The sequence below is a fragment of the Bizionia hallyeonensis genome, from assembly GCF_042657385.1.
GTDB classification, from domain to species: Bacteria; Bacteroidota; Bacteroidia; order Flavobacteriales; family Flavobacteriaceae; genus Algorimicrobium; species Algorimicrobium hallyeonense.
In genome coordinates this window covers 173,015-230,685 of sequence record NZ_JBHSLA010000005.1, presented here as the reverse complement: position 1 = coordinate 230,685, position 57,671 = coordinate 173,015, and the positions used below count along the sequence as shown (strand labels likewise).

The following is a 57,671-nucleotide window of genomic DNA, read 5'->3' as shown; positions in this document are numbered from 1 at the left end:
ACGGATTTAAACAAGGTGCTTTTTGGGGGGATTATAATAATGATGGTTTCCCAGATTTGTTTATAACCAACACCTTTAATGTGTTATTATATCAAAATAACGGCGATGGTACATTTTCTAATATCACAGCAAGTGCGGGATTTAATTTAGCCACTACTTGTCAGTATATGGGAGCCACTTGGTTTGATTATAATAACGATGGGTTTTTAGATATCTATATTAATGATTGGGGTGGATGTTCTTCAAACCTTTTATATCGTAATAATGCAGATGGTACTTTTACAGATGTAACCGTTTCTACTGGAATTGCTGAAGTAACGCCTAGAGAGAGCTTTACAGCCATGCCTTTTGATTTTAATCAAGATGGGTTTATGGATTTATACGTAAGTAATGATTTTGATGAAATTAATTATTTGTATATCAATAATGGTGGCATCAGTTTTACAGAGCAAGCTAGCGCCGTTGGTTTAAATAATAATTTTGATGACATGGGTATTGCCATGGGCGATTATAATAATGATGGTTTTTTTGATTTTTTTATAACAGGAATAGATGAAACCGCTTTATTTACCAATACAGGAACCAATACATTTACAGAGAATAGTTTAGCCAATAATATTGCTGGTAACGGATGGGCTTGGGGTACCAAGTTTGCCGATTTCGATTTAGACGGTGATGAGGATTTGTTTATTGCAAATGGATATACGTTCGAAAATAGAAATGCAGAATATAATGTATACTATAAAAACAAATATGTTGAAGGAGATAATAATTTTGAAAATGCAACCATAGCATCAAACCTTCATGATTTAACAATTAGTATTGAAGCCGTTGATTTTGATTATGACAATGATGGTGATTTAGATTTATACCTGACCAATAGTGATATAAACTCCTTTTTATATGAAAATACGTTATTAAATGTAGGTGATCCAAATCACGTACATTTCTTTAAATTGTCTTTGGAAGGAACAACTTCTAACAAAAGTGCTATCGGTACAGAAGTAACAATTACTACCGCTTCTGGGACTTTTAAACGTTACTTTAATGGTGTTGGATTTTTAGGTCAGAGCATCAAACCCGTTCATTTTGGTTTAAATACAGATACGCAAATTAGTGATGTTACAATTAAGTGGCCGTCAGGGACTGTAGAGTCGTATCAAAATATTGCCGCTGATTCACACTTTAAAGCAACTGAAGGTGCAGGTATGGTGGATTTAATGATTTCACCAAGTGTTAAAATATTTGGTTGTACAGATCCTACGTCATGCTCCTACAATCCGTCAGCAACAGTTGATGATGGTTCATGTACCTATTTGGCTTCTGATGTTATTTCAGGTGCTACAATAGCAGGTTTTTTAGACGAAGAAACATATACCTACCCGTTATCTGATCCTAGCTCAACTCTAGCATGGACGGTTACAGGAGGAGAATTAGTTAGTGGTCAAGGAACAAATAGTCTTACTGTAAAATGGGGAATAAATGACACAGGAAAAATAACCGTAAAAGAAACGAGCACCTTATGTTCAAGTCCAGTGGTTGAACTAGATGTGGATATCGTTATTTATGAAACACCAGACAATGTGTCCATTGCTAGACTTTGGAATGAGGCGTTACTTGAGGCCATTAGAAAAGATTTTGCTAGACCAACCGTACACGCTAGAAACCTATTTCACTCTAGTGTTGCTATGTATGATATATGGGCAATTTATGATAAAATTGAAAACCCAGGAAATGGACAACACGGTGATCCATATTTAGTAGGAAATACAGTGCATGGTTTTACGAGCACACTGCAAGCTTTTTCACCATTAGAAGGTAATACAGCGTCCGTTAATAAAGCGGTTAGTTACGCTATGTATAGATTATTAACCCATAGGTTTCAAAATTCACCTGGTGTTTTTCAAACACAACAACGTTTTAATTTTTTAATGGATCAGTTAGGTTATAGCACTGGAGTAACATCTACGGATTATACATCTGGTAATGCTGCTGAACTTGGAAACTATATTGGGCAAATACTTATAGATTACGGAAATTCGGATGGCGCAAGAGAAGCTACAGGTTATGATAATGCGTATTATCAGCCGGTTAACCCACCGTTAGCACCAGCTTATGAAGCCGTTTCGTTAACAGATCCTAATCGCTGGCAATCATTAAGTTTAGATACATATATTGACCAAAGTGGAAATTTAATTGATGGTGATGTTATTAACTTTTTAAGCCCTGAATGGGGAGATGTAACACCTTTTGCTATGTCAAGTGGTGATAAGGATATCTTTCAAAGAGATGGTGATGATTATAGTGTATACCACAATCCTGCAAATCCACCATATATAGATAACACCAATACAAGTGTTTCAAGCGAGGCCTATAAATGGAATTTTTCTATGGTGTCCGTTTGGGGTTCTCATTTAGATCCAGCTGATGGTGTTATGTGGGACATTTCACCTGGCGCTATTGGAAATACGCCTATTTCTTCATTTCCAACCGATTATACACAATACCCAACGTTTTATAATCGTGTGGTTGGAGGTGATCCAGGAACTGGACGTAATTTAAACCCTGTAACTAATCAGCCTTACCAGCCACAAGTTGTGCCTCGTGGTGATTATACGCGTGTATTAGCAGAATTCTGGGCAGATGGTCCAGATTCTGAAACGCCTCCAGGTCACTGGTTTACATTGTTAAATCATGTGTCTGATAATCCATTATTGGAGAAAAAACTGAATGGAACAGGAGACGTATTGGAACCTGTAGAATGGGATGTGAAATCGTATTTTATTTTAGGTGGTGCCATGCATGATGCGGCCATTACAGCTTGGAGTATTAAAGGATGGTATGATTATATTCGTCCAATTTCAGCTATTCGTTATATGGCCGATTTAGGTCAAAGTTCAGATGACCAATTAGCTAGCTATCACCCACAAGGAATTAAGCTAGAACCTGGTTTTGTTGAATTGGTAGAATCTGGCGATCCACTTGCTGGTGGTTTCGACCAAAATGTTGGTAAAATTAAATTATACTCTTGGAAAGGTCCTGACTTTGTTAGTAATACGGACACCGATACGGCTGGAGTAGGTTGGATTTTATCTGAAAACTGGTGGCCTTACCAAAGACCATCGTTTGTAACACCACCTTTTGCTGGTTTTATTTCAGGACATTCTACGTACTCAAGAGCGGCTGCTGAAGTTATGACCCTCATTACAGGAGATGAATATTTCCCTGGAGGAATGGGTGAGTTTGTAGCCTATAAAAATGATTTTTTAGTTTTTGAAGAAGGTCCATCTGTGGATATTACCTTGCAATGGGCAACATATCGTGATGCATCAGATCAATGTAGTTTATCAAGAATCTGGGGCGGAATTCATCCACCAGCTGATGATATCCCAGGCCGTATAATTGGTGAAACTATTGGTGTTGAAGCATACAATTTTGCAATACCTTACTTTAATGGTTCTACATTAGGAGTTGATAGTTTTGCTTTGAATACATCAACTATTTATCCAAATCCAGTAACTTCTGGTGGGACGATTAATATTACCCATGCAAACCCAGATGATAACTATAAATTATATGATGTTAGTGGTCGTTCCATTACACTATCAAATACACAGTATGATGGATTTAGTGGGAATACTAGAGTAACCATTCCTCCTACAACAGCCACTGGAGTATATATCCTGTCTGGAAATAATTTTTCACAGAAAATCATTATTAGTGGAAACTAATAAATTGATTTTATAATTAAACAAAGAAGGCTGCATTTTGCAGCCTTCTTTGTTTTTAAGCAGGTTCTAAAAAGCCCTTACTTTTTATTGTTAAACATGCGTGGGATTCTATAAAAAATCATAATTTTGCAATCCAAATACAGCGTGATGTCACAAACAACAAATACCATATTGATGATTCGCCCAGTTCATTTTAGAATGAATGAACAAACAGCGGTAAATAATTATTTTCAGGAAGATTTAGATCTTAAAAATGCTGAAATTAATGCCAAAGCGCAAGAAGAGTTTGATGCTTTTGTTGATAAATTACGTGCTGTTGGTATTTCGGTAATTGTAGAAAACGATATCAAGGCATTAAATGCACCAGATTCCATATTCCCAAATAACTGGGTGAGCTTCCACGAAAATGGCGATGTAGCACTTTACCCTATGTTTGCTGAAAACAGACGTGTGGAGAGACGTGAAGATATTCTTTTGCGTTTGGAAGAGGCTGGTTTTAAAATTGAAAACATTATTGACTACACAGAAGCGGAAAACGAAGGTGTATTTCTTGAAGGGACTGGAAGCCTATTGTTGGATAGAATAAATAAAAAAGCCTATTGTGCATTATCTGCTAGAGCGGACGAGGATTTATTTATCGAGTTTTGTGAGGATTTTGATTATGCGCCAATGTTATTTACAGCGTTCCAAACGGTAGAAGGCAAACGTTTGCCAATTTATCACACTAATGTAATGATGTGTCTTGCCGAAAAATTTGCAGTAATTTGTTTAGATAGCATAGACGATAAAAAAGAGCGTAAATCCATTGTAAAGAGCTTAAAAGAAGACGGAAAAAGTATTATTGCCATTACAGAAGCGCAAATGCATCAGTTTGCTGGAAACATGCTCCAAGTTCAAGGACATTTAAATCAGCGGTATTTAGTTATGAGCAAAGCAGCTCATGATAGTTTAACCGTTGCTCAAATAAACGACATTGAAAAGCATTGTCCTATTTTATCAAGCTCGTTAGAAACTATTGAAACGTGTGGAGGTGGAAGTGCGCGTTGTATGATGGCCGAAGTGTTCTTGCCTAAAGCTTAAAAATTTTATACTACAGGATTGGATTTAGGTAACTCTATATAAAAGGTTGTTCCTCGATTTAGGCTGCTTTCTACCCAAATTTTCCCCATATTAAGGTCTACTAATTCTTTACAAATTGTTAGTCCTAAACCAGTGCCTTTTTCATTACTAGTACCAACGGTTGTGAATGTGCTATTTTTAAATAGTTTCTCAATATTTTCTGGTGCAATTCCAACACCTGTATCTGAAATGCTGATTATTGAGCGTCCATTACTTATCCGGTTTGCTACCGTAATGGTGTCTCCAGATTTACTAAATTTTATGGCATTGGTTAATAAGTTTTGAACAACAATTTCAATCATACTTCGATCTGCATAAACAAAATCGTGTAAGGTTTGATTGATTAACGTAATGCCCTTTTTCTCTAATTTCTGTTCTAATAAGTGTGTCTTTTCTTCAAATACTTCTTGAATATCAAATAAACTTGGATTGGATTCCAAGGATTGCATTTGGGATTTAGACCAGTTTAATAAATTGAAAAGCAACAAGGATGCATTGTTAGCATTTTCACTTAATTCAGGAATTAGCGAATTAAATTCAGACTGTGTTAACGAGCCATCATTTAATAAATCAATAAATCCTTTAATAGATGTTAACGAATCTTTCAAATCATGAGAAACAATCGAAAACAAACGGTCCTTCACCTTATTAATGTCTTCTAAATGCTTGGTTTGCTCTAAAATAGCAGCATTTTGTAATTCTATTTTCTGATTTTTTTCTTCTAAATCGCGCGTGTATTTTAAGCGGCTGTTTCGCTTGGAATAGATCAACACAAAAAAGATAAGTAGAATGGCAAATACAGCTAATAAAATATAGAACACAAACCGCAAGTCATTCAGTTTTTTCTCGTTTTCCGTGTTCTCTTGCTCATGCTGTTCTAAAATATTGGACTCCACCGATTTGCTAATAGCATTAATATCTGATAATGATGGTACATTGGAAGTTGGTTCTACTTTAGGTAACCGATTTTGCAATTCAATCCGTCTTTTCAGATTATAATAATCACGTTGTCTTTCAAAAGCACGTTCATAATTTCTGTTCGTGGAATCCAAAACCGTCATTAATCTATAATTCATTAATAACTGCTGATCGTTTTCTAAAGCCTTTGCAATTTTACCCGCCTCCGTTAATTGAATCTCGGCAATAGTGGTTTTGTTTTGCTGTAAATTAAGTTTCCCTAAATTATTAAGTGAAATTAACAATCCTAATTGATTGTCCGTTTGCCTATTTAACTTCAGACCTTCTAATAAATAGCCTGTGGCAACATCATAATCCTTAAATTGAAGATATTCACCACCTAAACGCGGTAAGATTTCGCCTTTTAAAGAATCGTTTTCTTCATTTAAGTCACGAAGTACTTTTTCGTAATAATCAATTGCTTTTCGGTTTTCCTTTTCAAGAGAATACAGTTCAGCAAGCTTTTTATGCGTTGAAATTATACCAATTTTATCATTTAGTTTCTTTTCAATCTCCAAGCGCTTCAGATTGAATTCAATGGCTTTAGCACGATTGTTAATATGCTCATAAGCATCTGCTAAATTTTTGTAGGCAGAACATAACTCCTTGTTTAAGCCACGTTTTTCTAATTCAATAATAGCGGATAAGGAATACTGTAGCCCTTTGTTATAATTACCACGCGCTATCTCAATTAAGCCAATGCTATTATTAACTTTCGCAATACTTAAAGTGTCTTTTAAAACAATAAATAAGTCTTTAGATTTGGTATAGTTATCAATAGCATTGATATAATCATCCTTTTCAGCAAAAATTAAAGCTTTATAATAGGTGATTTCTGCATTGCCTTTTTGATAATTTAAAGTGTTTGATAATTTCTCGCTTTCAGAAATGAACTTTAAAGATTTGGCATATTCTTTACTGTCATAAAGCGATTTTATAAGCTTAAGCGAGGTTTCAACTTTAGACGTATCGGATTTTTGAAAGGCTAATTGAATAGTAAGACTATCCTGTTCCTTTGTTTGGGAGAAACAAATAAAAACAGAAAGAAATAGTAACAAAGTAATTAATTGCCTCATACAATTATAAAGCTACAACGAGCCGTATAATCAAGCTTATTTAAAATCTTGAGATACAACGTTAAAGCAGGTAATGTGTTAGTTTAAAAAGCCCATTAATTTGGGATCAATAGCATTTACTTCACAAAAATTGTTAAAAGAGATATAAAATGCTAATTTTTAGGTTTTAATACCAATAAATTAGTTGAAATGACCAATGGCTTTTTCTTTAAAATAACCGATTCCGACTAACGGTAATTATCTTGGAATAACGACACATTAGTCGATGAAATGCACATGAAGTTTTACGGGCTTATTTACCTTTTATATAGACGTTTTTGATGGCATGACGCATTGGGTAATTTCTAATCTTCAAAAATAACCATCTCATGATTCCCACCTCATGGGCTAGTAATGAAATAGATGGTGCACGTAATTCTAACTAAAAATTGCATGAATAACTTGTATTAAAATAGTATCTTTGCACTCTTAAAAATGTAAAAATGAATCTTCAAGAAACCCTTTCAGAATCTGTAAAACAAGCGGTAAAATCCATTTATAACGTGGCCATTTCTTCCGTAGAATTTCAAGCAACACGTAAAGAATTTCCTGGCGATATAACTGTTGTTGTCTTTTCAATGTTACGAGAAATAAAAGGGAACCCGGTTCAAATTGGTGAGCAAATTGGTCAGTTTTTAAAAGATAATCTGGACGTCGTTATAGGTTTCAATGTGGTTAAAGGGTTTTTAAATATTGAAATTGAAGATGCCTATTATCTAAAATTTTTCAATGCTATTTCTCAAAAAACCGACTTTGGGTTTGTAGAGGCAAAACAGAATGACAATGCTATTTTGGTTGAATATTCGTCGCCAAACACCAACAAGCCTTTGCATTTAGGGCATATTCGAAATAACTTATTAGGTTACAGTGTTGCCGAAATTATAAAAGCTTCAGGTAAAAAAGTTTATAAAACGCAAATTATTAACGACCGCGGAATTCATATTTGTAAAAGTATGTTGGCTTGGGAACGTTTTGGAAATGGTGAAACACCAGAATCAACAGGTTTAAAAGGTGATAAACTGGTTGGTAATTACTATGTGAAATTCGATCAAGAATATAAAAAACAGATTGCAGAACTTATTAATCAAGGGAAAACCGAAGCGGAAGCAAAACAGGAAGCACCTATTATTTTGGAAGCTCAAAATATGCTTCTTAAATGGGAAGCGGGTGATGAGCACGTGGTTTCACTTTGGAAAAAAATGAATGGATGGGTTTATAGCGGCTTTGATGTTACATATAAAAACCTAGGTGTAGATTTTGATAAATTGTACTACGAAAGTGAAACCTATTTATTGGGTAAAGAGTTTGTTGCCGAAGGATTAAAAACAGGGGTTTTCTTTAAAAAAGAAGACGGTTCTGTTTGGTGTGATTTGACCGAAGATGGTCTGGATGAAAAAATTGTTTTGCGTGCCGATGGTACAGCCGTTTATATGACGCAAGATATTGGAACAGCAATTCAACGTGCTAAAGATTATCCGGATGTGGGAGGCATGGTTTATACGGTTGGTAACGAGCAAGATTATCACTTTCAAGTCCTATTTTTAATTTTGAAAAAATTAGGATTTGATTGGGCTAAAAACCTCTTCCATTTAAGTTATGGAATGGTAGATTTGCCAAGCGGTAAAATGAAAAGTCGAGAAGGAACGGTTGTAGATGCAGACGATTTAATGCAAGATATGACAAACACAGCCGAAGAAATTTCAAGCGAACTTGGAAAACTGGATGGTTACTCAGAAACCGATAAGCAAGAATTGTATCAAACTATTGGTATGGGTGCGTTAAAATATTACATTCTAAAAGTAGACCCTAAAAAACGTATTTTATTTGACCCAAAAGAGTCTGTGGATTTTCAAGGAAATACAGGACCTTTTATTCAATATACCTACGCGCGAATTCAAGCTATTTTACGTAAAGCGGATTTTAATATTTCGCAAGCCATTACGGATATTAAATTACATGAAAAAGAACGCGACCTTATTAAGCAAATAGAACTGTTTCCGGAAGTTATTCAAAATGCCGCAAACAACCATAGTCCTGCTTTAATTGCCAATTATATTTACGATTTGGTAAAAGGCTTTAATTCGTTTTATCAAAATGTGTCTATTCTTGGTGCTGATTCTGATTCGGAAAAGGTTTTCCGAGTTCAACTTTCGCAGTCCGTTGCACAGATTATTAAAAATGGTTTTAGTTTGTTAGGAATTCACGTGCCTGAACGCATGTAATTAGGGTTTTTATAATGGCTTTTTTATTGCTGGTTATCAATAGTTTCCATTTACGTTATTATATTTAAGGTATAAACTAACTATGTGAAACCCTCTTTGTTTTTAAAAATGTTTAAGCGTGTCGCTTATCTTGCAGCCATAACAGGGTTGCTTTATAGTTGTTCTTTATTAAAAATTGAAACGGCTCAAGAACCACTCTCCAAACAGGATTTAAATATACGGTTGCTAACACAATCTTTAGTCACAGAAGCAACGAATCGGGTTGAATTTGCGGCAGATAGTATTATAGCCACAACTGCCAATACCAATTTGCAGAAGCACGCTTACCGTTGGAAAATAGAAACCTTAAATGCCTTTAAAAATACCGCTTTTCAGAGTTCACCCAAGCTTTCCTTAATGGATACTTGGACGTATATGTTGCAAGTGCGAAATTTTATGGACACCAAACAAGCTCATGATTATTTTGGAATATACACCAACTACGTAGCGCGAGTTTCCCAAGACAATGTAAACGACATTGAAGCGAAGGCAAGACAGTTTTTTAAAGCAGAAGATTTTATACAACATCAAGATTTCGCTTCAAAATTTGCAAACAAAAACCCTATTTCAAATGCTAATTTCAGACACGATCCAGTGCGTTCAGAATATGTGGCGTTTTTAAAAGTGCCCGATAGTCTGGCTTTTACAACCGTTGGTTCCTTATCTGAAGTGATGACTAATTTTTCAGATAAATTAACCTATTCTACCGATGCTGCCGGCAAACAATTTAAGTGGAATACAGAATTAATATTGAAAGAAAAAGGATTTGATTCTGTTCAAATAAAAGATGTCATGGCAACCATTGAAATGAAAGTAGATAGGTTAAGTGATATTGCCGAAAACACACCAGAAAAACTTAACCTTGCTTTAAAATCGTTTTCAAATGATATGCGAATTCTGTTTTATGAACTAAATTCTGAAATTGGATTTGTTAGTGAACGCTTGGCCTTAGAGCGTCAGGCAATAGATACCATAATAATGCGTGAACGTATTGCTTTGGATAGTATTTTTTTAAGAGAACGTAAGGCTGTGGCTGTAGAAGCTAGCGAAATTTCAGTAAAAATGGTGGATCAAGCCATATTCATGTTAAAGACTTAACGGGAACTATTTTGCTTTATGTGGTTTTATTATTCGCCATCCTGCTGTTTTTGCCTTTTCTTTTAGGTTATTTTGCTGGGAAAATTCATCAGAAAAATAAACAGCATAGGAGCAAGGATTAACCTTCTAAAATAAAACGCGAATCGATAGGTTTGGTGTAATACCTAATGCTACGTTTTCTACCTGAATTACTTGGTTATTGGCATCCATGATATAGTACCTATTTATAATATTTTCTGTGTCAAAAATATTCCAAACGGAGGCGCCAATTTGGGCATTGGTCTGTTTTGAAAGTTGAAAATTATAAATGGCTGAAAAGTCCGTTCGCCAATAATCGGGTAAATTTTCGGCATTGGGTTCGCCGTAAACAAGTGTGTTGGAAGCTTCGGTTTGACCACTATCTATTAATGTGTTGGGTTTTCCTGAATGCCAATTCATCCCTAAGGCTAATTTCAAACGATTTAAGGTGTAGGTGCCCGATACGTTTAATTGATGTTTGATGTCTACATTATTTGGAAACTGGTCCCCATTATGTAATTCTGGAAAGGTATAGGCGTTTTTACTATAGGAGTAACTTAACCAAGTGCTAAAATTTTCAAATTGTTTATTAATTAAAAAGTCCAATCCTGTTACACGATATGCGCCAATAGAATTGGTGTATTGAAACTGATTTTGAAAACCTTGACTTCTAGACGTAATGCCATCAACCTGTTTGATGTAACCTTCCAAACTAATTAATAATTGGTTTTTATTGTAATGAATTCCAGTGGAAAGTTGCTGACTTTTTATGACTGGAATATCGTTATTATTGGCTAAAATCCATCGTCTCTTTTCAATACCTAAAAAATCGTTTTGTAAATCAATAATTTGCGATGTTGTTTGGCTTTTCAATTCTGCTAAAACTTCAATGCGAAAATTTTCAGCAATAATTTGATTGAAGCTCACGCGTGGTTCAAAATAGAAATCTGAAAATTTCTCTATATAATTCGCCCGAAATCCAAAGCGTGCTCGCGTATTTCCGGATTTCGATTTACAGGTTAATTCGTTATAAAATCCATGAGTTCGTAATACTTCTTTGATGTAACGTCTAAAAATAGGGTTGGAAACGTCTTCAAGGTTACTGATGCCAACTTCAGAATATTGGTAACCACCTTCATAATTTAATTGTGCATCTACGTTGTAAAGAATATGTGCTTTAAAACTACCATCTGTGACTTCGTTTTCTTGAATGAGCTTCTGGTTATTGCTCACATCAGCATGATTAGCATATAAATCATATGAAGAAAAATAGGCTTGAAATGTTGTTTGTAATTTAGAATTCCAATTTCTAGAAAACGTGCTATTTATGGCCAGGCTACCTTGGGTAAGTTGACTGTCTGAACGTGTTTTGCTATTGTTTATGGTGGCCGTTTCTTGGTAATCCAAGGCGTTTTCAATGTTTAAAAAACTGACTTCCAATTTGTCCTTTTCAGAAATATCATAAATCAGTTTGGCAGAAACATCATAAAAATAGAATTTTTCCGAGTTTGTTAAAACGGTTTCCGTAGGATTTGTTAAATCGGAATCTTGAAAAATACGTTTAAAATATTGCTTGTAAGTTGGCGTGTTAAAAACATCGGTAAGCGAACGCCTTCCCGCAACTTGTACGCCTGTTTTTTCTGAAATAGGAATGCGAGCAAAGGCATCAGCAGCTAACATATTGGCGCCTATTCCTGCTTCGGTTTTTTTTGAAATGGTATGGGAACTTTGCATATCAATAATTCCAGAAACACCATCGCCAAATTGTGCGCTGGATCCATTTTTAGAAACTAAAACATCATCAATTAAAGATGGATTAAAAGCTGAAATAAGTCCGAAGAAATGGCCGGATTGATACATTTTTACGCCATCCCAGAGAATGAGATTTTGGTCGTTAGTGCCACCACGAATATTTAAGGTAGAAACCCGTTCATCAGCACTTGTAATCCCCGGCAAGGCTTGAATGGTTTGCAACACGTCAGGTTCTATTAAGCCAGGTAAAATTCCAAAGGTTTTTAAGTGAATATGTGTTGTTCCATCCGCTTGTGTCGAAATACCTTCTGTTAAATAATTATTAAGAATTACTTCGTTTAGATATTGAGTTTTGGTGATATCTGAAAATTTAATAGGTCTAACGGCATAGCTAGTTTCTGATACCATTTCAAAAATTAAATGCGTTTCAGTTTCTAAATACGCAATGAGTTTTGCTTTAGAAAGTGTTTGGCTTGGAGGAGGTATTTCTTTATTGGCAACCGTAGCATCAGCATAAGAAAAAGACAATTGGTATTCCCGTTCAATATGTTCTAAAACGGATTGTAAGGGTTTGGTTTTGGCGGCGTTATTTTGAGCTTGAAGCAATCCAAACAGGCCAAAAAAGCAGTAAAAAAATATAATAAAGGGTTTATTTTTCATGCAACACAATCAAACCATTTTCTTTTGTATAGGTAATATTTAAAGGTAGTGTAATAGCTTTTAATGCTAAATCTAAATCCGTATGAACAAATTTCCCAGTAAACAGCACGGATGTGTTTATCGTTTGTGCATCAACTTTTAGCCCATACTGACGCTCCAATTCGTTTAAAACAAATTTATACGGCATGCTCTTAAACTGACTATGGTTGTATAACCAAGCTGGATTTAGAATGTTTTCTTTTTCTCGTGCAATAAATTTCCCATTTAGTATTAAAAATTGATCGCCTGGTTTTAAAACCATATTTTTATGGTCAGTTATAACCTGTACAGAACCTTCATAACAAACCACTTCAAAAATATCATTTCTGTTTTCTACTAAAAATTGGGTTCCTAAAACGGTAATAGTTCCAGAGGATGTTTGAACATTAAATTTGGAACCTTTTTCAACTTTAAAATAAGCTTCACCATGTAAGGTCAATTCACGTTGGTTTTTCCAGCTTTTTTTATTGTAGGTTATTTGGGATTGTGCATTTAAAGTTACCTCTGAATAATCTGGTAATTCAAATGTTGTTTTTTCAGCGGTTAATGTGGTAATATGTGTATCTAAAGTCGTTGTGTAATAATACACACTAAAGGAAATGGCAATTAATGCTGCAATTTTTAAAATAGGTTTTAACCATTTTGTTTTCGATTTCTGCTTTTTGGAAATTTCTGCCGAAATGGTTTCAAAAGCAAGCGACTCATCAAACTTGGGAGCTTTAAAATGCATCAAGTTTTCTGATAATTTCATAAGCGGCTCATAATCATCAAGTGCCTTAAATGCGGCTAGTTCTTGCGGATTCAAGTCGTCTTGCAACCATTTTTGTATCAGTTCTTCTCGATTCATAATGTACCTACTCAAGTATATAACAAGTTCGCTATTGTTTTTCCTACCTCGGTTTAAATTATTTATTTAAATACCTTCAATATCTTTTCGTAATTGTTTTAGAGCTCCATAAATACGTTTTTCTACAGCTTTGGTTGAAATGTTTAGCAGGTCGGCAATTTCTTTGTGCTTTTTCCCTTCAACCCGATTCAATAAAAAGGCCACACGTTGTGCTTCGGTTAAATTAGAAATCGCTTTTTGGAGTTTTTCCATGTATTCACGTTCTTCTAAAAGGAATTCTGGCGTTTCGTTTGTGGATGACTTGGGTTTTATTTCTTGAAATTTTAACACCACTTTTTGATGCGCCACAGCATTTAACATCAAATTATTGGCAACCGTAAATAAATACGATTTTGCTTTAGATGGTTTGATGTCTTTACAGTTTTTCCATAACTTTATAAAAGCCTCTTGAACCTGATCTTGTGGGTTTAAATGGCTTCCAAATTTGTAATATAAAAAGTTGTGCAAGTTTTTGGCATGCGTTTTAAACAGCTTGGAAAACAGCTGTTCATTACAAATATGATCATTTAAATCTTTAGACATTTTTTAAATTCTGTCTGTAAATGTATAAAAAAAGTCATGGCATGGTAGGAGTTTTTAAATTTAAACTGTTTTATAAGAAATGAGTCTAATTAAAACACATATCATGAAACAACCAATCAAATGTATCTTCTTACTTGTCGGGATTCTGTTTTTTACAGTTACCGCATGTCAAGATGAGGTTATTGAAGAAACACCTTCAAACGAACAGGAAATTATTCAGCCAGAATCCAATTTGGCTAACTTAATGCGAAACACGTCTGCCAACAATGGTAATGTGGATAATATTCTTGATGGTTCGGATTGCTTTACAGTTAATTTACCGGTAACCATTGTCGCAAATGGTATTACCTTAACTATTGAAACACTTACTGATTTAAGTCTGTTGGAAGCTATTTTTGATGCCAGCAATACCGATGAGGATGATTTAGATTTCCTATTCCCAATATCTATAATTTTAAACGATTATACCGAAGTTAATATCGATTCCGTGGACACGTTAGAAGCGTTTATTGACTCCTGTATAGCAGATGAAGACCTTATAGAGTGTGCAGATTTTGTATACCCAATTTCCTTTTCCATTTATAACACTAGTTTTCAAATTATTGATACCGTTGTTATAGATAATGATTACGAATTATATATCTTTTTAGAAGGTTTAGATGATGGTAATAATGGTGCTGTTCTAACAAGCTTAAATTTTCCAGTGTCCATTCAATATACAAATGGTACAACGATTGAAGTTGCTAATAATCAAGCATTAGAGGAAGCTATCAATGCGGCTAATGAAAACTGTTTTTATGATTGTGATCTTGATGATGTTATTGAAAATTTACAAGAATGTCATTGGAATATTGTGAGCTATAATAGTGACGATACCTTTATAGAATATGATGTGTTTTTCAACGATAATGGCACAGTAGAATTCATAATAGATTTTATAACGGTTGCTATTGGTGGAAACTGGAGTGCTTCTACAACCAATGAAGGTGTAGTGATTTCAATTTCAGAATTAACGGCTTATGCCGAAGCTTTAGAAGGCGATTGGTTAATTGAAAACTGTAATGATGATAGAATGGTATGGACGCAACAAATAAATTCTGAAACGGTTGAAATGGTTTTGGAGCAAGACTGTCAAGAGAATCCATTTAGTTGTTTTGACGATGTATCTATTACAGCTTGTGATTTTGATAACGACGGATTTGCAATTTTTGAACTGGAGACTCAAGTGTTAGGGAATGTTGTTTGTACTGTGGATTTCACACCGTCATTTCATGTCACATTGGGAGATGCTGAAAATAATGTGAATGCCATAGCCCAACCAAATTCGTATTCAAATACCGCAAACCCACAAACCGTTTATTTGAGAATTGAAGCTTTAAATGGTGATTTTCAAGTGTACGAAATTGATTTAATGCTTGAAAATTGTAGTGCCAATTGTTTAGAATCAGATATTGATAACTATTTACAATCCTGTATTTGGAATGTGGTAAGTTATAATGGCGACGACCATTTAATTATGTATGAATTTGATTTTGTTTCAAATTCCGAAATTATTGTTACAGGTAATGGAATGACTATTTCTGCCTTATGGTCAACGGAACAATCAGGAACCTCTGTAGCACTTTTATTAAGTGGTGTAAATGGGCCAGATATTCAAGCTGTTAATGAGTATTGGTTGATTGTAGCTTGTGATGAAGGTCGATTGGAAATGGTTACTGCCAATAATACAAACATGGTTATGGAGCGTGATTGTCCAACCTGTAATAATCCGGGTACTTTAACTAACGATTTAATTATCTATATGCCTTTTGGGAATGAGGTTCGAGATTTAATTGGAGGAACTGTTATTAACGATTTTAGTTTAACCGAAGATCGAGCAGGTAATGCAACATGTGCCGCTTTATTTGAAGGAAATGCTAATTTCTCTATTCCAGTTACAGCTCAAAACCAATTGGTTCAAGGCGATAATTTTTCAGTAAGTGTTTGGTTTAAAATGCAAAATACCACGGCAGGAAATTTTGAAACCATTTTCCAAAAAGGAAGCGTTAACTCCGAAGGGTTTCAATTGGCTGTTTACGATTTAAATACGCCTCTAGTTAGTGATACGACTAACGGTTACGGATTATGGGATAATGATTGGAATGGTGAAGTGGATGTGCAATGGGAAAATACAGATTGGCATCATTTGGTTGTTACGAGAGATTCAAATAATACCATACGATTATATAGAGATGGACAATTGCGAAACATTGATGAAAACTCCACATTCAATATTGATACAGATCCGCTGAATGATTATTTTATTGGTCAGTTTTTTACAGGACATTTAGATGATTTACGCGTGTACAAACGAACCTTAAGTCCTAATGATGTAGGTGATTTGTATAATCTTGAAGCAGATTGTTTTCAATGTCTATAAACGGTTAGTTATTGGTTTTATTTTTAGTAGAAAAGAGTTGTCAATTATGGCAGCTCTTTTTTATGCAATTAAAATAACAGCATCGCTTTATTAATAGCAATCAAATCATTAAATTTGCATCTTTAAAAAATCATAAGAAGTATGTTTAATAATTTAAGTGAAAAGTTAGATAAAGCGTTACACGTATTAAAAGGTCATGGTAGTATTACGGAAGTAAACGTTGCCGAGACCTTAAAAGAAGTACGTAGAGCCCTTTTAGATGCCGATGTTAACTTTAAAATTGCTAAAGATTTTACCGTTCGTGTAAAGGAAAAAGCACTTGGGCAAAATGTATTAACAACACTTCAGCCAGGCCAATTAATGGTGAAAATCGTTAAAGACGAATTAACCGAATTAATGGGTGGCGATGCAGAAGGTCTTAATTTATCAGGAACACCAAGTATTATTTTAATGTCTGGTTTGCAAGGTTCTGGTAAAACAACCTTTTCTGGTAAACTGGCCAATTTTCTAAAAACTAAAAAAACCAAGAAGCCGTTATTAGTAGCTTGTGATGTGTATCGTCCGGCTGCCGTAGATCAATTGCACGTTGTAGGTGATCAAATTGGTGTTGAGGTTTATAGTGATAAAGGTAATACAGATCCAGTTGCCATTGCTCAAGCAGGTATTGCACATGCCAAAGCCAATGGTTTTAATGTGGTTATTATTGATACAGCTGGTCGTTTGGCAGTTGATGAAGCCATGATGACCGAAATCTCCAACATTCATAAAGCCATCCAACCACAAGAAACCTTATTTGTTGTGGATTCTATGACAGGTCAAGATGCGGTGAATACAGCAAAAGCCTTTAATGATGTCTTAAATTTTGATGGTGTTATCCTAACTAAATTAGATGGTGATACACGTGGTGGAGCTGCTATTTCTATTAAATCGGTTGTAAATAAACCTATTAAGTTTATTGGTACGGGCGAAAAAATGGAAGCGATTGATGTTTTCTATCCATCGCGTATGGCCGATCGTATTTTAGGAATGGGAGACGTGGTGTCTCTTGTTGAAAGAGCCCAAGAACAATATGATGAAGTTGAAGCGAGAAAGCTTCAGAAAAAAATTGCCAAAAACCAATTTGGTTTTGATGATTTCTTAAAACAGATTCAGCAAATCAAGAAAATGGGTAATATGAAAGATCTTATCGGCATGATTCCTGGTGCAGGAAAAATGATGAAAGATATTGATATAGATGATGATGCGTTTAAAGGTATTGAGGCTATGATTCATTCCATGACACCTTTAGAAAGAACAAACCCATCAGTTATAAATGCCAGTAGAAAAAAGCGCATTGGAAAAGGTTCGGGAACATCTGTTCAGGAGGTGAATCAGCTTTTAAAGCAGTTTGACCAAATGGGTAAAATGATGAAAATGATGCAAGGTGGAAAAGGAAAAGCCATGATGCAAGCCATGAAAGGGATGAGGTAATGTTCAGTTACCAGTTTGCAGGAACAGTTTGAAGTCGGGAATTTCAATAATATCTTATTAAATAGTAATAAAATGGATTTCAAAAAACTTTTCGCATATCAAAAAGCATTTGATTTAGCTATGGATATTTTTGAAATCTCGAAAAATTTTCCAAAAGAAGAAACATACGCATTGACAGATCAAATTAGAAGAAGTTCACGTTCTGTGAATGCTAATTTGGCAGAAGCTTATAGAAAGAAAGTTTACCCAAAACATTACCATAGCAAGCTAACTGATGCTGATGCAGAGAATTCAGAAACAAATACATGGTTAGATTTTGCTTTAGCTTGTAATTATATTTCTAAAGAACAGCACATAGATTTATCAAATGAAGGAATTGAAGTTGGTAAATTAATAAATTATTTGATTAATAATCCTGGAAAATTCGGAGTCAATCCAGAATGATTATTTAGTGAATTGAAAATTAAAACCGCAAGAGTAAGAACTGGAAATTGCGACTGCGACTGAAAACTATTATATATGGTCATACTAGACGGAAAAAAAGTAAGCAACGACATTAAAAATGAAATTGCTGATGAGGTTAAAAAAATGAAGGCAAAAGGGGAGAAGGTTCCTCATTTGGCGGCTATTATTGTCGGAAACGATGGCGCTAGTTTAACCTACGTTGCAAGTAAAGTACGAGCTTGCGAGCGTGTTGGTTTTGAATCCACCATGGTACGTTTATCCAATACAACTAGTGAGATTGAATTGCTGGATAAAATTCAAGATTTAAATGAAAACCCAGATATTGATGGTTTCATTATTCAATTACCACTTCCGCCTCAAATTAATACGCAAAAAGTTTTAATGGCTGTAAATCCAGATAAAGATGTGGATGGTTTCCACCCCATGAATTTTGGTAAAATGGCCTTGGATATGTCAACGTTTATTCCTGCAACACCTTTTGGGATTTTGGAACTATTAGATAGGTATAATGTGGAGACCAAAGGAAAACATACCGTTGTTATTGGACGTAGTCATATTGTTGGTCGTCCAATGAGTATTTTAATGGGAAGAAAAGGATTTCCAGGAAACTCTACGGTAACATTAACGCATAGTCACACAAAAAATATAACCCAAATAACCAGTCAAGCCGATATTATTATAACAGCTTTAGGTCATCCAAATTACCTAAAAGCGGAAATGGTTAAAGATGATGCTGTCATTATTGATGTTGGAATTACACGTGTACCAGATGATAATTCGCCAAAAGGCTATATTATTACCGGCGATGTAGATTTTGAAAATGTAAGCAAGAAAGCAAGTTATATTACACCTGTTCCAGGAGGAGTTGGTCCGATGACAATTGCCATGCTGCTTAAAAATACCTTATTGGCTAGAGAACGACACATGCAATAAAGACCTTATATTGCAACGTGAATTTTTTACAAACCCTAATTATTCAGTCTAACAGAGTACAATTTGGTAGTATAGAGCATATACTACCAATTGGTCTAGCCATTCTATTTTGTATTGGTCTTATTCATTTTGCGCGTAAAAAATTACATGTTAACCAAAAATATTTAGTTTTTAAGTGGCTTGGTATTTGTGTTTCGCTGACTATTGTATTGTTTCATGTACACAAAATTAGTTTAGGCGCTTATACTATTTCTAAAGATTTACCTTTATTTCTATGTAGTTTTTTAGCCTTAATTATTCCCATATTTACTACTTCTAGAAAATATTGGATGTATGAAATTTTATTGTTTTGGATAATTGCCGGAACTTTGCAAGGTGTTATAACACCAGATATTGCTGTAGGCTTTCCTAGTTTAGACTATTTCAGGTATTGGATTGTGCATCTGGGTTTACTTACCATTATTTTTTATGCCACCTTCGTGTTACATATGCGACCAAAATTTAAAAGTGTAATCAAGTCCTTTTTAGCATTGCAAGTTTATGTGGCAACCATAATGGCTGTTAATTATGTATTAAATTCTAATTATTTCTATTTAAATAGAAAGCCAGAATCTGCTTCGGCACTGGATTATTTAGGTGATTATCCGTATTATTTACTTGTTGTAGAATTAATATTAATCCCGTTTTTCTTATTAATTTATTTACCGTTTTATTTAATCGGTAATAAAAAGAAACTGACATCCAAATAGTAACGGTGCGTTTATAAAATTTGCCTCGAACTTATTTCGCAAACAATTGACTCCTATCTTTAAACGCTTTAAACTCCAAAGCATTTCCGGCGGGATCGTAAAAAAACATGGTAGCTTGTTCGCCCACTTGTCCTTCAAATCGAATATAAGGTTCAATAACAAATTTGATATCTGCCGCCTGTAAATGTTCAGAAAATTCTTGAAAATCAGCCCAAGGTAAAACCACGCCATAGTGAGGAACTGGAACCGATTTCCCATCCACTGAATTGGTATGTAATACGGCGTCAGATTTTGGTTTATAGTGAATAACTAGTTGGTGGTCGAAAAAATTAAAATCGACCCAATGGTCACTGCTTCGGCCTTCCTCACAGTTTAATACATCGCGATAAAAAACACGACAAGCCTCCAAATTGTGAACTGGAATAGCTATATGAAAAGGTGAAATAGTGGACATATAATTTATCTTCTAGATTGTTTCGCGATGCTTTTATTGGTAATCGTTTTATCTGAATCTGCTAATAAACGATTTAATTCTGCGAATTCTGATTTGGTAAATTCTCTATACGTTCCAACAGGAATATCTAGTTTAATATTCATTATCCGAATACGTTTTAGTGTGACAACCTCATAGGTTAGATACTCACACATACGACGAATTTGCCTGTTTAAGCCTTGGGTTAATATAATTTTAAACTCGTGCGTACCTAGTTTTTCAACCTCACATTTTTTTGTAGTTTTATCTAATTCTTCTAAATAAATTCCACGAGACATGTGTTGAATAAACGTTTGTGAGATGGGTTTGTCAACAGTTACAATATATTCTTTATCATGATTATTACTCGCACGTAATATTTTATTTACAATATCACCATCATCTGTCAAGAAAATTAAACCCTCACTAGGTTTGTCTAAACGACCAATAGGAAAAATACGTTTCGGATATTTTATATAATCAATAATATTATCTTTTTCCACACGTGTATCTGTTGTACAAACAATGCCAACAGGCTTATTAAAGGCCAAATAAACAAATGGGTTATCGTTGCCTTTAATTTCTTTGCCATCTACTTCCACCACATCGGATTCTGATACTTTGGTTCCCATTTCTGGAACCACACCATTAATGGTTACACGTCCAGCATCAATAAGTTTGTCGGCAGCTCGACGTGAGCAATAACCAACTTCGCTTAAATATTTATTGAGTCTTGTTAATTTTTCTTCCATCATGCAAAGATATCAATTTAGCTTTTTAAAAACTCATAAATGTAACTGGATATACTGTCGTCTATTAACGAATGACCAAATCCTGTTGTGGTTATTAGTTTGCTGTTTTTTAGGCTGTTATTAATGGATAGTGCATCTTGATACGGAATGATGGTGTCTTTTTCATCGTGAATAATGAGCCCTTCTAAACTTAATGTTTCTAAATATTTAGCGGTTGAAAAACTTTCAGGCGCTTCATTAAATCTATCCTTTGCTAGTTGGTTAATAGCACTTATTGTACGTTTACTGAAGCCCATCATTGTGTAATACCGATTTAAAACATCCGTGAATTCAGAAGGTGTGCCTAATAAAATCATCTTTTTTAACGCCTTATAATCGCTGTTTGTTTGCGAAAAAACGGAAGCCATACCACCAACGGAATGACCAATAATAAAATCGGGTTTAAACTTTTTTGAAACCGCTTTTATAAAATCGGCATATAACACGGCGTTAAATCGTTTGCTTCCAGATTTACCATGAGCTGGCGCATCTAATGCAATTATGTTGTAATCTAATTTTCGCAAAGGCTCAATTAAATACTGCCACCTCGCCGCATTACTTTCCCAGCCATGTGCTAATAGAATGGTTTTTCCTTTTCCTAGCCACCTGTAAGTCATAACAGGGATGGAATTCACCGTGAGTTCTTCTCGGAAGGAAGTGCCTAAAAAATCATATTGTTTTTCTGTTAGTCTACCACGTCTGGGTGTTGTAAATAAATACAATGCCAAACGTGCTGCAGATTTTTTAGAAAATAATCCAATAACATTTATAAGGAAACCAATGAATTTTTGAAGGATCTTCATGGGGTTTCGCGATTAACTAAATCCATAGAAAATGCAGGTTTACAGATAGCCAAATAAACGCAAGGTTCTGTAAACGGATTGGAATACTGTACACGTGTATTTTTAGTTATTTTGATGGATTGTCCGGCTTCTAAAACAATTTCTTCGCCATCAATTATAAATTGTTTTTTTCCTTTAATGATAAAGGTGTATTCGTCAAATTTAGGTGTTTGAAATGGTTCACTCCAGCCCGCAGGTGCAACCATGTGAGCAATACTAATGTCAGGATTGCCATCGGTTGCCAATCCAAAATGTTCTTTAATTAGTTTACCATCTGTTGTTGGGAATACGAATGGATTATCTTGAACTTGGTATGTTTTCATACGTGTTATTTTAAAGGTTTTGCGTTTTTTTAGTTCTTAACGATCAAATATGTCTAGGAAATTAATCCCAGCCAATCATGAAGTATTTAATTTTAGCGGTTTCAGGAATTTGAATAGCTTCAATTTTAGCGTTAGAATCAAACTGTAAACTTGCGGGTAACTCTTTCTTATCGATGGTAAAAAAGGCATTGATTTCATTCACGAAAACAACCACATTTTTAATGGTATTTTGAATGCTTGAAATTTTATACTGCTTTTCAATATCACCAAATGTACTTTTTGTTGTAATGCCTTTTTCTGTTTTGTAACGCGAATCTATCACTTTAACAGTGCTAATAGTGGCTTTCGGATCTGTAGTTGTTACAGGACTTAATACTAGTAAGGTGTTTCCTGCTTTATCATAAATTTGTATGTCCGAATACTCTTTCATATAAGCTTCGGTATTCGATAATTTCACGATAGAATCGTTCGGGAATATCATTTCCAAATCCGCTACTTTGGTGGAGTCTGTTAGCATGCCAATATTTTGGTTGCCAATTAAAAATGGATCTTGTTCTTTCGTGCAACTAGTGAATAAAGCTGTTACTATAATTAAGCTTAAAATGATTTTTTTCATTTGGGTGTTATTTTTTTAATTGTGTTTTTAGTTTATGATTTTTTAGAACTGCTCATCGCTTTGCTTAAGATCCCAAAAACGCTTCTAATAAAAGTGGCGCTTGTCAGGACTTTTACTATCGGGTTTATTCGCGAACTTGAACGACGCGTGCTTTTTTTAGATTCCGCTTTTTTTAGGGCTTCCTTTTCTTTTTGAGCTTTTTCTTTTAATTCATCAGCTTCCGCTTCTTCAATTTTTTTATTGAGCAATTCATAGGCACTTTCCCTATCAATTTCATCATTGTATTTCTTCACTAATTTAGAATCCGATAAAAGTGCTTCAAGTTCATTGTCTGTTAAAATATCCATGCGACTCATTGGTGCGCGCATCATGGTGGCTGCCAGTGGCGTAGGTCGTCCCTTTTCATCTAAAGCTGACACTAAAGCTTCTCCAGTTCCTAACGATGTTAATATACTAGCCGTATCATAATATTCAGTATCTGGGTAGTTTTGTGCTGCCAACTTTATGGCTTTTCTATCTTTAGCAGTAAATGCACGTAAGGCATGCTGTACTTTTAAACCGAGTTGACTTAAAACCGCTTCCGGAACATCAGTTGGGTTTTGGGTTACAAAATATAACCCAACACCTTTACTTCGTATGAGTTTTACAATACTTTCTATTTGATTTAATAAGGCTTTGGAAGCTTCATTGAAGATTAAATGCGCTTCATCGATAAACAAAATTAATTCAGGTCGTCCAGAATCGCCTTGTTCTGGAAAGGTGGCGTAAATTTCCGCCAATAGACTCAACATAAAGGTTGAAAACAATTTGGGCTTATCCTGAATATCTGTTAAACGAATAATATTTATATAACCACGACCATTTTCATCAACACGCAATAAATCATCAACTTCAAATGATTTTTCACCAAAAAATAAATCACCTCCTTGTTGTTCAATCTCAACTATCTTACGTAAAATAGCACCAGTGGAAGCGGTGGAAATCCGGCCATAAGCATCTTCAAATTCCTCGCGACCTTCATCTGTGGCATATTGTAGAATTTTTTTGAAATCTTTTAAATCTAAAAGTGGTAGTTTGTTATCATCGCAATATTTAAATATTACCGATATAATTCCGGCTTGTGTTTCCGTAACATCTAAAATTCGTGAAATTAAAACGGGTCCAAATTCACTAATCGTTGCCCGAAGTCGCACACCATGTTGTTCCGAAAGGGTTAAAATTTCAACAGGAAAGGCCTTTGGGTTAAAAGGAAGTCCAATTTGCGCATGGCGTTCATCAATTTTTGCATGACCAGGGCTGGGTTGTGCCAATCCACTTAAATCGCCTTTGATGTCCATTAATAATACCGGAATACCTTTTTCGCTTAAATTTTCAGCTAATACCTGAAGTGTCTTTGTTTTACCTGTTCCTGTTGCACCCGCAATTAAGCCATGTCTGTTCATGGTTTTTAAAGGTACATTTACGAAAGCATTGGTAACAGTTTTTCCATCAAGCATGGCGGAACCCAAGGTTATAAACTCACCTTTATTAGTGTTTCCTTCTAATATATGCTTGAAAAACGTCTCGTTTCTGTCCATGAATAATAATTTGCATAAAAGTACAATTCTTAAATTAATCATCGGAATTTTTTTTAAACAATATCAGGTGATTGAAATGGAGCGGTAACCATGTGTTTAAATATATAAAACGAACTTTTTAGTAAGGTTGCGTTATGAAATATCGGAGACATCATAGCACTTACTAAATCCTGTTTTATATCTTTGCATGCTATGACAAGAAGTGAAAGACAAGAGTTGTTAGATAAAGGGCTTTTATTGCCCTTAATGGAGGAGTTTTATACCATACAAGGTGAGGGTTTCCATAAGGGAACGGCTGCCTATTTTATACGAATTGGTGGTTGTGATGTAGGTTGTCATTGGTGTGATGTGAAGGAAAGCTGGTTGGCCGAACTACATCCACCAACTGAAACAGCAAAAATTGTTGCCAATGCTGAAAAGTACAGCAAGACTATAGTGGTAACCGGTGGTGAACCTTTAATGTGGGATATGACGGTTTTAACCAACCAATTAAAAGCAAAAGGTATGCAAACCCATATTGAAACCTCTGGTGCTTATGAGTTAACAGGTACTTGGGATTGGATTTGCCTTTCGCCTAAAAAATTAAAATTACCAACCCAACCGGTTTATGATAATGCAAATGAATTAAAGGTGATTGTTTATAATAAAGACGACTTTAAATTTGCGGAGGAACAAGCGGCTAAAGTAAATAAAGATTGTATTTTGTATTTACAGCCTGAATGGAGTAAACGCGATAAAATGGTGCCCGACATTGTAGATTACGTTATGGCAAACCCGAAATGGAAAGTGTCATTACAAACCCACAAATACTTAAATATACCCTAAAAAAAAACGCCTTGAATAGTCAAGGCGTTTTTTATTATAATCGAAATGTTTTTTATTTTGAAGAGGTAGGTACCGATACTCTAACCTTTCCCCATCCCATGTGCATGTTAGCATCATCATCAAAACTTATAGAAAATGCTTCTAAAGATTCATCCGCTATGTTTACAGGAGCCGTAACACGAGCAACATCATTTTCTTCTTTGTAGAAATATGACCCCCAAGTATTCAAATCTTTATTAATAATAATTGTCCACGCTTTGTCTCCAGGAATGGTGAATAAAGAATAGGTTCCTTTTTTTATCATTTTGCCACCAAAATTGGTGTCTTTATAAAATGTAATTTCAACAGCTTCATTAGCTCCAGTACGCCAAACCTTATCATTAGGTGCTAATTTATCTAATGAACGATTGTTAAGTTGTGGTCTGCTGTAAACGACTTTTATAGATTTGTTGGCATCCTTGTAATCTGAAGGAAACGCGGCGGCATCCATTGGGCTTTTATCTAAATTAGAAAACTCTTGAGCAGATAAGCTTGTTGTGAATACCATAACCAAAGCAAACGCGACGGATGTAATAAATGTTGATTTCTTCATATTTATAATTTTTGTTTCGTTAAAAATATTTAATAATTTTTAAACAGTCGCAAATTTTCTTGAAACTTTACAAATTATTAGGAATACAATAAAATCAAATTCAATTTGTTTCATATTTATGTAAATTAAGAATTTATTGTTTCATATTATAACCAAAACATAATTTATTGTTTTTAAATACTGTTATTATATCCATATTTGCTTCAATAAATAAATTATACAAAAAATTATGTGTGGAATTGTATGTGCATTCGAATTGAAACAGAAAGCAACGGAATTAAGACCTCAAGTATTAGAAATGGCGAAAAAAATCAGGCATCGTGGCCCAGATTGGAGTGGGGTTTATGATAATGAAAAGGCTATTATGGCGCATGAACGTTTGGCTATTGTGGATCCAGCTTCAGGAAAGCAGCCGCTAATTAGTGCTGATAAAAAATTAGTGTTAGCCGCCAATGGGGAAATCTATAACCACCGAGAGTTGCGGAAGCAGTTTCCCGATTACAAGTTTCAAACAGAAAGTGATTGCGAAGTCATTTTAGCACTGTATCAAGAAAAGGGTGTTCATTTTATAGATGAGATGAATGGTATTTTTGGGTTTGCAATTTATGATGTCGAGAAAGATGAATATTTCGTAGCGCGGGACCACATGGGAATCATTCCGTTATATATAGGTTGGGATGAACATGGAACCTTTTATGTAGCCTCAGAATTAAAAGCGTTAGAAGGTTATTGCACCAAAATTGAATTATTTCCTCCCGGACATTATTTGTCTAGCAAAGATGGTGAATTTGTGCAATGGTACAAACGCGATTGGATGGAATATGATGCTGTAAAGGAAAACGAAACCCATATTGCGGAAATTAAAGACGCCTTGGAAGCAGCTGTTCATAGACAGCTTATGAGCGATGTGCCTTACGGTGTTTTATTGTCAGGTGGATTAGATTCGTCTGTAACGTCAGCCATCGCTAAAAAATATGCGCAAAAACGCATTGAAAGCGATGATACAACAGATGCCTGGTATCCGCAACTGCATAGTTTTTCAGTGGGATTAGAAGGTTCGCCAGATTTAGCAGCAGCCAGAAAGGTTGCGGACCATATTGGAACGGTTCATCATGAAATAAAATTTACAATTCAAGAAGGATTAGATGCGCTAAAAGATGTTATTTACCAGTTAGAAACCTATGATGTAACAACTATTCGAGCTAGTACACCAATGTATTTAATGGCGCGCGTTATAAAGTCTATGGGTGTAAAAATGGTGTTATCTGGTGAAGGAGCTGATGAATTATTTGGTGGCTATTTATATTTTCATAAAGCGCCAAATGCGCAAGAATTTCATGAAGAAACCGTTCGAAAATTGAGCAAATTACATCAATACGACTGTTTACGAGCAAACAAAAGTCTGGCGGCTTGGGGAATTGAAGGCCGTGTGCCATTTTTAGATAAAGAATTTATGGATGTGGCTATGCGTATCAATCCACAAGATAAAATGATTAATGGCGAGCGTATGGAAAAATGGGTTGTAAGAAAAGCCTTTGAAGATATGATTCCTGAATCTGTAGCTTGGCGCCAAAAAGAACAGTTTAGTGATGGCGTGGGTTATAGTTGGATAGATTCCTTAAAAGAGGTTGTTGCCACAGCAGTAAGTGATGAGCAACTAGCAAACGCGAAGTATAAATTTCCATTGCAAACACCAACCAGTAAAGAGGAGTTTTATTACCGGTCTATTTTTGCTGAACACTTTCCAAGTGATGCTGCCGCTTTATGTGTACCGCAAGAAGCTAGCGTAGCTTGTAGCACCAAAATTGCCTTGGAATGGGATGAGAGTTTTAAAAACATGAACGACCCAAGCGGAAGAGCCGTGGCTCATGTGCATGCCGATGCGTATTAATGAGGTTTAGAAGGTTTAGGAGGTTGGCTGTAGAAAATTCATAGAACTACCGTAATCCTGCCTTTAAGCCATATGCAATAAAACAAATCTAATACAAGATTAAAAGCCAGTTTTATGCTGGCTTTTTTATGGTTTTATGTCTAATGTTTCACTACATTTAGAAACAGAAACAAACCATCTCTACAGTATAATCCCTGCTTACAGACTAAAAGTAAGCCCATGATAAAGTTATTCAGCCCTGTTCGTCAAGACCTTTTTAGCAAAGGCTCGTTCTCCGGACAGGGAGGGAAAACCGCTAGATATTTTAAATACGCCATTAGCGAAATTATTTTGGTGGTTATTGGAATTCTTATTGCACTTTCAATTAATAATTGGAACGAAAACCGAAAACATGCCAGTACCGAACAAGAGTTTTTTAAGAGTATAAAAAATGATCTAAAACAAGATCTAGATTTTATAAATTATGTTCAATCCTATTCCAAACCAAAAATTGCTGCCTATAACCTATTAAGTAGTACATATTCGGAAAATTATGATAGCCACAAAACAACAATAGACTCTTTAATGGCTGTTTATCTTTTTGCTGGGCAACGTACTTTTTATCCTGTTTCTGGAGCTTTTAAATCATCCATAGCTGGAAATGAAATTAATACGTATACCCATAAAAAGGTCATCCAAAGTATTATATAGTTGTATGGCTCCAACTATGATAGACTAATTGATAATGGGAAAATTGTTGATGCAAGATGGAGTAATTTAGGTGTAAAATATATTTATAGCCGAAGAACGTCTTCGTTTAATAGAGTTAATAATGCTGTTTATAGTGATATGTTAGATGACTTCCACTTTCATTATATTCAATTACATGGGTACAATAAATTATTAGATGAAACCGAAGTAGAAGCCCATCAGTTGTTAAAACAATTACCATGATTATAATCTCCTTGAAAACACGCTGCCATTATGCTAGTAAAAGAAAAAATAAGCAAGGACTTATAGCAATTTGAATATGAAATCCAGGTATAAATTGAATCCGTTAAGAGCTAAAAACAAGTGGCGTTAATAAATCAGAAATAAGCAGAATTCATGTCATTTTTAATCTAATTGAAACAAAATAAAAATCGCAAATTTTAGTTTTAAAGCCATTTCGAGAAAATCTAATTTCCCGGATAATGATAAAACATCAAAAATTCGTTTTAAGGTGCTTTTTAGTCGATTTAAGACACTTTTAAGTAATTAACAAATGTTGATAATTTTCAACTTCAATCCATAAAAAGCTTTTAAAAGGCATCAAAAAGTTGTATCTTTGGTTGTATTCAAAAGGATGCTTTCAAGGCGTCTTTTTTTGTGCTAATAACATTCATTTTTAAGAATATAAAACCTAACAGTAAGCCATAACAGTGTTCTTTCTTTTTAGAAAGGCGTCAGGAAAGGCTTAAAATTATTTAAAACATGAGCGAAAAAAGAGAAGAATTTAACAAAGATAACTATTCAGCAGATAGTATTCAGGCATTAGAAGGCATGGAGCACGTGCGCATGCGACCTTCCATGTATATTGGAGATACGGGTACGCGTGGTTTGCACCATTTAGTGTATGAGGTGGTGGATAACTCTATTGATGAAGCTTTAGCTGGTCATTGTGATAATATTAGCGTTACCATAAATGAGGATAACTCCATAACAACCGAAGATGACGGTCGTGGTATTCCTGTAGATATGCACAAAAAAGAAGGGGTTTCCGCATTACAAGTGGTTATGACTAAAATTGGTGCAGGTGGTAAGTTTGATAAAGATTCCTATAAGGTTTCTGGTGGTTTGCATGGTGTAGGTGTGAGTTGTGTGAACGCATTATCAGACCATTTAAAAGCAACCGTTTACAGAAAAGGTGAAATCTGGGAGCAAGAATACGAAAAAGGTAAAGCCATGTATCCTGTTAAAAAGGTAGGTGAAACTGATAAGCGTGGAACTATTGTTACCTTTAAACCAGATCCAACAATTTTTACACAAACTTTAGAGTATAGTTACGATACCTTGGCAAGTCGTTTGCGTGAATTGGCATATTTAAATAAAGGTATCACGATTCACTTAATTGACAAGCGTCATAAAAAAGATAATGGTGAATTTGAAGGCGAAACATTTCATTCTAAAGAAGGTTTAAAAGAATTTATTAAGTTTTTAGATGGAAACCGTGAGCCATTAACCAAAGAAGTTATTGCTTTTGAAGGTGAAAAAAATGGCGTTCCAGTTGAGGTTGCTATGATTTATAATACATCATACGCTGAAAATTTACACTCCTATGTAAACAACATTAATACACATGAAGGTGGAACCCATTTATCTGGTTTCCGTCGTGGATTAACACATACCCTTAAAAAGTATGCCGATGAATCTGGTATGCTTGATAAATTAAAATTTGATATTGCTGGTGATGATTTCCGTGAAGGATTAACAGCTATTATTTCTGTAAAAGTTCAAGAGCCACAATTTGAAGGACAAACTAAAACCAAATTAGGAAACCGTGAGGTGTCTGCTTCGGTAAGTCAGGCGGTTTCTGAAATGTTAACCGACTATTTAGAGGAACATCCAGAGGAGGCTAAAGTTATTGTTCAAAAAGTAATTTTAGCGGCTCAAGCACGTCATGCGGCTCAAAAAGCGCGTGAAATGGTTCAACGTAAAACGGTAATGAGTATTGGTGGTTTGCCAGGAAAATTATCCGACTGTTCAGAACAAGATCCAGCTAAATGTGAAGTGTTTTTAGTTGAGGGAGATTCGGCAGGTGGAACGGCCAAACAAGGTCGTGATCGTGCTTTTCAGGCTATTTTGCCATTACGTGGTAAGATTTTAAATGTGGAAAAAGCCATGACTCACAAGGTTTTTGAAAATGAGGAAATCAAGAATATCTTTACTGCACTTGGTGTAACTATTGGTACTGAAGAGGATAGTAAAGCTTTAAACCTTTCTAAACTGCGTTATCATAAAGTGGTGATAATGTGTGATGCCGATATTGATGGTAGTCACATTGAAACTTTAATTCTGACATTCTTCTTTAGATATATGAAAGAATTAATTGAAAACGGTCATATTTATATTGCAACACCGCCTTTATATTTAGTTAAAAAAGGTGCTAAAAAACAATATGCTTGGTCTGATGAAGAACGATCTAGAATTATGGCAGATTTTGGTGAAAATGCCAAAATTCAACGTTATAAAGGTCTTGGGGAAATGAATGCGGAGCAATTATGGGATACAACCATGAATCCAGAATTTAGAACCTTACGACAAGTGCAAATAGACAACGGATTGGAAGCGGATAGAATCTTTTCTATGTTAATGGGAGACGAAGTTCCACCACGAAGAGATTTTATTGAAAAGAATGCTATTTATGCAAATATTGATGCTTAAATAGAACTTTAAATTATAAAAATTAACGCGCCTATAAACCAATAAGCGCGTTTTTTCGTTTATATTATAAAGAAGCTCTTAAAATTCAAATAATTATGAAACATATTTTTGTATTACTGTTGCTGTTTACGTCATCTGGACTCTACGCGCAACAAAATATAGACGACTTATTAGCAGCTGGTGTAAATGACGCCAAGCGGTTTAGTAAAGACTACTTGGCGCCAGCCACAGAAGGTTTGGTTTATGGCATTAATAACGGATGGTTTAATCATGGAAAAGGCCAAAAGCAATTTGGTTTCGAAATTGGGTTGGTTGCCAATACCTCTTTTATTAATTCAGATAAAAAATCGTTTGAAATGCGCGTAAGCGATTATGAAAATATTCGGTTTCCTGACAAGAGTCCCTTTAAAATAGTTGCCACTGCTTTAGGAAATAACGATCCAGATATGGTTGTTATTTTAACCTATGACGATCCTATTTTTGGAAATCAAGAAACAGAAATTACCTTGCCAACAGGTTTGGGATCGTCGGATATTAATATAATCCCAACTGCTTTTTTGCAAGTTGGTTTCTCGCCTTTTAAAGGAACACAATTAAAAGCACGTTATTTTCCTAAAATAGAGGTGGACGATGTAAAGACAGGCTTGTATGGAATTGGATTGCAACAGGAATTTACAACATGGTTGCCAAAAGCAGAGTTGTTTCCTGTAGCTATCTCAGGTTTAATAGCTTTTACGCATTTAGATGGTAGTTATGATTTTACCGACGAAGGAATTGTACAAGGACAAAACCAACAAATTCAGACCAAAGTTAATACCATGTTGTATGAGTTAATTGCGTCTACTAAATTCAAAGTGTTAAATGTTTACGGAGCTTTGGGCTATGTTAGTGGGAAATCTGAAACCGATTTATTAGGAACCTATGTAGTTTCCGATGGGATATTGTTTTCAGAATCTATTACAAATCCCTTTTCCATAGAAGAAAAAGTAACAGGTATGCGATCAACTTTAGGTGCTCATTTAAAACTAGGTATTTTTGCTATAAATGCGGATTATACCTTTGCGGAATTTAATAGTGCCACATTAGGATTACAGCTGTCCTTTTAGATTTTATGAAATCTTCAAACATATATGGTATAAAAATATTAAATTTGTAAAAATTAATGTTTCACAAATAAAAAAATCATATATACATGAAAGTAACAGTAGTAGGAGCTGGAGCAGTAGGAGCCAGTTGTGCAGAATACATAGCCATTAAAAATTTCGCATCGGAAGTTGTTCTGTTGGATATTAAAGAAGGTTTTGCTGAAGGTAAAGCTATGGATTTAATGCAAACAGCCTCATTAAACGGATTCGATACAAAAATAACTGGTATTACTAATGATTATTCGGCGACTGCCAATAGTGATATTTGTGTAATTACCTCTGGTATTCCTAGAAAACCAGGTATGACACGTGAGGAATTAATCGGAATTAACGCTGGTATTGTAAAGTCGGTTTCTTCTAGTTTAATAGAACATTCTCCAGAAACGATTATCATTGTGGTAAGTAACCCAATGGATACCATGGCGTATTTAGTACATAAAACAACAGGTTTGCCAAAACACCGTATTATTGGAATGGGTGGCGCATTAGATTCGGCACGTTTTAAATACCGCTTAGCAGAAGCTTTAGGAGCACCTATTAGTGATGTGGACGGAATGGTAATTGGAGGTCATAGTGATACAGGAATGGTGCCATTAACGCGTTTAGCAACCCGTAACTCGGTGTTGGTTTCTGAATTTTTATCAGAAGATCGTTTAAACCAAGTTTTAGAAGATACTAAAGTTGGAGGCGCAACCTTAACAAAATTATTAGGAACATCGGCTTGGTATGCACCAGGAGCTGCAGTAAGTGGTTTGGTCCAGGCTATTGCTTGCAATCAGAAAAAAATGTTTCCATGCTCTGTATTATTGGAAGGTGAATATGGTTTAAATGATATTTGTATTGGAGCACCAGTTATTTTAGGTCGTAACGGTATTGAAAAAATTGTTGAAATCAATTTATCGGATGCTGAAAAAGCACATATGCAAGAAAGCGCCGAAGGTGTAAGAAAAACAAATGGCCTTTTGGCATTATAATTGTATAAACTGAAATCCGTTGTTCTAGATGACTAAAGCAACTATTAATCAATAAATAATTTAAAAAAAAATCAAATGAAAAAACTAATTTTTGTTTTAGTATTCGCAATGAGCCTGACAGGTTTTGCGCAAGAAGCAATGACTGAAGGTGTTGTAAAATCTAAACAAACCATGTCTAGTGATAATGAGCAAATGCAAGCGCAATTAGCTATGGTAGGAGATATTCTTACAACCACCTATTTTAAATCTGATAAAACACGTTCTGAAACATTTAACTTAATGTCTGGAAACACGACAACTATTTTGAATGGTGAAACCAACAAAATGTTAACGTATATGGACAACCAAATGACTGGAAAAAGTTATACAATTTCGGACATGAAGCCAAGTGAAGAAGATACGGCAGGTATGAAAGTTGTAAAGGGTGATGAAACCAAAACTATCTTAGGTTACGTGTGTCAAGAATACAATGTAACGCTTGAAAAAGAAGGAGCAAATATAGCAATGGATATCTATGTAACTGATAAAATTCAAGCTATGAATCCGCAAGTGATCCAAATGGGTGCTCAAATTGATGGATTTCCATTATATATGAAAATGGATGTAAGTCAAATGGGAATGGCATTAACTATTACAAGTGAAGTTACAGAAATTAATAAAGAAACGGTTTCTGCTGATAAATTTGATATGACACCGCCAGAAGGTTACAAAGAAACAGATAAATTAATGGGAATGTAATTTTTATTTAATTTATAATAATGAAAAAACAGCTGAATAAGCTGTTTTTTTTTGTTTAAAATCGAACAGAAACTATGCAAACCTTTTGTTAAATCATTATAGAAGATATATATTTGCTCGTTTTTAAAAATATCAACAATAAATTATAATTTAACACATAATGCAAAATAAAGGATTAGTAAAACTGTTTGCAATTTTGTTTGGACTGGTAAGTATTTACCAGTTGTCTTTCACTTTTAAGGCAAATAGTATTGACGACCAAGCTGCGGCGTATGCAAATGGCGATGAGGTAAAAGAGCGCAAATATCTGGATTCTCTTGATAATGAGGAGGTTTATAACTTGGGTGTAGCTAGCTATAACTATTCAGAGGTTAAAGAAAACGCCATGAACCTTGGTTTGGATTTAAAAGGAGGTGTTAGTGTTATTCTTCAAATATCGGTAAAAGATATTTTAAAAGGATTGGCAAACTACAGTAAAGATCCAGTTTTTAATCAAGCTTTAGAAAATGCAGCCGAAGTACAAAAGAACAGTCAGAATACATTTGTTGAAGACTTTTTCCTAGAATTTGATAAAATTAAAGGCGATACTAAATTAGCCTCACCAGATATTTTCTATACACGCGCACTTGATGGCGAAATAGAAGGTAGCATGACAGATTCTGAAGTAAAACCAATTATAGAACGTAAAATTGACGAATCTATCGTTTCTGCTTTCGAAGTATTGCGTAAACGTATTGATGAGTTTGGTGTAACATCACCAAGTATTCAACGTTTAGGTAATACAGGTCGTATTTTAGTAGAACTTCCAGGAGTTAAAGACAAAGAGCGTGCTCTTAAATTATTACAAAGTACAGCCCAATTAGAGTTCTGGGAAGTATCTAAACGTGATTTGTTTGGCCAATTCTTATTTGATGCTAACAACCTTCTTAAAGAATTAGAAGCACCAAAAACGGAAGATGTTGCTGAAACAGAGCCTCAAGATTCTGAAGATACGGCTATTGAAGATTTATTAGGAGCAGATCCAGATTCTACGGCTACAGAAATTAATCCATTACGTGATTTATTATTCCAATCTCAAAACCCAGCTGCCATTGCTATGGTAAACCTTAGGGATAGAGAAAAAGTATTGGGGTATTTAAACATGCCTCAAGTAAGATCATTATTACCAGGCGAACAACGTTTTACAAAGTTTGCGTTTGGGAAGCCTGCCAAAGATAGTGAAGTTGTTGAATTATATGCTTTAGATGGCAACCGAGATAACGTACCTCAATTAAGTGGTGCCGTTGTTACAGATGCACGTCAAGAATACGATCCAATGGGTAAACCAACGGTTTCAATGGTTATGAACTCTAAAGGAGCTAAAATCTGGGAAGAAATGACTGGTAAAGCATTTACAGAAGGTTCAAACATTGCTATTGTTTTAGATAACGTGGTGTATTCTGCACCTGGCGTTTCTACAGGTGCCATTTCTGGAGGTAATTCATCCATTTCTGGTAACTTTACGCTAAATGAAGCAACGGATTTAGCTAACGTTTTACGTGCTGGTAAATTACCAGCTTCAGCCGATATTATTCAAGGTGAAGTTGTTGGTCCATCATTAGGTCAAGAAGCTATTGAAAGTGGTCAAAATTCATTCCTTATTGCATTAGCTTTAGTATTAGTGTGGATGTTCCTTTACTACGGTAAAGCAGGTTTATTTGCTGATATTGCCATGATATTTAATATTGTATTAATCTTTGGTGTATTATCTGGATTAGGAGCCGTATTAACATTACCTGGTATTGCTGGTATTGTATTAACTATTGGTATGTCTGTGGATGCTAACGTACTTATCTTTGAGCGTATTCGAGAAGAAATTGCTAAAGGTAAAGGCTTGAAAGAATCTATCAATGATGGTTTTAGCAATGCATTGTCATCTATTTTAGATGCCAACATTACAACAGGTTTAACAGCTTTAATTTTATTCATATTCGGAACAGGTCCTATTAAAGGATTTGCTACAACTTTATTAATTGGTATAGCAACCTCGTTATTCACGGCAATCTTTATTACAAGATTATTTGTGGACTGGTATGCTAATAAAAACGGAAATTTAGATTTCTCAACAGCAATTACTAAAAACCTTTTCAGAAATATCAACATCAATTTCTTAAAGAAACGTAAAGTTGCTTATATCATTTCAACGGTTGCTATTCTTGTAAGTTTAGGGTCTTTGTTTACAAACGGTCTGGATCAAGGTGTAGATTTTGTTGGTGGTAGAACCTATCAAGTGCGTTTTGCAGAACCTGTTAGTGCTAACGAAATTTCTGAAACTTTAGCAGATGCCTTTGGTAGTGCTGAAGCGAAAACCTTTGGTAATGCTAATCAGCTTAAAATTACCACGAAATATAAGGTGAACGAAACAGATAATGCTATTGATGAGGAAATTAGAAATACATTATACACAGAGTTGCAGCCTTATATGCCAGGTCTTACTTATGACGAGTTTATTAGTGATGACCAAGGTAAAACAGTTGGTTTAATGAAATATTACAAAGTGAGTCCAACCATTGCTGATGATATTAAAAAATCATCTATATGGGCAATTTTCGGATCATTAGTAGTAGTATTCTTATATATTTTAATCCGATTTAAAAGATGGCAATTCTCATTGGGTGCGGTTGCGGCTGTATTCCATGATGTATTAATTTTATTAGGTGTTTTCTCTTTAACGTATAAGTATATGCCATTTAGTATGGAAATAGATCAAGCATTTATTGCAGCTATCCTTACGGTTATTGGTTACTCATTAAATGATACGGTAGTTGTATTTGATAGAATTCGTGAATTCTTTAATGAACACACAAGCTGGCCATTTAATAAAGTAATTAATGTGTCATTAAGTAGTACATTAAGTAGAACATTAAATACCTCTTTAACAACATTAGTGGTATTATTATCCATCTTCATTTTTGGTGGTGATTCTATTAGAGGCTTTATGTTTGCATTAATTGTTGGTGTTATAGTAGGTACTTACTCGTCCTTATTTATTGCAACACCTTTAATGTATGATGCTGTTAAAAAAGGCGATGCTGCCAATGCATTAAAAGAAAAAGAGAAAGTAGAAGAAGCGGAAATTGCTTAATCTATAAATTTAAATATATTAAAAAGCCTTTTTGATTCAGTTCAAAAAGGCTTTTTTTATGTTAGTATGCTTGTGTTCTAGTGGTATTGGAAACACTAGTTTATTGATTCATGGCAACAAGAATGGGTAATATGAGAGTACCCCAAAGATTTTATATATAAAAAGACCTAACAGGTTTTAAAAACCTGTTAGGTCTAATAGAAGTCATTAAATAGCAACCCTTAAAACAGACTAAACCATATAGCTATTTTTAATTTACAATAGGGTTAGGTCTATATAAAAAGCATTAAAATAGTGGCTCAACAAAAAGTATAATTTGAAGTTATATTAAATATTAATATTAGTTCGTTTTGGAAAATGTCATCTTATCTCCAACCTCTAAATTCCATGTTTCAACCAAGCCAGCATTAACCTCTAAAACATATTTTGCTGCTGCATTGGAAGGTAAGGAGCCTTCATTAAATGGTTGTGCATTTTGCTGAAAGCTAACGATGGTTTTATTGGTATCTAAATAAATAATATCCAAAGCAAAACGCGTATTTTTCATGTAGAATGAACGCGGTTGTTCGTTTGGAAAAATAAATAACATCCCACGATTCGCCTTCATGGATTCCCGATACATTAGTCCCGTTTGGGTTTCAAACTCGTTATCAGCAATTTCAATATCTAATGTAGAAACAACCGAATCGTTTGCTGTTTTTATAAGTTGTAAGGTGCCTTCTTTCTTAAAAGTGACTTCAGCTTGCTTCGGTTTTTTCGGTTCATCTTTGCACGATGTGAAGGCCAAAACAAATAAGGTTGCAGATAAACAAACAATTTTAAAATACGAACGTATCATAGAAACTAGCTACTGGTTTTCGGTTTATACATAAACATAAAATAGAGTCCAATTATTATAAATGGAACACTTAACATTTGCCCTGTATTTAAACCAAGAAACGTAATGTATTCATCGCCTTGTGGTTCTTTTACAAACTCTACAAAGAAACGAATGGTCCATAATAACACTAAAAATAGTCCAAATAAGTAGCCGCTTTGTTGTCCTTTATTGGTTTTCTGATAAATAAACCAAAGGATAAGAAAAACGAATATATAACAAAACGATTCATATAATTGTGCAGGATGACGAACAGGAACCGCATCTAATAAATGTTGAAACTGCGGATTGTTAGTCACAGCCGCATAGGCTTCTTTATAGTTTTCAATACCGGTTTCAGCTACAATCTGTCTTTTACTGTAATAATCTTGAACAAAACGAACACCTAAAGGTGAATCGGTTATTTTTCCTATAATTTCAGAATTAATAAAGTTACCAATTCTGATAAAAACAGCACCAGAAGCAACGGATATCACCACACGATCTAAAATCCACATTAGTGATTTATATTTGTATTTTCTTCGATATAAATACATGCCTATTATAATTCCAATGGCTGCACCATGACTAGCTAATCCTTGGAAGCCGGTAAATTGAAAGCCACCTTTAAAACTAAATGGTAAAAAGATGCTAAAGAAATCTTCTGAAATCAATTCGGATTGGTAAAAAAGTACATGACCCAATCTGGCACCAAGCATAGTAGCCAAAACGGTATAAATAAATAGAGGGTCTAAATAATCTAGATTTACGTTTTCTTTTAGAAAAATTCGTTTCATGATTTGAAAACCTAAAAGGAAGGCAACAATCCACATAACACTATAAAAGTGTAATTCGAAAATTCCGAAAAGATCTAATCCCGTAATTGGATTCCAATCAAATTGTAGTATAAACATATGTCATCGTTTGTGTGCGTAAATATATGCAATTGGAAATGGATACGAAAGCAACAACTTATAATGAAATGTTATTTTTAATTTAGTTTGTCATTCAGAAGGAGAGATGACTGAAGAATCTCCTTTCCTAACTGCGTATAATTTATGAAGGTTCATCATGGCGTTCTGAATGACAATTTCCTTTTCAACTTCAATCTCATAAATCATCCTTTTCCGGAACCGGATCATAACCGCTTCTTCCCCAAGGCGACAGAGGGTAAAGAAAATGTACAGTGTACATTTTTAGCGAATGGGCGAGGTGGCGTGCTGGCAATTTTTAGTTGTCATCCTTTTCCGGAACCGGATCATAACCGCTTCTTCCCCAAGGCGACAGAGGGTAAAGAAAATGTACAGTGTACATTTTTAGCGAATGGGCGAGGTGGCGTGCTGGCAATTTTTAGTTGTCATCCTTTTCCGGAACCGGATCATAACCGCTTCTTCCCCATGGATGACAACTAAAAATCCTAATAACCGCCAATTTTCCACCTTTAAAAAAACCATGTTTTTCCAATGCCTCTTTTGCATAATGGGAGCAGGTAGGTTGAAACCGACATGTAGCAGGTGTCAACGGGGAAATGAAGATTTGATAAATCTTAATTATTAAAAGAAATGGATATGTGAGTATTTTTTTTAGCAAAATTTGCTGATGGTTTGTTTGTTGTTAAGGTGTTTGTTGCGTAAAAATGATAAAAGGTATTTTATATAAAACAATGGCTGGATAATGCTGTCAACGAGTTAAATCTATTTAGAAAATTATCTAATCTAAATTAAATTGCTCCAAAACAAAAAAAACGCATAACCGTGAGCTACAGCTTAACAACAAACAAGAAACGCATCAAGGTCTCTAATATGAAAAGGTGGTTCCCTCACGACTATCATTCAATTGAATTCCAGCTTCAGCTAGCTCATCACGAATTTGATCTGATAATGCAAAATCCTTATTCGCACGTGCTTCTTGGCGTAACTTAATGAGTAATTCCACAGCACCTGATAATTTATCAGATGAATTATCAATTTGCTTCGTGTTTTCTAATCCTAAAATATCAAAAATAAAAGCGTGCATGGTTGTTTTAAGCATGTCTAAATCCGTAGCAGTAATCGTTGCCGAACCATCATGAATTTGATTAATAAACTTAACCGCTTCAAATAAATGAGCAATAAGAATTGGTGTGTTAAAATCGTCATTCATAGCATCATAACACGACTGTTTCCATTTGGAAATATTATGAGTAGATGTGCTGGACGTTTTTAGCAATTCCACTAAATTAACGGCATCCATCAGTCGCTTAAACCCTTTTTCACTGGAATCAAGCCCGGCATCCGTTAAATCTAAAACACTTCTATAAGAAGCTTGCATCATAAAAAATCGAATAACACTAGGGCTGTAGGCTTTGGACATAATATCATTATCACCAGAAAGCAATTCAGCTGGATTGATATAGTTACCCGTTGATTTGCTCATTCTTGCACCATTCAATTCAAGCATATTAGCATGCATCCAATATTTTACTGGCGTCTGACCTTTAGCCGCTTGATTTTGTGCAATTTCACATTCGTGATGAGGGAACTTTAAATCCATTCCGCCACCATGAATATCAAAATAATCACCCAAATATTTGGTGCTCATAGCTGTACACTCTAAATGCCATCCTGGAAAACCATCGCTCCAAGGTGATGGCCAACGCATAATATGAGCAGGTTCTGCTTTTTTCCAAAGCGCAAAATCTTGCGGATTTTTCTTATCATTTTGGCCATCAAGCGCTCGTGTATTATGAATTAAATCTTCTAATTTTCGTTTGCTTAAAATCCCGTATTCATTGGATTCATTGTATTTATGAACATCAAAATATACCGAACCGTTTACCACATAAGCAAACCCATTATCTATAATGGTCTGGATGAGCTCTATCTGCTCAATAATATGACCCGTTGCAGTTGGCTCTATACTAGGCGGTAAAAAGTTAAACCTATTTAATACATTATGAAAATCAACCGTGTACCGCTGTACAATTTCCATAGGTTCAATAGCTTCTAATCGCGCTTTTTTAGTGATTTTATCCTCACCAACATCGGCATCATTTTCTAAATGACCAGCATCCGTAATATTACGAACATAACGCACTTTATAGCCCAAATGTTGGAAATATCGAAAAATCATATCGAAAGACATAAACGTTCGTACATTTCCTAAATGGACATTGCTATAAACCGTTGGGCCACAAACGTACATGCCAACATAGCCATCGATGATGGATTTAAACGTTTCTTTTTCACCACTTAATGTGTTGTATATTTTTATGGTTTGTTGGTTGTATAATTGCATGTTTTGGTGTTTGGTGTTTGTCGTAGAGTTGTTAAGTTGCTTTATTTTCGGCTAGAAAAGTATATTTAAAGAATTCAAAAAATGATTTCTTAGTGCATTAATTTTATGGGTCATTGATTCTAGGTCTAATCTCATATTTTTATAATTGTCTTCTGAAATGAAATCTAATTCTTTTGAAATTATAGTTTGGTTCAATAATTCAAGCGAAGAACTATAAGCAATCGTTGTAAAACATGCTTTATATTTATTAGTTAATCTGGTTGTACCTTCGGCAATATTCAATGGCACCGAAACAGAACAGCGTCCCATTTGGGAGATAAGTCCAAATTTTTCTTCGGAAGGATATAAATCTGTTATTTTATAAGTTTTAACCGCTAATTGAATCGCTTCTTTCCAAACATCTAATTTTTTAAAAAAATATATATACATGATTTTTATGTATTTCGTTTAGTTATTTTCTTGTTTAGCGCTTCGAGAAAAAATTTGATAATTAGAGGTTTTTTAACTAACTTTTATATCATTGAACAGGCAACTCCACAACAAACAACTTTACAACTAACATTAAAAGGCAGTATCCAATTTAATATAATCTAAAAACTCACGTCGCGTTCCTGCTTCTTTAAATTTTCCACCAAATTCGGCAGTAACAGTACTACTTTCCGTATCGCGAATCCCACGTGAATTGACACATAAATGCTTCGCATCTATAACGCAAGCAACATCATCCGTATTTAATACGTTTTGTAGTTCCTTAACAACCTGAATGGTTAAGCGTTCTTGTACTTGTGGCCGTTTTGCAAAATAATCAACAATTCGGTTCATTTTAGATAACCCAACAACGGTTCCGTTAGAAATATATGCTACATGGGCTTTACCCACTATTGGTAACAAATGATGTTCGCAGGTTGAGTATACCGTAATGTTTTTTTCAACAAGCATTTCACCATACTTATATTTATTATCAAAGGTTGAAGCACTTGGTTTTTTATTCGGATTTAAACCGCCAAAAATTTCATTAACAAACATTTTGGCTACGCGGTTTGGCGTGCCTTGAAGGCTGTCGTCTGTTAAATCAAGACCGAGTGTTTCCATAATATGGCGCACATCTTCTTTAATAATTTTTATTTTTTCTTCTGAATTTAAAACAAAAGCATCGCTTCGTAATGGTGTGTCAGCCGATGTTCCTACATGGTCATCTCCAATGGCATCAAAATCAGCTGTATTATCATTAATTTTCATTATTTCGAAATAAATAGGTTTTTAATCTGCAAAGATAAGGAATTCCATTTTTTTGATAACTGAATTAACAAACAATTAATTTCATACAAAAATTGGTAAGGTTTCCTTAAATTTTTCTTAATTTACACCACAAAATTTAAATGTATAATAATCCTAAGCTTTTAGATCTCCCCTCTATGGTCAAGGATTTAGTTAAAATCTCATGAAAAAGATAATTACTTTAGTCTGTTTTTTATTAGTTAGTACCACTTATGCGCAGCTTATTGCCATAGATGATGTGGTTACGGCACGTGCAGATAATCCAAACTTTGCATATGCTGCAGGAAATGTTATTTTTGTTAACGATTATTTTAATGGAACCGCTCTTAATTCTGGTACATATGGAAACTTTACGTTTACAGAAACATCAGCTGCTTCAAGTTTTGTGAGCTTAACATCGCTAGCTCCTGGAACACCACCTATCATTCGAATTGAAGCCAATACACCGCAAGGTATTTATTATATTACCTACCAGATTTGTGAAAACGCCAATCCAACAAATTGTGATACCGCTGAAATTGAAATTCGGGTTTTTCCAGCAACTATAAGTGCTGGTTCTGGGTCTTCTGAAATGACTATCACAGCGAGTTCTGGTAACGTAAATTGTGGCGGTAATGTGTGTATTACAGATCCATTTTGTTTGGATCGAAATACGGGAACCATTCCACCTTTAACGTTAACAGCAGACTACACGGTGGTCGGAGAATCTAACAGCTACGGTGTTAGATCTATTCCAGTAAATCCGCCTTTTTCATTTGGCGAAACGGCTACGGATACACCTTTAACTACTGATGATGACTGGAGTGGTGTTCAAAATTTTATTTTCGATTTCGAGTTTTACCAACAAAATTATAATAGTTGTGTGCTGTCAACCAATGGTGCGGTTAGTTTTGACTTGAGTAATGCCGGAAATGATCATTATTGGACGCCACAAGCCGGACAATTAATACCAAATAATACGGATGCAGCATTAAGAGATGGTAATATATTTGGTGCCATCCATGATATGTATCCAGTTGCAAATAATGGAATTGATCCTACAAGTTTTAAAACGACTTACGCGGTCAAAGGTGAAGCGCCGTTTAGAGTATTTGTATTTAGCTTCTTTAACCTGGGACAATATGGAACAGGATGTTGGGGAGCAACGAGAACCTCCCAAATGATCATGTTTTATGAAACCACAAATATCATTGAAACCTATATATTTCAAAAAGATGTTTGCTCTAATTGGGCTGGTGGAAGAGCAGCTATTGGGATTCAAAATAATGCGGGTACCCAAGGTATTGCGCCTCCAGGCAGAAATACGGGTGTTTGGAATGTTCCGTTTACAGCTCCAGAAGCTTGGCAGTTTTATCCAAATGGCACACCCATTACATCCTTTCAGTGGTTAGCGGAGGATGGTACGGTGTTAGGAACAGATCCTGCAAACTTAACAGTAACACCAAGTCAAACTACTACATATATTGCACAAGTTACGTATACGGATGCCATAACAGGAGTCGATTATATAGCATTTAAACCTATTACAGTGGTCGTTCAGCCTACACCAGCCGTTACGGTTACCGCAAGTGCCGATGTATGTGATTCAGGTGATGCTGTATTTACTATTACTGGGTCAGAAAATGATGTGGTAGAATACAATATTAATGGAGGCGCAACACAATCCGTTATGCTAGACGCAACGGGAATTGAAGTTATTACGCTTACGGGAATTACAACCACTCAAACTATAAACTTGTTATCGGCAAATAACTTGAATTCTGTTTGTGGTGGTGCAGTGGCTTTATCAGCAACCGTTACCGTAAATACAACACCAACTGTAGATACCCCAGCAGATGTAACCGCATGTAACGATTATACCTTACCAGCATTAACAGTTGGTACGTATTATACAGCTACAGGAGGTCCAACAGGAACAGGAACAGTATTAAATGCAACGGATGTTATTACAACCACGCAGGATATTTATGTTTATGCCGAAACTGCAACAACACCAAATTGTTTTGATGAACATATGTTTACGATTACTATAGATAGTTGTACATTATCTGTAACCGCAACGGCTGATATGCCGTCCATTTGTAATGATGCCGGAGTAGATGTAACCTTAACAGCAACGCCTTCACCGGCAGTAGCAGTAGGAAATTACTCGTATAGCTGGAATGTTCAAGGTGATGCAACGGTGTTAGGAACGAATCCAACCTTGGTTTTATCGCCACCACCGGCGGCAACAACAATTTATGAAGTTACCTTAACGGATGATGGTCTTACAACGCCAAATGATACAGCAACGAATACAGTAACCGTAACCGTTAATACAACACCAACAGTGGATGCACCTGCTGCTGTTACTGTTTGTGATAGTTATGTTTTACCAGCACTGACTAGTGGTGCTTACTATACGGCATCTGGAGGTGGAGGAACGGTTTTAAATGCAGGCGAATCGGTAAGTACAACGCAAACAATCTATGTATATGAAGAAACGGGAACGACACCAAATTGTTTTGATGAGAATAGTTTTGTAGTAACCATAAATGATACACCGGTTATAGATAACCCTGCCGATATTACCGTCTGTGATAGTTATGTATTACCTGCATTAACTGGAGGTCAATATTATAATGGAGCAGGAGGAACTGGCGGTATTATTGCAGCAGGTACATCTATTAATGCCTCACAGACCATATATGTGTATGCTGAAACAGCAACAACACCTAATTGTTTTTCTGAAAATAGTTTTGTCGTAACAGTAAACAACACACCAACAGTCGATGCGCCAATAGACGTAACGGCTTGTAATGAATATGCGTTGCCAGCTTTAGCAAATGGAACTTATTATTCAGGGCCTGGTGGAACAGGAACTGTTTTAAATGCAGGCGATTTAATAACCTCAACGCAAACTATTTACGTATATGCCGAAACAGGAACAACACCAAATTGTTTTGCAGAGAATAGTTTTGTAGCAACTATTGATGTTTGTACCATTTCTGTAACTGCAACTGCAGATACACCTGCTATATGTAATGATGCTGGAGCAGATGTGACGTTAACCGCAAACCCTTCACCTGGAACAGCAGTAGGAACATATAGCTATAGCTGGACTGTTCAAGGGAATGCTACGGTTGTAGGCACCAATCCAACACTCGTATTGTCGCCGCCACCAGCAGCAACAATCACGTATGAGGTGACGTTAACAGATGATGGCTTAACAGCACCAAACGATACAGCAACAAATACCGTAACTGTCGTTGTAAATATAACGCCAACGGTTGATGATCCAGCCGATGTAACGGCATGTGATACCTATGTTTTACCAGCTTTAACGAGCGGAAATTATTTCACAGGATCAAATGGAACAGGAACAGCTTATAATGCAGGCGATACTATTTCAACAACTCAAACTATTTATGTGTTTGGTGAAACAGCAACTACACCTAATTGTACAGATGAAAACAGTTTTGTTGTAACCATTAACAATACACCAACAATCGATGATCCAGCTGATGTTACTGCTTGTGATACGTATGTATTACCAGCTTTAACAGGTGGACAATATTATAATGGTACTGGAGGAACTGGTGGAATTATTGCAGCTGGAACAGCTATCAATGCTTCACAAACTGTTTATGTATATGCAGAAACAGGAACAACACCAAATTGTTTTGCGGAAAATAGTTTTGATGTCACTATTAATACAACACCTATAGTTGATGATCCATTAGATGTCATTGCTTGTGATAGTTATACACTTCCAGCTCTAACAAATGGTTCGTATTTTACAGGAACTGGAGGAACAGGAACAGCTTATACTGCTGGAGAAGTAATTACAAGTACACAAACAATTTATGTGTATGCTGAAACAGGTACAACACCAAATTGTTTTGCAGAAAATGATTTTGAAGTGACTATTAATAATACACCAAATGTTGATAATCCAGCTGATGTAGTCATCTGTGATTCTTATACGTTGCCTGCCTTAACCATTGGAACATATTATACAGGTCCTTTAGGGACTGGAACGGTATTAACTGCAGGTCAGTCCGTTACTACCAGTCAAACCATTTATGTATATGCAGAAACAGGAACAACACCAAACTGTTTTGCAGAAAATAGTTTTGATGTAACCATTAACCCAACACCTCTAGTTGATGATCCTGCCGATGTTACGGAATGTGTTACCTATACGTTGCCAGCATTAACCAATGGAGCCTATTATACAGGGGCAGGAGGAACTGGAACTGTATTAATGGCAGGACAGAGTATTACAACCACACAAACAATTTATGTGTATGCTGAAACAGGAACAACACCTAATTGTTCAGCAGAAAATGATTTTGTTGTAACCATCAATCCTTTGCCAACTATTATTGCACCAGCGCCATTATTTGCTTGTGATGATAATGTGCCAGATGGTATGACCGAAATTGATTTAACCGTTACGAATAACGAAATTACTGGGAATAACCCCAATTATATTGTAACGTATTATAATTCCGCTGCAGATGCTATAGCAGGAACACCTCAAGTTACACCATCGGCAACAGCCTATATTGGAACGGATGGTGAAATTGTACATGTTCGTGTTGAAGATGCAACAACAGGATGTTTTGATACAACCACATTAACACTGAACGTAGTAAGTGCACCAGCTGCTAATACACCAGCAGACTTGCATTACTGTGATCCAGATAATGATGGTTTAGGAACATTCGATTTGTCAGGTATTGCAGCACAAGTTACAACAGACCCAGCATTAGAGGTAACATTTCACTTAACACAACAAAATGCCATTGATGACGTATTGCCATTAGGTACAACACTATCAAATTTATTAGGTCAGATTATTTACATCCGAGTGGATTATGCAGGAGCAACTACCGATTGTCCAACAATCGTGCAATTATTATTAGTAGTAGATGAAACACCTGTGATTGACGAAAATCTAGATCCAATTGAATTGTGTGATGATGCCGTGGCAGATGGTTTAACAGAATTCGACTTAACCATCAGAAATGCAGATGTGCTGATGGGCTTAAATCCAGCAGATTATACGGTTACCTATTATGCAGATCCAGCGGATGCCGATATAGGGATAACAGCGCCTAGTTATATTGGAACTCCAGCCGCATACACAAATACAATTCCGGATTTACATACAGTAGGTGTTCGTGTAGAAAATAATACAACCAACTGTTATACAGTTACGACTTTGGATTTAATTGTGAATCCATTGCCTGTTCCTGAAACGACAGCTGCAGCACTATTTTTAACCATCTGTGATGATACCGTTGATAATGATGGCTATGCGGAATTTGATTTAACAGTTCAAGATGCTTTAATTACAGGTGGAAATACCAACTGGTCTGTAAGCTATTTTGAAACAGCTGCTGATATTCCCGCCAATCCAATTCCAGATTTTACAGCTTATACAAACACAAGTGTTAACGGCTTACCACATAACCCGCAAACATTATTTGTTTTAGTAACCAATGGAACAACAGGTTGTACCAATACGTCAACCTTAACACTTGAGGTGTCTAATGTGCCAACACCAACACCAACGGCTAACATCACACCATTAGAGGAATGTGACGATGATAATGATGGTTATGCTATTTTCGATTTACAATCAGCAACCATAGAAATAGATAATGGTGAAGGAAATAACATTACCTATCATGGAACCTATGAGAATGCATTTGATGGCGTAAATGAATTACCTGATTTTTATGAAAATAATGATGAAGACATCGACATTGTTTATGTAAGAGCAGAAAATCCAACAACCGGTTGTTTTACAATTGTTGAATTAACGTTAATTGTTCAACCAACACCAGTCGTACCGTTAACTATTGATGACTATTCGGAATGTGACGATGATTATAATGGTATCACAGCTTTCGATTTAACAACCATGGATGCCGTAATCTACGGAACACAAAATCCAGCTGATTATGTGTTAACGTACCATGAGTCTTTAGCAAATGCTCAAGCCACTCCTGGAATTAATCCAATAGTTCAGCCGCAATTATCAAATTATGTTACGGCTGATAGAACAATATACGTGAGATTAGAAGGCGCAAATGGGTGTATCACGACGGGTCAATTTAATTTAGTGGTTAATTTACCACCAACAATTGCTTCCGAAGATGGTTTATTTGAAATTTGTGATGACGATATAAGTAATGATGGTTTTGCAAGTTTCGATTTAACAAGTCAAGATGATATCATTACTGGTAACGATGCTACATTAAGTGTAGATTATTATGAAACCATGGCCGATATTATGTCTGGAACACCAATTCCTGATTATACGGATTATACCAATACATCAGTAAATGGTTTACCGCATAACCCACAAACCATTTTTGTAACGGTTACTGAAACAACAAGTGGTGATAGCTGTTATGCAGTTACAACCTTAACACTAGTTGTAAATACCTTGCCAACACCAAATGATGTATTACCAGATTTAGAATTATGTGATGACAATAATCCCGGTGATTTAGAAGAAGAATTTGATCTTACACAGAATGAAGCAGCTATGATGAATGCGTTTAATGAAACGGTAACGTATCATACCACAATGGCTGATGCAGAATCTGGGAACAATCCAATTCCTGATCCAACCATGTATCCTAATGAGAGCTCAACACAAACAATTTATGTACGTGTTACAAAAACAGGTGATCCAGCAGATCCTGCTGATTTAGGAACAGGTTGCTATACCATTGTAACCTTTGATATTATTGTAAATCCATTACCGGATACACCGGCTTCAGTTGAAGATATCATAGCTTGTGATGATCCGTTTGATGGTGTTTATACGTTCGATTTAACGCAAAGAGAGTTGGATATTTTAGATGGTCAGAGCACCACTGATTTCAATGTAACATACTATACAACATTGGCAGCTGCAGAAGCTGGTACAGGAGGTATAGCGAATCCATCTGCATTTCCAAATACGGTTAATCCACAGGAGATATTTGTTAATATAGCTAATAGAACTACCGGTTGTGATATTGCTACTGTAAGTTTCTTTGTTATTGTTCAGGAAGCAGCTGTGGCAAATCCGGATAATAACCCATTGGACTTTGCATTATGTGATGATAATATGGAGTTTGATAACGATCCAACAAATGATTCTGTTGGTTTTGATTTAGTATCACAAAATCCTTTGGTGTTAGATGGTCAAAATCCAACAAACTTCACGGTTTCCTATTATACATCTCAAACAGATGCAGATTTGGCAACCAACGCAATAGATACGAGTGTGCCTTTTGAAAACACCGTGAACCCACAAGTTATTTATGTGCGTGTGGATAATGATACAACGGTTGATGATATTTGTTATGATACCACTACTATGACCCTTATAGTAGATCCTATTCCAGCGTTTACGTTAGAAGATTCGTATACATTATGTATTAATACAAATGGAAGTGAAGTTGTAAATAGTCCAATTTTAGATACAAATCTAGATCCTAGTCTGTATACATTTGAATGGACTGAAGCGGGCAATCCAACTACCATCATAGGAACAGATTCTAGTTATGCACCAACGATGGGTGGTACTTATACAGTACTGGTTACAGATATAAATAATTTGTGTCCAAGTATGTTAACAACAGAAGTTATAGTTAGTTCGCCACCAGTTTTAGTGGCAGAGGTAACAACACAAGCTTTTGCGGACAACCATGTTATTGTGGCTACGGCTTCAGGTGATGGTTCTGCAATATTTGAATTTAGTATTGATAATGGTCCATGGGTTAGCAATGAACCAAATACTAATACATATACCTTCACAAATGTCTCCATAGGCGAACATATTATTAAAGCCAGAGATATTAATGGTTGTGGAGAAGCAAGTGAAACCGTATTGGTATTAGATTATCCACTTTTCTTTACACCTAATAATGATGGTGATAATGACACTTGGCAAATTTCAGGTATAACCTCATTAGAAAATGTGAAAATCTATATATTTGATAGATATGGCAAATTAGTAAAACAATTAAATCCAAACGGACCAGGTTGGGATGGAAATTATAATGGACAACCATTACCATCAAGTGACTATTGGTTTAGTATAGATTATAAAGAGCCGTCTGACGAAGCTATGAAACAATTTAAAGCGCACTTTACCTTAAAGCGTTAGAACAACTAATTAACCAACCGTTAAAAAGGCTAAACTTTTATAGAAATATAATTGTTTAGCTTTTTTTTAGGTCTGTTGTGTAGTAACAAAAGAATCAATCTCGCGCATTGGTATCAACGTGATGTATAGAACATATATACATTTTAGGATGTTAAATTAGAATGGTATAATTATATTAGGATTTAATTAATAACCTGTATAGCTATTTCAGGACGGAGTTTTTATATAGCTAGTGTATGGATGATGTATGGATGATGTATGGATAGTATATAGATGATGTATGGAAAAATAGTATTTTCTTACAAATACAAAATCGTTACGCTTTTTAAAGATTGCTGAAGGTTTTGTGTTAGCCAACCTAGAACCCCTAAGGGTATAATATTATAAACGAATTAATCCTAACGATGTACTTAATAAAACTAAAGTTTTCAAATACGTGTATGTTTTGAATATCACAATTTATAATCGAATAATTTATACTCTATGTCATTCCACAAAAAAAAGCCTAATACATATATTAGGCTTTTTTTTGTAACTAAAGTATAACTTATTTAAAACGATTTTTACTTTATAAATTGAAACTTAATGTCAATGTTACATTGGAATTACGTCTGTCAATATGCGCTCGGTCAGTTAATCCTACGCTATATAATTGGGTCTCATTTGTTTGATTAGCTTGGTCGTACGTTAAGTCTAATTTAGTAGAATTTCCAAAGTTATAGCCTAAACCAAGAGAGTACCCCGATAAATCACCTTCAAACGAGCCATTTTTATAAGGGCTTTCTTCAAAACGATAACCAGCTCTTAAACTTAATCGATTTAATTTATATTCGCCACCAACTTTATATGTAGATGCTGTAGTTAGTAAGTTACTCATTCTATTATTCTCCGATCTAAAATAAGGGTCAGATGAAGGCTTAAATTTAGTGCTACCGTAATCTCGTAACGAGTAATCAAAACTTATTAAACCAAAGTTTCCAAAAACATAGGCTAAACTACCTGTAAATTTCCCAGGGCTTTGCAACCTATAACTTGGATAGATATTAGTAATATACGGATTAACGACCTGTGAGACAGTGTCACCGCCGTCTTGTCTTACTGTGGAAACATATTGCGATGATTCCTCATTGATAGTAAACCAAGTTGGGGAGTTGTAACTTAAACCAGCTCGTAAACTTTCAGTTACTTTATAAATAGTACCTATTTGAAATGAAAACCCGGAACCTGATGTGTAAATATTATTTTCAAAACGCACCCTATTTACCGTCGAGCCTACATTGTCATTGCTTTCATACAAGTACGTTGATCGATCGTAGTTTATAAAATGAGAATTTAAATTCAGTCCTAGATATAATTTTTCACCCAACTGTGCACCTGCATTAAATGTAAATTTCCCATTGTATCCGCGTGATGCATAACTGTACTCCTGGTAATACTCGCCCGGAGCAATGTTGGACGCGTAAATGGTATTATCATCATCGTTTGTTAAAGGTTCTAGAATATATGATTCATACCCTAAAAAAGCTTGTTGATTACCATAGCCGTAAGTACTACCTATTTCTCTATAGGCTTGAGAATAACTTTCATCTGGAAAAGCAGAAATTTCGTCAAGTCTTAAGCCATTGGCATAGCCTTCAAAATAGGAACCGATAGAGCGATTTTGGTTATTCCCAAAAGCAAACCAATTATTATCGTAGTCACTTATCTTATCATAAGCCGCGGCAATAGTGAACTTTTTCAAAATGGAGTTTGGGTTAGTATTATTAAACACAAAAGCGGCTCCAGTCTGATTTAAATCAAAATTTGACTCGGTTGATTCGCTGTAACCATCATAAAAACTAGTTTTATTTTTGGTATATATATTAGATAAAGACATAGAGATATGTCCTGAAGTAAAAACAGCAGAACCTGCAGGGTTAATACTAATGGCACTCATGTCGCCACCTAAAGCACCGAATGCACCACTTAAAGCTCTATATCTTGCCGTCCCTTGAACATTATCTTGCGAGTATCGTAAGGCGTCAGAAATATCTTGAGCGTGGATTAAGGACGTGCTCAAAATGGCCATAGATAGTAGGAGTATCTTTTTCATATAACAATTTTTTTCTTTTTAATTATGGTTTACAGTCCACCACCACGTCTTCCGCCAGAACTTCGTACACCACCACCTGAACTACTGCGACTTCCGCCAGTGCTCATTGTAGGCGATGAAGATCTTCTAGGCGTACTAAAGGAATTATTGGTTCTTGGTTGGGTTGTTGTATTTGTTCTTACACGAGGTGTGTTATTTGTATTGGTACGAACACGAGGTGTGTTATTCGTATTGGTCCGAACACGCGGTGTGTTGTTAGTATTTGTTCTTACACGTGGTGTGTTGGCGTCCACTCGAGGTGTACGAGTGCGAACCTCATTATTGGAGCGCGTACTTCTAGGTGTTGAATATGTAGATTGCGTTCTGCTTCGTCTAGTAACGTCACCATTAGTGGTGCTTCTTCTGGCTTGCGCGTTATAAATACGATCAGAATCATAGTACCTAGAACTTGCATAACGTCTTGAATTGTTCGCATACACTGAACCTCTTCTTCCGTTTACATAGGCTACATTATTTCTGTAGTAATAACCACCTCCGTAATAAGGCGGATAGTAACCACCGTAATAAGGAGGGTAATATCCACCATAATAAGGTGGGTAATAACCATAGCCACCGCCGTACCAAGGACTGTAATATCCGCCATAGCCCCAGCTACCATAACCATAACCATAACCAAAACCAAAAGGAGAATAGTATGGACTGTAAAAACCACCGCTATTATAAATATTAACGGAAACACTAGAGGACTCTTGACCCCAACCAGCGTATGATTCTCGTTCAACTTCTAATGAATCATTTTCTACATATTCGCCTTCATAATCATCTACATCTGTAAAAACTTCATTTTCAGAATATAATTCTAATTCAGAAGATTTTTCTTTAAAATAATTTTCATAATACGTACTGCTAGCATTATTAGCTTCTACGTAAGTTTCTGGTTCAACGGAACTGGAACTGTAAATTCCATCACTATCGTCCACTTGTTGGTAGGTACCACAAGCCGTCACTAAAAGCAAGCTGCTTAAAATAGCTATTGTGGGTATTTTTTCTGTAAAGTAGTTTTTAAAGGACATATCTCTTAATTTTATTGTTGAACATAACAAAAATAGTTAGTTTTGCGAAACTATTCTTATATTTAACATAGTCGCAATATTTGTGCCAAAATCCTGTATATGAGCAAAAAACTTACAAGTAGAGAAGAAGACTACTCCAAATGGTACAACGAATTAGTTGTTAAGGCGGACTTAGCAGAGAATTCAGCCGTACGTGGTTGTATGGTAATTAAACCTTATGGGTTTGCTATCTGGGAAAAGATTCAAGCCGAATTAGACCGAATGTTCAAAGAAACGGGTCACCAGAACGCTTACTTTCCCTTATTTATTCCTAAAAGTTTGTTTGAAGCCGAAGAGAAAAATGCCGAAGGGTTTGCTAAAGAATGTGCCATTGTTACTCATTATAGATTGCAAAACGATCCAGATAAACCAGGGAAACTCCGTGTTGATCCAGAAGCAAAACTAGAGGAGGAGCTTATTGTAAGACCGACTAGTGAAGCTATTATTTGGAATACCTACAAGGGTTGGATTCAATCCTATAGAGATTTGCCAATTCTTGTAAATCAATGGGCCAACGTTGTACGTTGGGAAATGCGTACACGTCTCTTTTTAAGAACAGCCGAATTTTTATGGCAAGAAGGACATACAGCGCACGCAACAGAGGCGGAAGCAATTAAGGAAGCAGAATTAATGAATAATGTCTATGCAACCTTTGTTGAGAATTTTATGGCTATACCAGTTATAAAAGGTATTAAAACCGATAGCGAACGTTTTGCAGGTGCAGTTGAAACCTATTGTATTGAAGCTTTAATGCAAGATGGGAAAGCTTTACAAGCGGGAACATCTCACTTTCTAGGACAGAATTTCGCAAAAGCGTTTGATGTTAAATTTGCAACTAAAGAAGGAAAGCAAGAATATGTTTGGGCAACATCTTGGGGTGTGTCAACCCGATTAATGGGGGCGCTAATTATGACGCATAGTGACGACCATGGTTTAGTTTTACCACCTAACTTAGCGCCAAATCAAGTCGTAATTGTACCAATTTATAAAACAGATGAGCAATTAGAAGAAATTACAACACTCGTTAATGTAATTATGGGTGAATTGCGCTCAAAACGTATTACCGTTAAGTTTGATGATAGAACAACCTTTAGACCAGGCGCTAAATTTGCACAGCACGAATTGCAAGGTGTACCATTACGTATAGCTATTGGGCCAAAAGATCTTGAAAATGGAACTGTGGAGCTAGCCAGACGTGATACCTTAACTAAAGAAGTAATTGCTATAGATAATCTAACGGCTACTGTAGAAGGTTTAATGGAAGAAATCCAAACGGCATTATATACAAAAGCATTAAATTATAGAGATTCACATATCACAGAAGTAGAAGATTTTGAAACGTTCAAAACTATTTTAGAAACAAAAGGCGGATTTATTTCGGCTCATTGGGATGGAACAGAAGAAACCGAAGCAAAAATAAAAGAAATTACAAAAGCTACCATTCGATGTATTCCTATGGAAGTTGACACGCAAAGTGGTGATTGTGTGTACTCTGGTAAGCCATCCAAACGACGTGTGCTGTTTGCAAAAGCGTACTAATTGAAAATATTTTTAAAAAAGTTCAAATAGTTGTTGCAACATTTAAAAATAGTTGTATTTTTGCATCCGCAATGGAAACATTGTGAGTTATTTTGTCAAACAAAAGGCTTGCAAGTTTAAATATAAAAATTTATATTTGCACACTCAAAAACAAAATGGCCCGTTCGTCTATCGGCTAGGACGCATGGTTTTCATCCATGTAAGAGGGGTTCGATTCCCCTACGGGCTACAATTTTTAATAAGAAAAGAAACAAATGGCAAATCACAAGTCAGCGTTAAAGAGAATTAGAAGTAACGAATCTAAACGTTTAGTTAATAAATATAAGCATAAGACAACGCGTAATGCAATTAAAAAATTGCGTGACACGACTGATAAGAAGCAAGCTCAAGAATTGTTTGTTGATGTATCGTCTATGATTGATAAATTAGCGAAGAAAAATATTATACATGCTAATAAAGCTGCCAACTTAAAGTCTGGTTTAGCTATGCATATAGCTTCTTTATAAGTAAAGAGGAAAAGTTCATATATTAAAAGCTTCTCTTCGTGAGAAGCTTTTTTTATGGTGAAAATTTAAAGTTGAAAAGTTAAATCCAGTTTTGTTTATAAATAAAAATGCCTTGAGAATTTCTCAAGGCATTTTTTAGTATTATTCAGTAATGCAGATTTTAACCATTCATAGAGATTAAAAACTCCTCATTATTTTTAGTTTGTTTAAAACGTTCGTTGATAAACTCCATAGCTTCAACAGGATTCATATCTGCTAAGTATTTACGCATTACCCACATTCTTTGTATCGTTGTTTCGTCTAATAAAATATCATCACGACGCGTGCTTGAAGATGTTAAATCAATGGCAGGGAAAATACGACGATTCGATATTTTTCTATCTAATTGTAGCTCCATATTACCAGTACCTTTAAATTCTTCAAAGATAACTTCATCCATTTTAGATCCTGTTTCTGTTAATGCCGTAGCAATTATCGTTAATGACCCACCATTTTCAATATTTCGAGCCGCACCAAAGAAACGTTTTGGTTTGTGTAGCGCATTAGCATCCACACCACCACTTAATATTTTACCAGATGCTGGTTGTACCGAGTTGTAGGCTCGTGCTAAACGTGTAATGGAATCTAATAAAATAACCACATCATGTCCGCATTCTACCAGACGTTTTGCTTTTTCTAAAACAATGTTAGCAATTTTCACGTGTTCATGCGCTTCTTTATCAAAGGTAGAGGCAATAACTTCTCCGCGAACATTGCGTTGCATGTCTGTTACTTCTTCTGGACGTTCATCAATTAAAAGAATCATTTGGTAAACCTCTGGGTGATTGGCTGCAATGGCATTTGCCACGTCCTTTAATAACATGGTTTTACCAGTCTTAGGTTGTGATACAATCATTCCACGTTGACCTTTTCCAATAGGCGAAAACAAATCCATGATTCGTGTTGAAATGGTACTTTGCTTTTCTGCTATATTAAATTTTTCTTGCGGAAATAGCGGTGTTAAATGCTCAAAAGAAACGCGGTCTCTTACCACTTCTGGACTTTGACCATTAATGCGAATAACTTTTATAAGTGGAAAATATTTTTCACCCTCTTTTGGGGGTCTTACATTTCCTAAAACCGTATCTCCTACTTTTAAACCAAATAAACGAATTTGCGATTGGGATACATAAATATCATCAGGAGAGGATAAATAGTTGTAATCGGATGACCGTAAAAAACCGTAACCATCTTGCATAATGTCTAAAACACCTTCACTTTCTATAATAGCATCAAACTCAAAGTCGGGTTCTCTGTAGCGATTCCGTGTGTCTTTATTACCGTTATT

The 57,671-nt window shown here is 35.3% G+C and carries 42 protein-coding genes and 1 tRNA gene (2 of these 43 running past the window's edge); 23 read left to right on the top strand and 20 right to left on the bottom strand.

Annotated elements, in window-relative coordinates; translation table 11 throughout:
* Window positions 1-3,731 carry the 3' portion of an FG-GAP-like repeat-containing protein gene (locus tag ACFPH8_RS12930; RefSeq protein WP_376861547.1) on the top strand. 340 nt of this gene lie to the left of the window's left edge, so 3,731 of the gene's 4,071 nt are visible here — the last part of the coding sequence; its start codon lies beyond the left edge, outside the window; it ends in the stop codon at window positions 3,729-3,731.
* A gap of 147 nt (window positions 3,732-3,878) precedes the next feature.
* On the top strand, window positions 3,879-4,811 hold the full coding sequence (gene ctlX, locus ACFPH8_RS12925; RefSeq protein ID WP_376861545.1) for a citrulline utilization hydrolase CtlX: 933 nt from the start codon (window positions 3,879-3,881) through the stop codon (window positions 4,809-4,811).
* Window positions 4,812-4,816: 5 nt separating this feature from the next.
* On the opposite strand, the gene ACFPH8_RS12920 is transcribed toward ctlX, so the two are convergent.
* Complete coding sequence (locus tag ACFPH8_RS12920; RefSeq protein ID WP_376861543.1) at window positions 4,817-6,883, bottom strand: ATP-binding protein; 2,067 nt, start codon at window positions 6,881-6,883, stop codon at window positions 4,817-4,819.
* 482 nt (window positions 6,884-7,365) lie between these two features.
* Here ACFPH8_RS12920 and argS point away from each other — a divergent pair, with 482 nt between their 5' ends.
* Window positions 7,366-9,144 (top strand): arginine--tRNA ligase, encoded by a 1,779-nt coding sequence (argS, locus tag ACFPH8_RS12915; protein ID WP_376861541.1) that lies wholly within the window; start codon window positions 7,366-7,368, stop codon window positions 9,142-9,144.
* A 108-nt stretch (window positions 9,145-9,252) separates the two neighbouring features.
* Window positions 9,253-10,281, top strand: coding sequence for a hypothetical protein (locus ACFPH8_RS12910; RefSeq protein WP_376861539.1), 1,029 nt, complete (start codon window positions 9,253-9,255; stop codon window positions 10,279-10,281).
* A gap of 126 nt (window positions 10,282-10,407) precedes the next feature.
* Here ACFPH8_RS12910 and ACFPH8_RS12905 read toward each other — a convergent pair whose 3' ends face one another.
* From ACFPH8_RS12905 to ACFPH8_RS12895, 3 genes are all read right to left on the bottom strand, one after another.
* Window positions 10,408-12,711, bottom strand: coding sequence for a TonB-dependent receptor plug domain-containing protein (locus ACFPH8_RS12905; RefSeq protein ID WP_376861537.1), 2,304 nt, complete (start codon window positions 12,709-12,711; stop codon window positions 10,408-10,410).
* A complete protein-coding gene (locus tag ACFPH8_RS12900) occupies window positions 12,701-13,597 on the bottom strand; it encodes a FecR family protein (protein ID WP_376861535.1) in 897 nt (298 codons plus the stop codon). The genes ACFPH8_RS12905 and ACFPH8_RS12900 overlap by 11 nt, the downstream gene beginning before the upstream one ends.
* 66 nt (window positions 13,598-13,663) lie before the next feature.
* Window positions 13,664-14,179: an RNA polymerase sigma factor gene (locus ACFPH8_RS12895; RefSeq protein WP_376861533.1), complete on the bottom strand. Its 516-nt coding sequence runs from the start codon at window positions 14,177-14,179 to the stop codon at window positions 13,664-13,666.
* A gap of 103 nt (window positions 14,180-14,282) precedes the next feature.
* Here ACFPH8_RS12895 and ACFPH8_RS12890 point away from each other — a divergent pair, with 103 nt between their 5' ends.
* From ACFPH8_RS12890 to ACFPH8_RS12870, 5 genes are all read left to right on the top strand, one after another.
* Entirely contained in the window at window positions 14,283-16,598 is a 2,316-nt protein-coding gene (locus tag ACFPH8_RS12890) for a LamG domain-containing protein (protein ID WP_376861531.1), read from the top strand.
* 141 nt (window positions 16,599-16,739) lie between these two features.
* A complete protein-coding gene (gene ffh, locus ACFPH8_RS12885; RefSeq protein ID WP_376861529.1) occupies window positions 16,740-18,068 on the top strand; it encodes a signal recognition particle protein in 1,329 nt (442 codons plus the stop codon).
* Between the two features lie 72 nt (window positions 18,069-18,140).
* Entirely contained in the window at window positions 18,141-18,512 is a 372-nt protein-coding gene (locus ACFPH8_RS12880) for a four helix bundle protein (RefSeq protein ID WP_376861527.1), read from the top strand.
* A 75-nt stretch (window positions 18,513-18,587) separates the two neighbouring features.
* Window positions 18,588-19,466: a bifunctional 5,10-methylenetetrahydrofolate dehydrogenase/5,10-methenyltetrahydrofolate cyclohydrolase gene (locus ACFPH8_RS12875; protein ID WP_248398218.1), complete on the top strand. Its 879-nt coding sequence runs from the start codon at window positions 18,588-18,590 to the stop codon at window positions 19,464-19,466.
* 17 nt (window positions 19,467-19,483) lie between these two features.
* Window positions 19,484-20,215, top strand: a complete 732-nt coding sequence (locus tag ACFPH8_RS12870) for a YwaF family protein (RefSeq protein ID WP_376861525.1) — start codon at window positions 19,484-19,486, stop codon at window positions 20,213-20,215.
* A 31-nt stretch (window positions 20,216-20,246) separates the two neighbouring features.
* On the opposite strand, the gene ACFPH8_RS12865 is transcribed toward ACFPH8_RS12870, so the two are convergent.
* From ACFPH8_RS12865 to ACFPH8_RS12840, 6 genes are all read right to left on the bottom strand, one after another.
* Window positions 20,247-20,669 carry a VOC family protein gene (locus tag ACFPH8_RS12865; RefSeq protein WP_376861523.1) on the bottom strand — a complete coding sequence of 141 codons (423 nt, stop codon included), beginning with the start codon at window positions 20,667-20,669 and terminating at the stop codon, window positions 20,247-20,249.
* A gap of 5 nt (window positions 20,670-20,674) precedes the next feature.
* Window positions 20,675-21,439, bottom strand: coding sequence for a pseudouridine synthase (locus ACFPH8_RS12860; RefSeq protein WP_376861581.1), 765 nt, complete (start codon window positions 21,437-21,439; stop codon window positions 20,675-20,677).
* A gap of 17 nt (window positions 21,440-21,456) precedes the next feature.
* Entirely contained in the window at window positions 21,457-22,281 is an 825-nt protein-coding gene (locus ACFPH8_RS12855) for an alpha/beta fold hydrolase (protein WP_376861521.1), read from the bottom strand.
* Entirely contained in the window at window positions 22,278-22,643 is a 366-nt protein-coding gene (locus tag ACFPH8_RS12850) for a cupin domain-containing protein (RefSeq protein ID WP_248398230.1), read from the bottom strand. The genes ACFPH8_RS12855 and ACFPH8_RS12850 overlap by 4 nt, the downstream gene beginning before the upstream one ends.
* A gap of 61 nt (window positions 22,644-22,704) precedes the next feature.
* Window positions 22,705-23,259, bottom strand: coding sequence for a hypothetical protein (locus ACFPH8_RS12845; protein ID WP_376861518.1), 555 nt, complete (start codon window positions 23,257-23,259; stop codon window positions 22,705-22,707).
* Window positions 23,260-23,291: 32 nt separating this feature from the next.
* Window positions 23,292-24,836, bottom strand: coding sequence for a helicase HerA-like domain-containing protein (locus ACFPH8_RS12840; protein WP_376861516.1), 1,545 nt, complete (start codon window positions 24,834-24,836; stop codon window positions 23,292-23,294).
* A 192-nt stretch (window positions 24,837-25,028) separates the two neighbouring features.
* Here ACFPH8_RS12840 and ACFPH8_RS12835 point away from each other — a divergent pair, with 192 nt between their 5' ends.
* Entirely contained in the window at window positions 25,029-25,661 is a 633-nt protein-coding gene (locus ACFPH8_RS12835; protein ID WP_376861514.1) for a 7-carboxy-7-deazaguanine synthase QueE, read from the top strand.
* 52 nt (window positions 25,662-25,713) lie between these two features.
* Here the strand turns inward: ACFPH8_RS12835 and ACFPH8_RS12830 are convergent, their stop codons facing one another.
* Window positions 25,714-26,253, bottom strand: a complete 540-nt coding sequence (locus ACFPH8_RS12830) for a DUF2911 domain-containing protein (protein ID WP_248398241.1) — start codon at window positions 26,251-26,253, stop codon at window positions 25,714-25,716.
* Between the two features lie 229 nt (window positions 26,254-26,482).
* Between ACFPH8_RS12830 and asnB the strand changes: the two genes are divergently transcribed.
* From asnB to secDF, 8 genes are all read left to right on the top strand, one after another.
* Complete coding sequence (asnB, locus tag ACFPH8_RS12825) at window positions 26,483-28,144, top strand: asparagine synthase B (RefSeq protein WP_376861512.1); 1,662 nt, start codon at window positions 26,483-26,485, stop codon at window positions 28,142-28,144.
* A gap of 219 nt (window positions 28,145-28,363) precedes the next feature.
* Complete coding sequence (locus tag ACFPH8_RS12820) at window positions 28,364-28,834, top strand: DUF6090 family protein (protein WP_376861510.1); 471 nt, start codon at window positions 28,364-28,366, stop codon at window positions 28,832-28,834.
* Window positions 28,835-29,077 carry a hypothetical protein gene (locus ACFPH8_RS12815; protein WP_376861508.1) on the top strand — a complete coding sequence of 81 codons (243 nt, stop codon included), beginning with the start codon at window positions 28,835-28,837 and terminating at the stop codon, window positions 29,075-29,077. It abuts the gene before it with no gap.
* A gap of 519 nt (window positions 29,078-29,596) precedes the next feature.
* Window positions 29,597-31,546 (top strand): DNA topoisomerase (ATP-hydrolyzing) subunit B, encoded by a 1,950-nt coding sequence (gene gyrB, locus ACFPH8_RS12810; protein WP_376861506.1) that lies wholly within the window; start codon window positions 29,597-29,599, stop codon window positions 31,544-31,546.
* Window positions 31,547-31,641: 95 nt separating this feature from the next.
* Window positions 31,642-32,652 (top strand): DUF6588 family protein, encoded by a 1,011-nt coding sequence (locus ACFPH8_RS12805; protein ID WP_376861504.1) that lies wholly within the window; start codon window positions 31,642-31,644, stop codon window positions 32,650-32,652.
* 86 nt (window positions 32,653-32,738) lie between these two features.
* Window positions 32,739-33,665, top strand: a complete 927-nt coding sequence (mdh, locus tag ACFPH8_RS12800) for a malate dehydrogenase (protein ID WP_248398255.1) — start codon at window positions 32,739-32,741, stop codon at window positions 33,663-33,665.
* 75 nt (window positions 33,666-33,740) lie between these two features.
* Window positions 33,741-34,403, top strand: coding sequence for a hypothetical protein (locus tag ACFPH8_RS12795; RefSeq protein ID WP_376861502.1), 663 nt, complete (start codon window positions 33,741-33,743; stop codon window positions 34,401-34,403).
* Between the two features lie 160 nt (window positions 34,404-34,563).
* A complete protein-coding gene (secDF, locus tag ACFPH8_RS12790; protein ID WP_376861500.1) occupies window positions 34,564-37,527 on the top strand; it encodes a protein translocase subunit SecDF in 2,964 nt (987 codons plus the stop codon).
* Between the two features lie 340 nt (window positions 37,528-37,867).
* Here secDF and ACFPH8_RS12785 read toward each other — a convergent pair whose 3' ends face one another.
* Window positions 37,868-38,365 carry a DUF192 domain-containing protein gene (locus ACFPH8_RS12785; protein ID WP_376861498.1) on the bottom strand — a complete coding sequence of 166 codons (498 nt, stop codon included), beginning with the start codon at window positions 38,363-38,365 and terminating at the stop codon, window positions 37,868-37,870.
* A gap of 5 nt (window positions 38,366-38,370) precedes the next feature.
* Window positions 38,371-39,297, bottom strand: a complete 927-nt coding sequence (lgt, locus tag ACFPH8_RS12780) for a prolipoprotein diacylglyceryl transferase (RefSeq protein WP_376861496.1) — start codon at window positions 39,295-39,297, stop codon at window positions 38,371-38,373.
* 144 nt (window positions 39,298-39,441) lie between these two features.
* Here lgt and ACFPH8_RS12775 point away from each other — a divergent pair, with 144 nt between their 5' ends.
* Window positions 39,442-39,795 carry a hypothetical protein gene (locus tag ACFPH8_RS12775; RefSeq protein ID WP_376861583.1) on the top strand — a complete coding sequence of 118 codons (354 nt, stop codon included), beginning with the start codon at window positions 39,442-39,444 and terminating at the stop codon, window positions 39,793-39,795.
* On the opposite strand, the gene yidD is transcribed toward ACFPH8_RS12775, so the two are convergent.
* The 4 genes from yidD to folE all read right to left on the bottom strand — a co-directional run bounded on the left by yidD (window position 39,734) and on the right by folE (window position 42,898).
* Window positions 39,734-39,973, bottom strand: coding sequence for a membrane protein insertion efficiency factor YidD (gene yidD, locus ACFPH8_RS12770; protein WP_376861494.1), 240 nt, complete (start codon window positions 39,971-39,973; stop codon window positions 39,734-39,736). The two genes, ACFPH8_RS12775 and yidD, sit on opposite strands and share 62 nt — an antisense overlap.
* A 207-nt stretch (window positions 39,974-40,180) precedes the next feature.
* Window positions 40,181-41,659, bottom strand: coding sequence for a cysteine--tRNA ligase (gene cysS, locus ACFPH8_RS12765; RefSeq protein WP_376861492.1), 1,479 nt, complete (start codon window positions 41,657-41,659; stop codon window positions 40,181-40,183).
* A 51-nt stretch (window positions 41,660-41,710) separates the two neighbouring features.
* A complete protein-coding gene (locus tag ACFPH8_RS12760) occupies window positions 41,711-42,088 on the bottom strand; it encodes a four helix bundle protein (protein ID WP_376861490.1) in 378 nt (125 codons plus the stop codon).
* Window positions 42,089-42,220: 132 nt separating this feature from the next.
* Window positions 42,221-42,898, bottom strand: a complete 678-nt coding sequence (gene folE / locus ACFPH8_RS12755; protein ID WP_376861488.1) for a GTP cyclohydrolase I FolE — start codon at window positions 42,896-42,898, stop codon at window positions 42,221-42,223.
* A 202-nt stretch (window positions 42,899-43,100) separates the two neighbouring features.
* Here folE and ACFPH8_RS12750 point away from each other — a divergent pair, with 202 nt between their 5' ends.
* Window positions 43,101-51,095, top strand: coding sequence for a T9SS type B sorting domain-containing protein (locus ACFPH8_RS12750; protein WP_376861486.1), 7,995 nt, complete (start codon window positions 43,101-43,103; stop codon window positions 51,093-51,095).
* A gap of 568 nt (window positions 51,096-51,663) precedes the next feature.
* Here ACFPH8_RS12750 and ACFPH8_RS12745 read toward each other — a convergent pair.
* A complete protein-coding gene (locus ACFPH8_RS12745; protein WP_376861484.1) occupies window positions 51,664-53,187 on the bottom strand; it encodes an OmpP1/FadL family transporter in 1,524 nt (507 codons plus the stop codon).
* Between the two features lie 29 nt (window positions 53,188-53,216).
* Entirely contained in the window at window positions 53,217-54,260 is a 1,044-nt protein-coding gene (locus ACFPH8_RS12740) for a hypothetical protein (RefSeq protein ID WP_376861482.1), read from the bottom strand.
* 99 nt (window positions 54,261-54,359) lie between these two features.
* Here ACFPH8_RS12740 and proS point away from each other — a divergent pair, with 99 nt between their 5' ends.
* From proS to rpsT, 3 genes are all read left to right on the top strand, one after another.
* Window positions 54,360-55,838 (top strand): proline--tRNA ligase, encoded by a 1,479-nt coding sequence (gene proS, locus ACFPH8_RS12735; protein ID WP_376861480.1) that lies wholly within the window; start codon window positions 54,360-54,362, stop codon window positions 55,836-55,838.
* A gap of 157 nt (window positions 55,839-55,995) precedes the next feature.
* Window positions 55,996-56,067, top strand: a tRNA-Glu gene (locus tag ACFPH8_RS12730).
* Between the two features lie 25 nt (window positions 56,068-56,092).
* A complete protein-coding gene (gene rpsT, locus ACFPH8_RS12725) occupies window positions 56,093-56,344 on the top strand; it encodes a 30S ribosomal protein S20 (protein WP_248398289.1) in 252 nt (83 codons plus the stop codon).
* Between the two features lie 160 nt (window positions 56,345-56,504).
* Here the strand turns inward: rpsT and rho are convergent, their stop codons facing one another.
* Window positions 56,505-57,671: the 3' portion of a transcription termination factor Rho gene (rho, locus tag ACFPH8_RS12720; RefSeq protein WP_376861477.1), read on the bottom strand. It continues 498 nt past the right edge of the window; the window shows 1,167 of its 1,665 coding nt (coding positions 499-1,665); its start codon lies beyond the right edge, outside the window; it ends in the stop codon at window positions 56,505-56,507.

What these genes read in the sequence shown, in the direction of transcription:
- ctlX (WP_376861545.1), top strand. Translation starts at nt 3,879, where the DNA reads ATGTCACAAACAACAAATACCATATTGATGATTCGCCCAGTTCATTTT.
- ACFPH8_RS12920 (WP_376861543.1), bottom strand. Translation starts at nt 6,883, where the DNA reads ATGAGGCAATTAATTACTTTGTTACTATTTCTTTCTGTTTTTATTTGT.
- argS (WP_376861541.1), top strand. Translation starts at nt 7,366, where the DNA reads ATGAATCTTCAAGAAACCCTTTCAGAATCTGTAAAACAAGCGGTAAAA.
- ACFPH8_RS12910 (WP_376861539.1), top strand. Translation starts at nt 9,253, where the DNA reads ATGTTTAAGCGTGTCGCTTATCTTGCAGCCATAACAGGGTTGCTTTAT.
- ACFPH8_RS12905 (WP_376861537.1), bottom strand. Translation starts at nt 12,711, where the DNA reads ATGAAAAATAAACCCTTTATTATATTTTTTTACTGCTTTTTTGGCCTG.
- ACFPH8_RS12900 (WP_376861535.1), bottom strand. Translation starts at nt 13,597, where the DNA reads ATGAATCGAGAAGAACTGATACAAAAATGGTTGCAAGACGACTTGAAT.
- ACFPH8_RS12895 (WP_376861533.1), bottom strand. Translation starts at nt 14,179, where the DNA reads ATGTCTAAAGATTTAAATGATCATATTTGTAATGAACAGCTGTTTTCC.
- ACFPH8_RS12890 (WP_376861531.1), top strand. Translation starts at nt 14,283, where the DNA reads ATGAAACAACCAATCAAATGTATCTTCTTACTTGTCGGGATTCTGTTT.
- ffh (WP_376861529.1), top strand. Translation starts at nt 16,740, where the DNA reads ATGTTTAATAATTTAAGTGAAAAGTTAGATAAAGCGTTACACGTATTA.
- ACFPH8_RS12880 (WP_376861527.1), top strand. Translation starts at nt 18,141, where the DNA reads ATGGATTTCAAAAAACTTTTCGCATATCAAAAAGCATTTGATTTAGCT.
- ACFPH8_RS12875 (WP_248398218.1), top strand. Translation starts at nt 18,588, where the DNA reads ATGGTCATACTAGACGGAAAAAAAGTAAGCAACGACATTAAAAATGAA.
- ACFPH8_RS12865 (WP_376861523.1), bottom strand. Translation starts at nt 20,669, where the DNA reads ATGTCCACTATTTCACCTTTTCATATAGCTATTCCAGTTCACAATTTG.
- ACFPH8_RS12860 (WP_376861581.1), bottom strand. Translation starts at nt 21,439, where the DNA reads ATGGAAGAAAAATTAACAAGACTCAATAAATATTTAAGCGAAGTTGGT.
- ACFPH8_RS12855 (WP_376861521.1), bottom strand. Translation starts at nt 22,281, where the DNA reads ATGAAGATCCTTCAAAAATTCATTGGTTTCCTTATAAATGTTATTGGA.
- ACFPH8_RS12850 (WP_248398230.1), bottom strand. Translation starts at nt 22,643, where the DNA reads ATGAAAACATACCAAGTTCAAGATAATCCATTCGTATTCCCAACAACA.
- ACFPH8_RS12845 (WP_376861518.1), bottom strand. Translation starts at nt 23,259, where the DNA reads ATGAAAAAAATCATTTTAAGCTTAATTATAGTAACAGCTTTATTCACT.
- ACFPH8_RS12840 (WP_376861516.1), bottom strand. Translation starts at nt 24,836, where the DNA reads ATGGACAGAAACGAGACGTTTTTCAAGCATATATTAGAAGGAAACACT.
- ACFPH8_RS12835 (WP_376861514.1), top strand. Translation starts at nt 25,029, where the DNA reads ATGACAAGAAGTGAAAGACAAGAGTTGTTAGATAAAGGGCTTTTATTG.
- ACFPH8_RS12830 (WP_248398241.1), bottom strand. Translation starts at nt 26,253, where the DNA reads ATGAAGAAATCAACATTTATTACATCCGTCGCGTTTGCTTTGGTTATG.
- asnB (WP_376861512.1), top strand. Translation starts at nt 26,483, where the DNA reads ATGTGTGGAATTGTATGTGCATTCGAATTGAAACAGAAAGCAACGGAA.
- ACFPH8_RS12820 (WP_376861510.1), top strand. Translation starts at nt 28,364, where the DNA reads ATGATAAAGTTATTCAGCCCTGTTCGTCAAGACCTTTTTAGCAAAGGC.
- gyrB (WP_376861506.1), top strand. Translation starts at nt 29,597, where the DNA reads ATGAGCGAAAAAAGAGAAGAATTTAACAAAGATAACTATTCAGCAGAT.
- ACFPH8_RS12805 (WP_376861504.1), top strand. Translation starts at nt 31,642, where the DNA reads ATGAAACATATTTTTGTATTACTGTTGCTGTTTACGTCATCTGGACTC.
- mdh (WP_248398255.1), top strand. Translation starts at nt 32,739, where the DNA reads ATGAAAGTAACAGTAGTAGGAGCTGGAGCAGTAGGAGCCAGTTGTGCA.
- ACFPH8_RS12795 (WP_376861502.1), top strand. Translation starts at nt 33,741, where the DNA reads ATGAAAAAACTAATTTTTGTTTTAGTATTCGCAATGAGCCTGACAGGT.
- secDF (WP_376861500.1), top strand. Translation starts at nt 34,564, where the DNA reads ATGCAAAATAAAGGATTAGTAAAACTGTTTGCAATTTTGTTTGGACTG.
- ACFPH8_RS12785 (WP_376861498.1), bottom strand. Translation starts at nt 38,365, where the DNA reads ATGATACGTTCGTATTTTAAAATTGTTTGTTTATCTGCAACCTTATTT.
- lgt (WP_376861496.1), bottom strand. Translation starts at nt 39,297, where the DNA reads ATGTTTATACTACAATTTGATTGGAATCCAATTACGGGATTAGATCTT.
- ACFPH8_RS12775 (WP_376861583.1), top strand. Translation starts at nt 39,442, where the DNA reads ATGAAGGTTCATCATGGCGTTCTGAATGACAATTTCCTTTTCAACTTC.
- cysS (WP_376861492.1), bottom strand. Translation starts at nt 41,659, where the DNA reads ATGCAATTATACAACCAACAAACCATAAAAATATACAACACATTAAGT.
- ACFPH8_RS12760 (WP_376861490.1), bottom strand. Translation starts at nt 42,088, where the DNA reads ATGTATATATATTTTTTTAAAAAATTAGATGTTTGGAAAGAAGCGATT.
- folE (WP_376861488.1), bottom strand. Translation starts at nt 42,898, where the DNA reads ATGAAAATTAATGATAATACAGCTGATTTTGATGCCATTGGAGATGAC.
- ACFPH8_RS12750 (WP_376861486.1), top strand. Translation starts at nt 43,101, where the DNA reads ATGAAAAAGATAATTACTTTAGTCTGTTTTTTATTAGTTAGTACCACT.
- ACFPH8_RS12745 (WP_376861484.1), bottom strand. Translation starts at nt 53,187, where the DNA reads ATGAAAAAGATACTCCTACTATCTATGGCCATTTTGAGCACGTCCTTA.
- ACFPH8_RS12740 (WP_376861482.1), bottom strand. Translation starts at nt 54,260, where the DNA reads ATGTCCTTTAAAAACTACTTTACAGAAAAAATACCCACAATAGCTATT.
- proS (WP_376861480.1), top strand. Translation starts at nt 54,360, where the DNA reads ATGAGCAAAAAACTTACAAGTAGAGAAGAAGACTACTCCAAATGGTAC.
- rpsT (WP_248398289.1), top strand. Translation starts at nt 56,093, where the DNA reads ATGGCAAATCACAAGTCAGCGTTAAAGAGAATTAGAAGTAACGAATCT.